We start from the raw sequence: 57,671 nt of genomic DNA on the forward strand, positions 1-57,671 counted from the left end.
TTGCATTAGTTTGCTTATTTAAATCTTTTTCAGCCTTTATAGCTATGTCTTTAACGATGTTGGCAATGTCTTCATATTTACTAATGTTGGTCAATGTCCTTACTGCATCTTCAATACTTGATTTCTTACTAAAATCAATCATCTTATCTACTTCCTCTCCTTGAAAGAATGAATATTGCCTTAGTGTAGGTAGTATAAGTTGACTTATTACTTTTTGTTTTTCTTCAGCATCATAAACAGGTTTATATTTAGGAAGTACGTGGTCTGTTTTGTCTACCTCAATATCATCTATTGTTATTTGCCAGCTATCAAAATCTGTTAGTTTTTCACTTATTCTAGTAGCAGTAAATGACTTTGTGATTTGGTATTTATACCTACCAGTAGAATACTCTATTTTAATTCCTGTTTGTACTTGATCTCCAATAGCAGTTTCGTTTTTAGCTTTATCAGAAATTATTTTAACAGCAAAATCTTTTACATTTTTTTTCTTTTTATCATCTGAATCTAAAACCTGATCATAAAACAGCCATAAAAAAGCATTAAAAAATTTAGATTTCCCCGCTCCATTATCGGCTACTACAATGTTTACACCATCCTCAAATTCATATCTTGTTGTATCATAATCTCCATAGTAATTAAAGAAATTCTTGAAGGATATACTATTTATTATTGATGCCATATAAATTATATATTATGTACGTTTTTTAGTTTTTTGTATATCATAGAGCTGTTAAGGTGATTATCATTTTCATTAATAATTACAGATAAGACCTCTACAATTTTCTTTCGATATGGGGCATTAGTAGTTAAGGTTTCAAGTTCTTTCTCTTTAATATTATACTTTTTCATTAAATCTGAATCAGAAAGTATTTCTTTTAATATTTGATTTCTTTCCATGTGGTTTTTATAAGTCGTTTATAATTGTATCTAAATCTAAGTCATATTTCATACATACATCCTCTAAAGCTTCTTTAGAATCATAAAAATTCATTGCTAAACTAGCAAAATATGCAACTCGATTTAATTCATTTTTAACTAGGTTTTTTTCTATATTGAAAAGCTCACCTAAGTTACTATCTAATTTTGGTATTACAACCATATCGTAAATGGTGGCAAAAGCTTTGTCTTTATGCTTTCTAAGCAATCTGCCTCTTCTCTGTATAAATTGACGAGGGTTTCCAGTACTACTAGCAAAAATTCCTACTTCAGCTCTAGGAACATCAACACCTTCATCAAGCATTTTCATAGCAAATAATACTTCAATTTTGCCATCTTCAAAACCTCTTAGTACTTCATCTAAATTTTGATCCTCAGATGTGTAGGAGTTCATTTTTAAATTTGGATACTCATTATGTATTTGGGTTAAATATTGATTTAAAATTTTGACAGTTTCACCTTTGTCATTTAATGTATTTCCTTCAGGGATATAGGCAAATACATATTTGTCTTTCTTTATCTTGATTAGATCTTTTATAATAGAGCTAAATGTGTCTAATTTATTATGTGCTTTGTGTATTATACTTTTTCTTTTAAGTAATAAAATCTCTACAATAGGATCATCTTTAAATCTACCATTTTCAAAGTCAAAAAATTTCAGTAATTTTTTTGATATCTCTGTATATTCTTCAAATTCTGAATCAGTCAATTCAACAATTAAAGGGTAATATTTATAGCCTGTTAAAAAACCATAGTCTAAAGCTCTTTCCATACCAAAACTATAAGTATAAGGTGGGGAATCATTGAAAAACGAGTCAATAGCTTTAGTTCCTTGAGGATCATATATTCTTTTAGGTGTGGCAGATAGCCCAATCTTTTTACTAACCTTAACATCGTTAAGTTTACTTTGTATGTTGTTTGCTCCCATATTATGGGCTTCATCAGCAATAAGAAGAAAGTCTTCTTGGACTTTTTGAAATAATTTTTGAAATCTGTCTAATACAAAGCTACCATATGTTGAAATGATTACTAAATCACTTTTTAAACCCCAAGAGTAATTACTAGAATAATTTGCTAAATCCTTTTCCCAATTATTACCTCCTCCTACTTTTAGAATATTTTTAAAGTTAAATGATTTAACTTCTTCTTCCCATTGGTTTAGTAGTGCAATTGAGGGAACTAAAATAATTGCTCTGTAATTGCCACTATCAGTATATAGGTTTAATAGGCAATTAAGTGATGTAATGGTTTTACCTGTACCTGTAGCCATAGCAAATACCCCAGAATAATCTTTTTTTACCCATTCATCAAAAGCCTCTTTTTGATATTCTCTAGGTCCTTGAGGGAAAGGAAACTTGGGAGTATTATGTATTATTTCTAATTTGTCTTTAAATCGTTCTTTCTTCAGTTTAATTATTTTATTTACTTTCTCACTATAACCATGTGTTTTTAGTTCTAAAGAGTCATCAAGTAAGTCCGCTATATCTTTATCTCTTCCAATAGCATTTATAACTACTTCAATTTTGTTCTTGTCTATATAATTATAAGCAGGGTGCTTCTTGTTAAATATTCGTTCAAAATTATTTCTGGCATCCTTAATTCTTTTAACGCTAATGTCTCCATTCCAAGGAGCTTCAACTTGAAAACTTTCTGAATTTTTTAGCAATGCAGAAAGAGTGAAATTTATACTGCCATCTGTAGTTATGTAATCTTCACCATCAAATAATGTCATGGTTTTACAATGAGATAAATCTACATCATTAAATTTAACAGGTAGAATTTCTAATCTTTCTGATTTAAGAAGATATTTTAAGCAATCAAAAAAGTGTTGACTTTCAGGACTTAAGTTTTTTTCTATTTCAGATAAATCATTAAATATATTTATCCATTTATCTTCATTTTGGAGTTTAGGATTGACTACAAGATTTTCATAATCTGCAAGACTATATACATGATTTGTTATTATACGCATCTTCCCTTTATTGTATAGAAATTCAGCAAGACTTTTAGATAAAACCTTTATCGCATTAGAACTAAAATAACCTAGTAATAGATCTATTGTTTTAGAAATGGGAAAAGTTTCTTCATAAAACTCCAGTGGAATATAATCTGAGTCTGAACTGTATTTGTAAGTGGGTGGGAATGATAAATTCCTAAAATATTCTTGCATAAATGTTCTCTTAGTAAACTTTTTAAAGTTGTTTAGATAATTATAAATAGGGAGTTTATAAATCTACTGATATTTAATTATATAAAAAAAAATTATATAAAATTTATGGGGTTTAAAGATCACACTCACGCGTTCCACCCCAGGATAAACCCCCACTTATTTTTAGGGCAAAAATGTCCCCCTACCCCAATTAAAAGATTTTACTTTTTTTCAGGCAGATAAGATACAAGTTGATAGCTGTTATCTTATGTCTGAAAAAAAGTAAAATCTTTTAAAGGGTTTATGTTCAACTCAAAAACTTATAAAATTATGGTACGTATTATTAACTACAAAGAAAGACAAAGAGAGGATTTAACAACATTCTTTGTTTTAGAGCTACAAGGTGGTGTTGCAATGGTAAAAAGCCAAGTAACAAACCAGTTCTATGCTACGGCACAAAAGACTTTCATTTCTTCAACATTTGATGAAGAAACTTGTAAAGCATTAATAGGAACTTCTATGCCTGGAAAGATAGAAAAAGAGACTTGTGAACCTTATCAGTATACTGTTAGGGAAACAGGCGAGATGTTAATTCTAAATCACAGATATGTGTTTATTCCAGAAGGTGAATCAGCAGATGAGGATAAGGCTATTCAGGATTTATTAACTGAAGAACACACATTTTCACAGAATGGTGTACTAGAGGGCGAATTAATAGATTAATCAAACTTCCAGTTTATGTATAACTACTATAAGGGTAGCAAGCATAAACTGGAATTTTTAATTTGAAAGTTATGAAAGTATCAGAAATTAAAGTTTCCTACTCTAATGAATATCCCAGCAAAGTGACTATAACTAATAGTAATAGTGTTTATGATTTAATAAAGAGTCATTGGGATACAGATTTAATAGAGTTGCAGGAACAAGTGAAAGTTGTTCTACTTAATAGAGCTAACATGGTCATTGGTATTTATGACTTGTCTAAAGGAGGGATATCAGGTTGTATAGTAGATATAAAACTTATTTTAAGTGTTGCTTTAAAAGCACTCACATCACATATAGTGTTAGTTCATAACCATCCTAGTGGTAACCTAAAACCAAGTGAAGCAGATAAGAGGATTACAAATAGGCTAATTGAAGCATGTAATATAGTTGAGATTACTCTAATAGACCATCTAATAATATCTAAGGATAATTACTTTAGTTTTAAGGATGAAGGGCTTATATAGCCTTTCCCTAATATGATAGTAGTTTTTGTCTTGCTCTTATGTGTATGTGTCAATATGTACACTATTTAACGTGATTTAGCTGTAGTGTGATAGTTTACAGATTATATATTATAGCTAAATTATGTAAATATTGATAGGTGCTATTAAGGTATTCTACAGGTGTTACTAGATATATTTCTATGCCTCTAGGCAAATCAGATGTTAAACAGTAAGTAGTAAATAGCTAAATGTTAGTTTTCAGAATCTTCAATATGAAGTAATTCAGAAAGAGAAACTTCTAAGGCTTCAGCAATTCTATACAAGGTGTGTAGTGTTGGATTAGTTCTTCCAGATTCTATTCTAGAGACATTAGTAGTGTCAAATACACCTTCAATTTTACCAGCTAAGTCAACTTGAGAATACCCTTTGGAGTATCTTATTTCTTGAATTCTTTTACCTGTTATTTTCAGTAAATTTGACTTTCCCAATCTTGGCATATTTGACAGGTCAAGGAAAGGTTTATATTTACGTAGTTTAATGCCATATATGGCAAGTATTTAAAACATTTTAAAAATGGAAAACGTATTCTTTATTTTATCTTCAGTATTTTTTATAGCTGAATTTGGTATTAATTATAAAATAGCTAATACCCAAGACAAAATGGATTTCAACTATAATCCTAGTCAACTTTTTAATATAGGAGCTTGGTTGTCAGGTTTTGTTTTATCTGCAATATCATTATCTTTTGCATTAGATATTAAATGGTATTTTATAATAATTATTAATACACTTGTGTGCTGGTTTTTACATCCAGTATTTGCTTTTTTATATAGGTCACTTACTGGCTATGGAAACTTACATAGAGATAAGAAGATAGTAATGATAATAGCTATTGTGCTTTTTGTAATAGGTTTAGTATTATGACTTTTCGCATGATTTTATAAGAGTACACCTTATTCAGGTTTTAAAAAAAGAGTCTATGTTAAATAAAGAGTATTTTATAGATTTACTATCTCTAGATACTGCTCTAGTAAGTATACACCATATTAATTGGTGGCTCATAAAATATGAAGATGAGTTCTACAACGCTATTCCTAATTCAGAATGTGGTAAATGGAGTAAGTGGTTAAGAGACAACTCTATTAATGTCTTTCCTTGTGCATGTCACACTAGAGAACAAGATTGTATCTTTATTGAAATGTATTTTGAACTTCTAAAGGTATCTGAACTAGAGAAACAAGAGGTTCGCTATAAGAAACCTATTGAGGTGTTTAATTCAATAAAACATGATGAGGATAAAGTTGCTCTATGGCTAGAGGAATATGAGTCTCTATGGCATAACCTGCAATATAATAAGGTCATAAGGGTTAAAATCACTACTGAACCATACACTAGAATAGAAATTCAATTAAATGCTGATGATTTCAAGAACATAGCAACATTCAAAAAGTTGTATTATAGATGTTATCATGCTATCACTTAGTAAAAGCGTATTACACTTACAAAAGCAGTAAGGAAACAGTAAATAAGTTTCTTAATATTCATTCAGATAAAACTGAACTAATTTTCAGATTAAATATAAAAAAGGGAGTACTTCTAGAGGTGCAATAAATAAAAGTGACAAATAAACGCATAGCGTTCAGCTGATTAGTTAGTGAATATCGAGCCCAAGTGGGACCACTTTAATAAAGACAAGCCTTTCGAGAAATCGAGAGGTTTTTTTTACACCAATACAACATATGTACAACAATTGGTCTTTCTTTGATTCATTTCTTTAAAATCACTTCGTTAATTTGTATACTGACGTTGTAGTTTTTGCTATATACACCATAAAATGTTCTGTGAAATAACAATCTGAGACTCTAATTTTGACTAATTTGTTTTAAAAAAGCAGAGAACTCTGAGGTTATTCGAGTTGCTTGTGCAACTATATCCCAGGCTCTCTTTGCAATTTCTTTAGTGATTTTATCTAACCATATATGACGTTTAACGTGCAGATATACTGTGTTTACTCTTAGAGGAAAGTCTTGTGTCGTGGCTTGTTTATAAAATCCATGAGCAATTAATTCTCTGGCAGTTTCTTTTTTTGAAGTGATATGACATTCTTCAAAATAGAGATACATAACTTCACCATTCTTGGTATGTCTAACTAAGTCTAAATGATTTATTAAAAATTCAGGAAGAATAAGCTTCAGTAGTTTTTGAAACTGTCTAAAAGGCTTTTTTTTACAATAATCGAAATCTATTTTTAATTAGCACACACAACTTTTAGGAATGATCTCAAATTATCATATAGAATGTTTTCTATATTTATGTTTTAGACCTATTAATTTTAATAATACCATTTTTTTTAAAGTGATGTCACTTGTTTTAAGTAATTGAGTAGTTTCAAACTCGGCATTTAAAACCGTCATTATTTTTTGTGACGTATTTCGTCACATACCAAGCCATAGAACAGATGTATTTTGAGTTTAGCGGGCTTACTCTACTTCAGACGAAATCTGTAATTTATACCCTTACTTTAATTCTGTTTTCTCCTACAGCTCAATATTTTCAGTTCTAGTCGTAAATATTTATAAAGAAAAAAATGTTTATTAAAACAACAAATTATAATCCAAATACACTTGGCAACCATAAACTTAATCCAGGAAAATAGGTGACCAATAGTAGAGAAATTATCATGGCGGCAAAAAGCGGTAAAAGTGGCTTAACAACTTTCTCTATGGTTGTATTTGCTACACCAACTCCTACAAATAAAACAGATCCTACAGGTGGTGTACAGAGACCAATGCATAAATTTAGAATCATAACAATACCAAAATGTACGGGATCCATGCCAAGCTTTTCAACAATAGGTAAAAAGATTGGAGTGAAAATAAGGACTGCTGGTGTCATATCCATAAATATACCAACAACTAATAATATTAAATTAATGATTAGTAATATCACTATTGGATTATTGCTTGCTCCTAATAGCGCTGTACTTATATCATTTGGAATATTCTCATAAGACATTACCCAAGACATGCTCGTGGAAGCACCAATCAATAACATGACAATGGCTGTAGTGCCACAGGCTTCTAAAGATATTTCTGGTAAATCTTTAAGGGTGATTTCCTTGTACCAAAGGCCTAATAATAAAGTGTAGAGAACCGCAATGGCTGATGCTTCTGTGGCTGTGAAAATGCCTGCTACAATACCTCCAATTACTATAACAAGTAACATTAAGCTAGGGAAAGCTCTAAAAAAGGTACGTCCAACTTCTTTTAATGAGCTTTTCTTCCCAACTTTATAGCCTTTCTTTTTAGCCCAAAAAGACGCAACGATCATAAGAAATAATCCTGTTAATATTCCAGGTATATAGCCAGCTAAAAATAAGGCAGCGATGGATACACCGCCACTTGCTAAGGAATATACAATCAGTACATTACTTGGTGGAATTATTAGTCCTGTAGTTGAAGAAGTAATGTTTACTGCGGCTCCAAATTCTTTTGAATAGCCTTCCTTTTCCATTTCTGGTCCTAAAATACTACCCATTGCTGATGCAGATGCCATTGCCGATCCCGCTATGGCTCCCATTAGCATGGCGGCTATTACATTAATTAATGCTAATCCTCCTGGGAGAGCACCTACAAGTGTTTTGGCAAAATCTATTAAACGGTGTGCTATACCACCTTTATTCATAAGTTGACCAGAGAGGACAAAAAATGGTATGGCTAACAGGGCAAAACTATCTAAACCGGTCGCCATTCGTTGAGATACAGTAGTAACTGCAGGAAGCATGGATATACTTGTCATCATCGTTAATAATGATGAAATGGCAATACTCCAGCCTACAGGGACGCTTAGTAATAATAAACCAATAAAACTAAATACTAAAACGAGTATAGGTAGATATTCCATTATAATTGTTTGTTTAAAATATCAGAAAGTTTGTAATAAATAATTAAGATGCCGCTAATAGGAATTACGGAATAAACAACAGCTAACGGAATTTGCAATGCTGGCGAAGACTGTTTTAGAGTAAATGTGATATAAACTAATCGTAGCCCACCAATCACAAATGCTGTAAGGCAAAAAGCAATAATAATCCAATTAACAAATGTCTTTAATTTTGTTTGCCCTGCCTTATTCAATCGTGCTGGTAATAAATCTATAGCAACATGCATACGTCTTCCAGAAATATAAGCAGCTCCTAAAACACCAACCCAAATCATAAGATACCGTGCTAGTTCGTCTGTAAATGAACTTGGAGTTCCTATCACAAATCTTGTAAACACTTGCCATAATACATTTATAACCATTACTCCCATAATTATAGCGAGTGATGTACCCAATATCTTATCTACTTGTTTTCTTAATTTCATAATTATTGACTTTCTTGAATTCTTTTAAGGAGGCTATAAATCTGTGCATCATTTTTATAGGACTCATAAATGGATTCCACTTTGCTTTTAAATATTGTTTTGTCTGGTTGAATAATGGTTACTCCAGCTTCTTTAACAGCTTCTAAGGCCTCTAATTCTGCTTTTGCCCATAGATGTCTTTGATAGTCTACTGAAACATCAACAGCCGATTGCAACCATTCTTTTTCTTGAGTATTTAATGCGTCCCATAAATGTGTACTAATAATCAGTACATCTGGAATCGTAGTGTGTTCGTCTAGAGAAAAAAACTTGCAAACTTCATAATGTCTTGATAGGTAAAATGTTGGTGGGTTGTTTTCTGCTCCGTCTACAACTCCTTGTTGTAAAGCGGTATATAATTCTCCTGATGATATTGGAGTAGGGGACCCTCCAAGGCTTGTGACCATACGCATGGCCGTAACGCTTTCCATGACTCTAATTTTTAAGCCCTCCAAGTCTTCTGGTGTTTCAATAGGTTTCTCTTTGGTATAAAAACTTCGACTTCCAGCATCATAATATCCTAAACCTTTCAGCCAATATTTTTGTCCACCATCCAACAATTCTTTGCCAATAGCACCATCTAAAACATTAAAAGTATGTTCGCGATCTTTAAAAATGAATGGCAGTCCAAACACTTTCATATCTGGCGAAAAATTTTCCATCACTGCCGCAGATACTTTGGTCATATCTAAACTTCCTATTTGAAGCAGCTCTAAGCATTGACGTTCCGAACCTAATTGTTGGTTAGGGTATATTTCTAATTTTAATTTTCCATTTGAATTTTTGTCGAGCTCTTCACCCATACGTATCATGGCCTTATGTACAGGATGGTTTGTGTCTAACCCGTGTGCTAATTTGATTGTTTTTTCGCTTTGTAATGTTTCACAAGATGTAAAAGTCATTAATAATAAAAATGAAATAAATACCGGAACAAATGTTTTCATTAAAAATAGATTAGATTAAAGCTTTTACTTTTTTGACGATTGACGTTCTATTAAATTCGAATCCATTATTATGGTTTGTGCGTTTAATGCGCCATTTTCTTTTGTGATATGCTTCAAAAGTAATTCTGTAGCAACCTTACCCATTTCAATTCCTGGCTGATTAATAGTCGTTAACGCAGGATTAATTACTGTTGAAATAGGTTCATTACTAAAACCAACAATGGCAATATCTTCAGGAATTTTTACACCTTTATCTGTTAAATATTTCATGGCTCCAATTGCTGCCACATCGTTTGCAGAAAATATACCATCAACAGGATTTGGTAGGGCTAATAATTTCTCGGAATTTTTCTTGCCATCTTCTTCCATTAATTTAGATGGAAAAACAAACGCTTCTACAAAGGGTAAACCATATTTTGAGAGTGCATGTTTATAGCCTTGAAATCTGTTTTTATAAATTTCTAAGTTTTGTGGGCCAGAAAAGTGAGCGATATGTTTACACCCTTTCAAAATGAGATGCTCTGTCGCCTCAAAACCACCTTTAAAATCGTCAATTAACACATTAGAATAATTAGGAATATCACAATGTCTATCAAAAAACACGAGTTGAATGCCTTGCTTTTTTAAGACTTCTAAATGCTTATAGTCTTTAGTTTCCATGGAAATAGACATGAGTACACCGTCTACCCGTTGCCCCAATAGGGTGTTTATTATTTTTTTTTCACGATTGAATTGCTCTAAGGATTGACAAATAATAACGGTGTAACCAGCTTCGTATGCAGTCTCTTCAATACCGCTAATTACGGATGAAAAGAAATGACGCGAAATTCTTGGTACAATAACACCTATAGTGTTTGTTTTATTTTTTCTTAAACTCGATGCTAAATGATTACGTTGATAACCCATTTCTGCAGCCTTGGCCAAAACGATATCTTTGGTTTTTTGTATGACTCTTGGGCTATCGTTTAAAGCTCTAGAAACCGTGGAACTATCAAGGTTTAAGGCCTTAGCAATATCATGTATGGTTACCTTATTATTTTGCATTTGAATATTATTTGGTAATTATTAACTTCCTCCTAGATTACGTTTTTTTGTAGTTGAAACCAAGCAACATTATAAAACAAATATATGATATTCAAAATACAATCGATTGTATTTTGAATATTTTTATTACTTTTACAAAAATTAACTTAAATATACTTGGCAATGACAACTCACTATCAAACACGTTACGCGGCATCACCACAAGACGTTAAAAACTACGATACTAATAGATTAAGAGATGAATTTTTAATTAGCAACGTCATGGAAGATGATGCTATAAATTTAGTCTATTCTCATTATGATAGATTTATTACTGGTGGAGCAGTTCCAGTGAAAAGTGAATTAAAACTCGAATCTATAGAGCCACTTAAAGCAGATTATTTTTTAGAGCGTAGAGAATTAGGAATAATAAATGTTGGTGGTAAAGGCACCGTTTCTGTTAATGGTGTAGATTATCATTTAGATTATAAAGAAGCTTTGTACATAGGTAGAGCGAATAAAGACGTTAGTTTTAGTAGTGAAGATGCTACAAAACCCGCAAAATTTTATTTAAACTCTACACCAGCTCATAAAACGTTTCCAACTAAAAAAATTAGTAGAGAAGATGCGGAAGTGGTAGAATTAGGTGCTCTAGAAACAGCAAACGCCAGAACGATTAGAAAACTAATTGTAAATAGCGTGGTTGAAACATGCCAAGTACAAATGGGGATGACTGAGTTAAAAACCGGAAGTGTTTGGAATACCATGCCAGCTCATGTACACGATAGAAGAATGGAGGTTTACTTTTATTTTGAAGTACCTGAAGATCAGGCTGTATGTCATTTTATGGGCGAACCAGAAGAAACAAGACATATTTGGATGGCAAATAACCAAGCCGTAATTTCTCCACCTTGGTCTATACATTCAGGTTCGGGAACGAGTAATTATACTTTTATTTGGGGTATGGCTGGAGAAAATTTAGACTACGGAGATATGGATCACTGTAAGATTAACGAGTTAAAATAATTAATTAAAACTTCAATTATGTCAATTAACTTATTTGATTTAACAGGAAAAACAGCATTAATCACTGGTGCTACTCATGGCTTAGGAATGGCGATGGCAAAAGGTATAGGGAATGCTGGAGCTAAAATTATTGTAAACGGGAATTCATCACAAGCAAAATTGGATGAAGCTGTTGCAACTTATAAAGAAGTTGGTATTGAGGCTTATGGTTATCTTTTTGATGTTACAGATGAAATCGCTGTAAAAGAACATATTGAAAAGATTGAAAATGAAGTTGGTCCTATCGATATTTTAGTCAATAATGCAGGTATTATTAAACGCACTCCATTAGTAGATATGGAGGTGGAGGATTTTAAAGCTGTCATTGATGTCGACTTAGTCGCTCCTTTTATTGTATCTAAACATGTTGTGAAAGGAATGATTGAAAGAAAAAGTGGTAAAATCATTAACATTTGTTCCATGATGAGTGAGTTAGGTCGAAATTCTGTTGGTGCTTATGCAGCTGCAAAAGGTGGACTTAAAATGCTTACTCAAAATATGGCGACTGAATGGGCCAAACACAACATTCAAACCAACGGGATAGGTCCTGGGTATTTTGCAACAAGCCAAACAGAACCTATTAGAGTTGACGGTCATCCTTTTAACGACTTTATTATCAACAGAACACCATCAGGTAAATGGGGAAATCCAGAAGACCTGCAAGGCGCAGCTATATTTTTAAGCTCAAAAGCGAGTGATTTTGTTAATGGTCATGTTGTGTATGTAGATGGAGGGATACTCGCGACTATTGGTAAACCCGCTAACGAAGATTAGTAAAATCTAAATTATCATGAAAATCATAAAAAATCGTATTTCTGTATTACTGATAGTGGTTTTATGTGCTTGTGCGCAAGAGAAAAAAAGCACCATTATTAGCGTAAAAAACACATTAGAGTTTGAGCGTACTTTTGAAACTGTAGAACTTGATAAAGCGTTCTTAAACGTAGATAATCTATCTAATATTGGAATAAAAGATGTAAATACAGGCAAGCTTCAAGTTACTCAATTAGTAGATAATGATGGAGATGGTACTATGGATGTCATTTTATTTCAACCTAAAGTGGCTTCAAAATCTGTAGCTAAATTTGAGGTGGTGCCTATTACCGAAGCAGAACAACCAAAAGCACCAGATTTGTGTTATTCTCGTTTTGTGCCAGAACGTACAGATGACTATGCTTGGGAAAATAATAAAGTTGCTTTTCGTGTTTATGGACCAACTGCACAAAAAATGATTGAAGATGCTGTTCCTGGTGGAACGCTTTCTAGTGGTGTTGATGCTTGGTTAAAACGCGTAGAATATCCAATTATTAATAAATGGTATAAAAAAGAAACTGAAACTGATGGAAGTTATCATGTCGATACAGGGGAAGGATTAGATGATTTTCATGTTGGGGCTAGTCGTGGAGTTGGTGGTATTTCTGTAAAAGTGGATAATACGTATTACAATTCCAAAAACTTCACCAAATGGCGTACGATAACTACGGGGCCTCTAAGAACTAGTTTTTATTTGGAATATGAAAATTGGGATGCTGGTGGAAACAGAATTAAAGAATCAAAAGTAATCAGTTTAGATTTAGGTCAGAATTTTTCAAAATTTAATGTGTCCTTAGAAGGTGTTAAAAACATTTCTGCTGGTTTAACATTACATGAAAAAGACGGAGAGGTTTTTGGCAGTAAAGAAGAAGGCTGGGTTAGTTATTGGCAACCTCATGCAGATTCTGAATTAGGAACTGCCATTATTGCTTCTAAAGATTATTTTAATGATTTTGAGACTTTTAATAGTGATATAAAAGACCTTAGTAATGCTTATGCACATCTTAATGTCATAAACAATAAGGTTATATATTATGCTGGTTTCGGGTGGAAAAAGAGTGGTCAGTTTAATACTAAACAAGATTGGGAGAACGATATCATTACATTTTCAGAATGTATAAACAACCCTTTAGAAATTAGCTTGAATAATTAGATTTCATTAGTCGTTTAAACTTTTTTTGAAATGCTTCTCGAAATATTGTTTAAATTCAAATAACCAAAAAGCCATAGTTTTAACATATAAAAACTATGGCTTTCTTCTAATCTGTCCTGGGGAATATCCCATTTTATTTTTAAAGACTTTTGAAAAATAGAAAAGCGAATTAAATCCTGTTTTTGCAGAAATTTCTTTTAAAGAAAGTGATGTATTCACCATTAGTCGTTTAGCATGTTCTAAGCGCTCTTGAATAAGGTATTGTTGTAAGGAAACACCTGTGTTATTTTTAAATACCGTTCTAAACCTGTTGTAACTTAAATGATGATCACTTGCAAGTTGTTTGAAGTCGACCTCAGTATTAAGATTTTCTCTTATAAAATCTATTATTTTCTTACAAAGTTCTTCTTCACGATTACCAGACTCCTGATTTTCATAAGAAATAACATATGCAACCAACTGAAGAACAATACCTGCTAAAATCTTTTTAAATCCTGGGCTATTTCTTTTAACCAATTTTATAGACTGATTAAATAGAAATATTAATTCTTCCTGATATCCCATTTGTTTCACATAGGATGTATTATTAGGAAACAAATCTTTGAGGATTTTATTAGATAAAACCTCACCTCTTATACCCATCCAATACTCTTCCCATCCGGTATCTTCAGAGGGTTTGTAATTATGCCATTCTCCAGGGTATAATAACATAACATCTCCAGAATTTACCTCCCACTTACCAGATTTTGTTTCTAGCGTACCTTTTCCTGTAGGAACGTAAACAAGATAACATCCAGGCAGCGTTCTTCCCATAGCTTGTTCAAAGTCGTGTGTATCCGGATGACCGTCCATCGGGTAAGAAGCTCCAGGATAGATATGCTGATAGCCACATGTTGGTACGTAAACACCCCAAACCTCTGCTTCAGGGTCGTCAGCTAAATAGTGAAAAAAACTGTCCATATCTAACCAAATATAGACATTTTGAACAACAAAACCAACAAAACGTCTATTGTTTGGAATAGCTGATTCCTCTAAGTTTGTAAATCATCCATAATGATGGAAGCTTTTCTCAAGTCGTTATAATCAATTTTCATCCTGTCAATTTATAATAGCAACAATTAACAGTTTGCAAATTTGACATTAGGTATGAAAATAGTAAAAAAGTAAAATGATAAATTCAGAACCAAAGGTTATAATACAAAAAATCCACAAAGAAAAGACTTTGGCTCATGAAACGTCTATGCCAAATCCTCAAATTGAATTAGACTACACACTAACAGGTAAAAATGCTACTAGAGCTATAGAACTGGGACTTGCTGAGGCCGATTGGTATCAAACTCCTGTGCCTCGTAAAACGATGCGAAAATTGTTGGTTAGAAAAGATGGGCCTGCTATTATAGATACAATAATCCTTATTGTTATTTTAATGAGTACTGCTATAGGAACCATTTTACTTTGGGGAACTTGGTGGGTTTTGATTCCTTATCTTATTTACGCTGTATTTTATAGTACAAGTTCAGACTCTAGATGGCATGAGTGTAGTCATGGAACAGCATTTAAAACCGATTGGATGAATAATGTGGTTTATGAAGTAGCTTCTTTTATGGTGATGAGAGAATCTGTAGTTTGGCGCTGGAGTCATACACGGCATCACAGTGATACTATTATTGTTGGACGCGATCCAGAAATTCAAATACCACGTCCGCCGAACATAAAAAATCTTATTTTATCTATATTTAATTGGGGAGGATATAAAACATTCTTTCCTAGTTTAATTCGGCATGCATTTGGTAAAATTACGGCATCCGAAAAAACGTATATTCCCGACACTGAATTTGGAAAAATTTTTACAATAGCTCGTATTTATCTAGCAATCTATGTTACTGTAATTTGTTTGTCAATAATTTTGGGTACGTGGATTCCTATATTTCTGTTCGTATTACCTCAAATCTTTGGGACTTGGCTCATGATTGTTCATAACACAACGCAACATGCTGGTTTAGCCGAAAATGTTTTGGATCATCGCTTAAATTGCCGTACTGTCTATATGAATCCAATAAGTCGGTTTATATATTGGAACATGAACTACCACACAGAACATCATATGTTTCCGCTTGTGCCTTACCATGCGCTGCCTAAATTACACGAACTTATAAAAGACGACTGTCCGCCAGTGTATACGTCTATTTACGACGCTTGGAGTGAAATATTACCCGCAATAAAAAGACAAGTTAAAGAACCTGGATATTACGTGAAGCGTAAATTACCAGAAGCAAAAAACGTAGCACCAGAAGGTTTAGTGAAATCTAATGTATTACCTGATTCTGAAGGCTGGTTAGAGGTATGTTCTAACAACGATTTAGAGATTGAAGATATTATTAGATTCGATCATGTAAAGAAAACATTTGCCCTTTTTCGTGATAACCAAGGGTGTCTTCATGCTACAGACGGTATTTGCACACATGGAAACACACACTTAAGCGAAGGCTTAATCAAAGGTAAAATCATAGAATGTCCAAAACATAATGGACGTTTTAATATTGAAGATGGTTCTCCTGCTCGCGCTCCAATTTGTCAAGGATTGGCAACATATCCCATTGAAAGCCGTAATGATAAAATTTGGCTTAATATAGAAAAAGCAGGTGGAGCTGGTTCACGTAAGAAAAAAAGTTATGACTTAAAAGTGATTAGTAATCAAAATGTGTCAACATTTATAAAGGAACTTATTCTTGAGCCTATTAATACCAATGAAAACATTGAATTTATTCCAGGAGATTATATGCAAATTAATATCCCAGAGTATCATCAGATTCAATTTAATCAATTTGATATCCAAGAGCCCTATGCTTCCGTTTGGAATCATCAAAGAATTTTTGATTTAAGTTGTGCTAACACAGTGGTTGGTCGTGTTAATAATTACTCATTAGCTAGTAACGGACTTAAAGAGCGGGTACTTAAATTTAATGTCCGTATAGCAACTCCGCCTCCAGGTCAAGATTGTCTTCCAGGAATTGGCTCTAGTTATCTTTTTAATTTAAAACCAGGAGATAATGTAACTGCTACTGGTAGTTTTGGGGATTTCCATATAAAACCAACACATAGAGAGATGGTTTATATTGGAGGTGGTGCAGGTATGGCACCAATCCGTTCTCATATTGCACATCTATTTGAAAATGAGTCTACGCATAGAAAAGTGAGTTACTGGTATGGAGCACGCTCTAAACAAGAAATTTTTTATGATGATTTTTTCAAAAGTATTCAAGATGCACATGCTAATTTCAATTTTCAAATAGCACTTTCTGAACCATTAGAAGACGATAAATGGACTGGAGAAACGGGGTTCATTCATCAAGTTGTTTTTAATAATTATTTAAAAACTCACCCCAATCCAAAAGCCATAGAGTTTTATCTCTGCGGTCCACCAATGATGATTAAGGCATGTACTAAAATGCTTAATCAATTAGGAGTGACACCTCATCAAATTTCTTTTGATGAGTTTTAATGCTGAACGATATGAACAATTTTACTGAAACTACAAATACAGCTTCCACTTGGGGATTTTACGACCAAATGCGACCGCAGGAAATCGAAGCGATTCAAGAACAAACTCCTATTGCTTACTTGCCTTGGGGAGCCATTGAATATCATGGAAGTCATAATCCTACTGGTCTTGATAGCATAAAAGCGTTTAGCATGTGCAAAGACTTAGCAGAAAAAAATGGAGGTCTTGTTTTTCCTGTAGTTAATTTGGCTGCTAATTTAATTAAGTCTTATCCTGGTGTAAACTTCCCTCAACATTCTATTGAATTTTCGGAGAACCTCATTAGGCTTGTTTGTGAAGAATATTTGGAACAACTGGTTATACAAGATTTTAAAATTATTATTTTATTATCTGGGCATGCTGGTGAACCTCACCTCACCATTCTAAAAACGGTAGCAGAAGAATTTAATAACATATATCCGAATAGGAGATTTTGGGCATTAGCAGAATTCGATATTCTGCCAAATGATTTATTAGTCGCTAACCATTCCGCCATAGGAGAAACGTCCTTACAATTATTCTATGCGCCTGAAACCGTAGATTTAGAGACCTTACCAAAGGATAGAGCAATGACGCTAGAATTAGATGCTGTTTCTGGTGAAGACCCTAGATTAGCGACAAAAACGCTCGGAGAAAAGATAGTAAAATCATTTCTGAAAAATGCATCTGTAATGATAGAAGAGTTTAAACAAAAATATTTATGAAGTATAGAAAATTAGGAAGAACAGGTATAGAAATTAGTGAAATCAGTTTAGGTACTTGGGCTTTTGGGAATAAAGTTTACGGAGGTGTTGATGAAAAGGATGGTATAAGTACTATTCATGCTGGTATTGATATGGGTGTAAATATTTTTGATACAGCACCACAATACGGAACTCCAGAACAAGATGGTGTCTCCGAAATTGTTCTAGGAAAAGCACTAAAAGGCAAACGTAATAAGGTGCATATTTCTACAAAATTTGGACGAAATCCAACCATTAAAAATGGAGCGTCTCAATTCTACAAATCGCGTATTGTGGATTCTGTAGAAGAGAGTTTAAAACGGTTACAAACCGATTATATAGATGTATTGTTCTTTCATTCCCCTTTTTCACCTGAAGAAATAAATGACGATGTATGGGAGGGGATTGAACAAGTTAAAAAACAAGGGAAAGTACGTTTTATAGGACATTCCATTTCCATGTTTCATCAAACAGAACATATGGCGCGTCAATGGGCGAAAGAAAGTAAAATAGACGTTATTCAAGTGGTGTTGAGTTTAATGAATAAAGAAGCGCAGCAATTAATTGAAGATTTACAGGACTATCCTATAGGCGTCTTCGGACGAGAGTGTTTGGCTAATGGATTTTTATCAGGAGCTATTACAAAAGACACAAATTTTGCAAAAGGGACATTGAATGCACGCTATTCACGTGAAGAAATTGCAGAGCGCGTTGACCAGGTAGAAGCTTTTAAGTTTTTATTGAGAGATGACATTAATAATATGCCACAAGCAGCATTACGTTGGGTGTTGGATCAAAAAGGCATTTCAACAGTTTTATCCGGTGCTAAAAATATAAGTGAGTTAAAAGGTGCAGTCTCTGCCTCGGAAGCAAAACCATTTACAGAAACAGAATTAAAATTGGCCAAAGACTTATTGCAAAAAGATTTTGAACCTGCTTAAAACTTATCATTTATCAAGTTAAGCATATAGTCGTAGCTTAAATGATAGAATTAAATTAAAAAAACCTCCAGCACAATTTATTAATTTGTGCTGGAGGTTATATGTTTAGTATGTTTTAAATATTATTTTAGATAATTGTTTTTACTCATCTTCTAAAGTTACTGTTAGAATAGGGGCTGTAGCGGTTGACTCTGCACTATCAAATTGTAAATGTGCCCAAAGTGGCATGTCATTTCTGTTAGCTCCAATTCTAAGAAACATAAATTCTCCAGCACTTGCTCCATTTTCATATTGGTTGTTCATAAACGTCGCTAAATTTAGTCCTGAAGGATCATCCATTACAAATTCTCCAATAGGATCACCATTTTTAATAAAACCATTTTGAATTCCGGTGGCATTTGCATCGGTATTATAATCTCCTACAAAGAAGTCCGTTGAAAGAACTTCTGAAGTAGATCTAGGCGCTATAGCGTACACATCAAATTCTACTGGCACCCATGAATTATTATTAACCACATTTACCTTTAAAACCGCTGATTTTACTTTTTTACCTTCTGGTATTTCTGGTAAAGCAAATGGCATAACACTAACAACTTGATCGTCGCCTCCTACTCCCGTTGCAACATGGCCACCAAATAGTTGGGTCCATGTAGCATCCACAGATCCTCCACCCCAGATCGTAGCATCTGCAGCGTCTGCACTTACATCGAAGGCCGCGTTTGGATCTACAATCTCAATAGTAAAAGTTAAATCAGATGATTCTACACCATTTGTAGCGACTATGGTAATATCGTAAATACCTAAATCACATCCTCCACAATTCGTATATGGATCAAAAGTTATAACGCCTGATCCAAAGCCATTATCAACAAAATTTGCGAATTGCGGTAAATCATTTGCTTCCATAGTAATATTGCCTCCTAAGGGATCTACGGCTTCTATTTCTACGTCTAAAACTGCGCCTTCTGCTAATACTACATCATCCACAGGAAGAAAAACAGGTGCTTGATTTTGTGTTAAGGTTGTGATTTCCATATTTAGAACTCTATGAGTTCCTGGGTCGTCCAAATTAAAGTTACCAGCTACCATAGACCAATAATCTTGGTGTGTAATTTTACGTCTAAATTTATAGTTTTCTCCAATTTGAACAACGTCTCCACCTTGCTCATTCGCGTATATATCATAAGTCATAGTAACGGCATCGACATCCATTTTTACATGGTAAGTTAATCCTGCATGATATTCTAACTCATTATCTGCTGCGTAACCAGTATCATTATAAGCATCAATTTTTCCTGAAGGATTTAATCTTACAATGCATGAATTATCAGAATACGTCGTTGCGATACCATCTAAAATACCAACAACACCATCCATGATGTCTTTACTAGGAATCATATCAAACTCAACAGTAAATGTACCTGTTTGAGTGCCTTGCGGAATTGGAATAGATTGCCATTCGTTAATCCTACTCGTGTAGCCATCAAGATTACCTCTGAAATTAAAGACTACTGTTTTCTCATATCCAGAAGGTCGGGTAGCTATAAAATTAACTCTTTTTGACTCTTCTTCAGTAGGAGCGTAAGTATAGTTTAAGTTGTTGCTCAATACCTCACCAGTTTCATCGTCTACCCACTGTACCGTGGTATCTTCACTTGGAGATACTTGTAGGTTTAGGTCTAATGTTTCTCCTATTAAAACATCATAACCTTCCCACGCAATCCCCGTTATATTATCTCCTTCACCCCAAAAATAAACGGTCAAATCCGTGTCTGATAATGATGGATTATTTACATCGTCTTGACTGCAAGATGATGTAAGAAGTAATAAAATACTAAAAATATAGGCACTATAATTCTTTATTTTCATAATGTTTTTTTTTATTAATCTGATAAATCAACTCCTCTTGTTAAACTATTATCCCACCAAACAGGTGCTCCCCAAAAATTAACTCCATTATCTAAATGGGGTTCTAAATTTTCTCTGTTAAAATTCATTTCAGTATTTGGATAGGGTAATTTTCTTGGAATTAGACCATTTAATGTTTGATCGGTATAAGGGTTATCAGTTGTAGGTTTAAGTTTTGGGAAACCTGATCTTCTCCAGTTTGCAAAGCCTTCTATACCATTGTAAAAATTATTAACATAATGTTGCATGTTTATAGCCTCCATTTTATCTGCAGTATTGTTCCATAAATTTTCAGCGTAAACATCTGAATTAATATCTAAATTAGGTTCAGCACCTAATATTATAACCAGTTCATCAATGTTAGCAAAAATGGCATTTTTATAATGGGTTTTAGCATCACCACCAAAACTAGTCCAACCTCTTAGAGCTGCTTCTGCCAACCAAAGTTCTACTTCAGAATAAGATTGATATATTGAAGGTAAGTCAATCCGTGTTAAATGTCTTCTTATCTGAAGTGGTTTAAAATATTTATCAATTTGAACGGTTCTACCATTTTTTTCAACGAAACGTGGTGACCAAATATCGGCTGGTGCATCTTCAGGTGATTCAAATAAAAAGTATCCTGGTGCATAGCCTTCAAGAACTCCATAGGTAGCTAAATATTCATCTGTAATTTCCACACTAGTTTCGGTAGAAGATTTTGAGTTGTATCGCGATGTAGCATCTTCTTGGTAAGCGGCATACATGCCAAACATCATTAAGAGTCTTGGGTCATCATTATCTCGTAAATAAGACACATAGGTTTCACAGGCCACCATTATTTCTTCTGAAAAATTTTGAACTTGTGAAAAACCATTTCCTCTAATTTCTGAGGCTCCACTTGTGCTTACTGTAAAATCACCATGTTCTACTTTGGCAGCGTCATCAATATTTTCCATTACACCGTCTCCAATAGCTGATATGGCTTCTGTTTTGGCTTTAGACAAATTAACGTTGACTAATCTCATGGCATATCTTAACCTTAAGGAGTTGGCAAATTTTCTCCATCTCTCAACATCACCATTATACATTAAATCACCCTCTAGTGCTTTAGTGTTATCCAATTGAGCAGCGGCTTCTTTTAATTCCTTAAAGAAATCGTTATAAATGTCTTCTTGGTTATCATAAGCTGGATGTAAATTATCTGCTTCCGCTTGCGCACCAGCTTCAAAATATGGTAAATCTCCATAGGTATCTGTTAGTTGAGCAAAGATCATCACCTTTAAAATTCTTGCGACCGCTTCGTAATTTACAAGGTCAGGGTTCTGTTCAGCTTCTTGAATGGCGTAAGTTAAATCACTGATTTCACGGTAAGAACTTTTCCACATGTACTCCATATAACTGATGTCGAGTTTATAGGCTTGCCCATGCGATACTGTCCATCCGTCCGAAATCATTTGAGTAATTGACATGTGATACGCAGCTAAAGACCTCCACTGTGTTTCTCGATTTCCAGAGTAGCTCGTTTGTACTTTAGAGATTAAGGTTTTAGGATTTGCTATTGTTGAGGTGGTTGGGTCAACATTTAGGTCGTTAAAATCTTCGCAACTTGTTGCTAGTGTTACAATAGACACTAGTAATATCAATATCTTTATACTTGTCTTCATTTTTTAAAATTTTGCAGTTAAGTTAAATCCGTAACTTCGTCGTTGTGGTAAAGAACCATATTCATAGCCTTGTCCATTACTAATATTGTACGTTGACTCTGGATCGACATTAGGTACATTAGAATGAATTAACCATAAGTTTCTACCAATAATAGAAAAGGTTAAACCATTAAGGAATTTAATATTTTTTAATTGTTCTGGGCTTAAAGAATAAGATAAAGAGACCTCTCTTAGTTTTACATAGGATGCATCGTAAATAAATGGTTTTATAATATGCGAATTTGCAATACTACCCCAATAATCTTTAGGATTTACATAAACGTCATTGGCTCTATAATTAGGATTTCCGTCTGCTCCAACGCCATCTTCAATAACACCTTGTGCTAGATACCCCCCTGTGGCAACCCAACTACTTGGTAGTTCACCAGCATTTTCTCTTTGTGATTCGGATAGTGCCCATCCTTCTCTTCCTTCTAAGGTTCCAATATGTGCTCCTTGTTGATATAATTTCTGATTGGTCATAGATAATATATCTGCTCCAGATTTAATTTGAATCAAAGCTCTTAATCTAAACCCTTTATATTGAATACTGTTGGTAATACCTCCAGTAAATTTATACTGTCCATTACCTAATGAAACTTGTTCATCAGATCTTAGAGGTAATCCATTAGCTCCTAATATAGGAGTGCCATCTTCTGTACGTTTAAAATCGTAACCTACAATATCGCCATAAGAGCCACCTTCTTCTGCAGTGATTAATGAGCTAATCCAATCTGCTCTTGCAATGGTTTGTGTTTTTGCTTCCTCATGTAATTTTACAATTTTGTTCTCATTGTTGGCAAAATTGAATGTTAAATCCCAACGGAGATCATCTGTTTTGATAGGAACAATATTTACCATGACTTCCCATCCTTTATTATTGATCTCACCTGCATTAATACTTGCCGATTCATACCCATTTGAATTAGAGATAGGAATATTCATTATTTCGTCATAGGTAGTTTGATTGTAGTGTGTTATATCTAAACCAACTCTCCAATTAAATAATTTTGCATCTAAACCAAATTCATAACCTTTAGTTCTTGAAGGATTTATATTGGTGAAATAGGTATTATCATTAGCCGTGGAAAAATTTGATCCGTTTGAGGCATATGGATAATCGAAAAAAGTATTATAAGCATAAGGATCTGTATCGCCACCAACTTCCGCATATGAAGCTCTTAATTTCGCATAAGATATAGTTTTCGATTTCATGTTTTCTATGGCCTTAGTTAAGACTAAAGCACCTGTAAATGATGGATAAAAATAGCCGTTATTTCCTTTTTTAAGTGTGGATGACCAATCTTGTCTTCCTGTGACATCTAAAAAGGCATAATTTTTAAAACTAACATTTGCAAATCCGTAAAAAGATCTTACTTGCTTTCTAGGATTGTCTCGTCCTACTATAAATTCATTGTAGTTATTTATAGAGATGACATCCTCTGAACCTTGATTTTTACCAAGTATACGATTTGTTGAGCTTTCAAAATTCATAAGGTTTCCACCAAGACTAGCTCCAATTGCCCAATCATCGTTTATTTCTTTATTCGCAGAAAATAAGAATTCAGTATTAATTTCGGTAGTTCTTGAGTCTATTTTTGTTAATTCTCCCCATTCTGCTAAAGGTGTTGTTTTTGGTGAGTAATTATAATAATCATAAGTAAATGTATCTATACCTGATTTGAATTTGAAATCTAACCAATCTGTGATATTATAATTTAAGGATGCATATCCTAATACTCTGTTCTTCTTAGACTCATTTTTCATGTTATACAATGAATAATAAGGATTGATAATTCGCGTGGCAGAATTCCAAAATACATAATCGCCGTTGGCATCTGTTGCACTATCTTGTAACCATTGTTGATCAATATTTCCTGGTAATCCCAAAAGTGCTAAAGCCGTATTTGCTCCGGAATAGCCCAAATATGGTCTATTGTCAACATCTTCTATGGTGAAATTAACTTTGGCATCTAAAGTTAATTTTTCCCACATATTCATGTGCCCCTTTAAAGTAAAGTTATTTCTATGCAGACCACTATTGGGAACAATATCCTCCATTTTTACATCAGAAGCAGAAAATAATAAGTTGGCTGATTCAGTACCACCAGATAAGGAAATTGTATTTTGAATGGTATAACCTGTTCTAAAAAAGGATTTAATATTGTCTTTTTTTACGCCATAATCTCTATACTGACCATCAAAAGAGATAAACTGTAAATTTGGATCCATTTTACCACCCCAACTCCACATGCCTGTAGCGTCACCTATATCCCTTGGTGGTGTTCCGATTCCTTGACCATAAACATGTTGAACATCCTCGTATCCGCTTACGACCTCATCAAAAGTAGAGTTTGTTGAAAAATTTATATTAAATTTAGATTTCGAGTTCTTTTTAAACGATTTTGTGGTAATTAAAATGACACCGTTTCCACCTCTAGAGCCATATAATGCTGCGGCTGCTGGGCCTTTTAAAACAGATATAGTTTCAATGTCATCTGAGTTTACAGACGAAATGCCATCTCCTAAATCTTGGCCACCATATTGTCCTGCTTGTCCAAAAGAGTTGTTATCCATTGGCACACCATCAATAACGTATAACGGTTGATTAGAGCCATTAAATTTTGTGTTTCCACGAATAATAATCTTAGATGAACCACCTGATCCTGTATTTGGTTGTGCAATATCTACACCGGCAACTTTACCAGCTAATGAGTTGACGGCATTAATACTTTTTATTTCGGCGAGTTCTTCGCCATCAACTTTTGATATGGCATAGCCTAAAGCTTGTTCTTTACGTGAAATTCCAAGTGCGGTTACCACGACTTCGTTAAGTGCTTCAACAGATTCAACCAATTGAATATCAATAACGGTATTATCTCCTATAGTTATCTTTTGTTCAGAGAAACCTATATAACTAAATTGAAGTATGTCGCCTTTATTTGCGTCAATGGAATAAACACCATTAAAATCAGTATTTGTTCCTTTGTTCTTTCCAACAACGAGGATTGATACTCCTGGCATCGGCATTCCATCTTCTAATGCCGTGACTTTACCCGTTATTTGAATTTCTTGAGCTTGTAAATCACAAAATGATGTAAGTATAAAGACACAGAGAAACACTGTAAGTTTAAAATGTTTAATTCCCATAAAAAATTGAATTTAGAATTATAAGGCTTTTAACGAAAGATCAAAAAAGCACTCTAAAAAGTTAGTTGTTAGTAATACAATAGCTAATTATTATAGTATTCTCAAATATATATATAAAAACTTCTAAATTCACAACAAGACCCTAGTGATTAATGAAGAAAAGACAAAACTGATAAAGATTTGAGCAGTATGTATAAATTTCTGTTTTTAATTTATGTAGTTACATATTAGACCACCTTATTAAGGCTTCTAAATAGTAGTAATCTGCATAATTAAGTGGTGCGTCGGTTTCATTATTTTCATGAAAATTGCCTACAGAATGTTTTAATATAAAGCCTCCGTTTTTGTTTTTTTGAGCTAAATAGTCATCAGAAGAAAGTGTTCTCAGGATTGTTTCGGCGTAGTCTAAATATTCTTTTTTATGTGCTAAATCAAAAGCTTGTAATTCTAGTAATGCCGATGCTACAATAGCTGCTGCTGATGCGTCTCGCGGAATCTCTTCAGTACTTTCGGCATCATAATCCCAATACGGGATATTATCATTAGGAATTTTGTCGTTATTCATTATGTAATCGGCTATTTTTTTAGCTTGCTCTAGGAATATTTTATGACCTGATTCTTTATAAGCTTCTGTATAACCATACAAACCCCATGCTTGTCCACGCGCCCAAGCAGACTCGTCAGAAAAGCCTTGAAAATTCACCTTTTTACGTACTTCACCTGTAATATGGTCGTAGTCTATGATATGATAACAACTATAATCAGGTCTATACTGGTTTTTTATTGTTGTTGTTGCATGTGCATTGGCAATACTAGAAAAGGTTGAATCTGCAGTATGTTTAGTAGCTTGATATAGTAAATTTAAGTTCATCATATTGTCAATAATAATAGGCATATCTAATCCTTTTCCCTGAATCCAAGGGGCATCTGTATCCCACGATTGAATTACTTTTGCAACAGGTCGGTAACGTGTACTTAACGATTTTGCTGCATCAATAACGGCTTGTTTATAGGTTTCGTTTCCGGTAAGACGATAGCCTTGACCAAAAGAGTTTTGTATCATGAATCCAACATCGTGGTTCCATTTTACAAATTGAGCAGAGTCTAAAGCCTCTGTAAACGTTTCTGCTTCTATTTTCCACTTATTATCTTTCGTGTGTTCGTATAAATACCACAGTGAACCTGGGAAAAAACCACACGTCCAATCTTGTTTATAGGCCATTCTAAGCGACCCATCATTGTTTAAACTTCTGGGATTTAACAATGGTGAAATGGTATCTATTCTACTTATTAAATAATCGTATTGATGTTCTGTAAGTGAAAACACTCTGTCTATAAGTTCTTGCTTTGTTTCCCCTTTATGTTCTTTAACCTCAACCTTGTTTTTACAAGATGTTAACGATAAAATCGAAATAGTAATGGCTATAAACCTTATTGATAACGTCATATCTATTCTATTAATTTTTACAAAAATTATTGTTTTTCGGATAGTGCTCTTCTCGATTTCAACTCTCCTTCAATTTTATCCATGGTTTTATTATCGAGTGGATAAAAGCTCATAACACCAGCGACTAGAAAACTACCTGCAGCAGGAATTAAACTTACCATTAAAAGAATTCCGAAAGCAGATTCCGTTGTTTGTACTGTATTAGCCTTAAATCCATAAAAAGCTAAGATCCAACCTGCGAGCGCCGCTCCAATGGTAAGTCCAAATTTTTGAGCCATTGTAGAGGCCGACATAATTAAACCAGTCGCACGTCTGTTGTTCTTCCATTCAGAATAACTTGCCGTATCTGTATACATCGCAAATAAGATTGGTGCTGGTGGACCTGAAGCTAAACTTACGATGATATTAAGTGCAAATATCATCGTAATATTAGACTTATCAACAAAGAAGAACAGGGCTGTAAATGTACCAGCAATGAGTTGGCAGGCAATTACAACTTTCTTTTTACCAAATCGGTTACATAGTTTCTCAGTAAATGAAATGGCAATGATAGTGACTATAGTTCCTGACACTAGAAACGAACTCACTAGCGATTCATCTTCTATGTAGTACTTAAAATAATACATAACCGACCCATATCGAATGGCAACATACGCCAAGCTTATCACTCCAATAACTAGAAGTACCAACCAAGGTTTATTGCTTAATAAGTCTTTAAAATCATTTTTGATATTTGTTTTCTGCGCTTTGGGAGGCGAAACACGCTCTTTGGTGGTATAAAATGTGGTTAGAAACATAATGATAGACATAATTCCAAATACAATCATGACTCCTTGAAACCCTTTAGCTTCATTAACCACTTCAACGGACAATTCCTTAGATGAAATAGCTTCATCAAAATAGGATGAAGGGTTTAAGGTATACGTTCCAAAACCTTCTTCAAGATATAAAATATCTGTAGTGGTATCAATGTCACTTTCTAAATCTTTTCTATAAACAATTACGGTGACGTTTTTAGTTTGAAGGTTATCTTCACCTAAATCGGCATTTAAAACTAATTTTGATGCGCCAACACCATGTTCAGTAATCACAATTTGATTGGTATTTAATTCGGCTGAAAATACACTTGTGTTATCCATTCCTATGCTATTCACAAGAGGAAGCGTTAATGCCTGTACTAGTAATCCGCCAGTAAAGGCAAACATAAATCTGTATTGTGAAAAACTTGCGCGCTGTGAAGGACTTGCAGAAACAACTCCCATTAATGAAGAGTAAGGGATATTTATAGCCGTGTACACCATCATCATAAGTGTATAGGTTATATATGCGTATATAATTTTGCCTGTTAGGCTAAAATCTGGTGTTGTAAAAGTGAGTACACCTACTAATGCAAATGGTAAGGCCAACCACAAAAGAAAAGGACGGAATTTACCCCATTTTGTATTGGTACGATCTGCAATAAGTCCCATTACTGGATCATTTATAGAATCCCATATTTTTGTAATTAAAAACATGGTACCTACTACAGCTGCTGGCAAGCCAAAAATATCGGTATAAAAATACAGTTGAAAAATCATTAAGGTTTGCCATACCAGATTTGAAGCCGTATCTCCTAAACTAAAACCTATTTTTTCTTTTATTGATATATTTTCCTCTACACCAATATTTTGTTTGTCTAACTCCATTTAATTCGTTTTAGTTTTTCCTATTTGAAAATCTATGAAGATTTCCTTCTTGATTAATCCAGATTCTGGTACTTCAATAAAACCATCTGTTTGTTCTTTCCCGTCAACCAACATCTGTTGTACATCACCTCGTTTTATGGTGACATTGAATGTAGTGCCTCTGAAAACTCTTTTATACGATACATTGTTCCAAAACGAAGGTATTTGCGGTGCAATTGTAACTCCTTTTAATGTTCTTTTGAATCCTAAAAGATGATCAAAACAGTTGAGCATATTCCAAGCTACAGTACCTGTTCTCCATGGGTCATCAGAGACGTGTCTATCTTTTCGTAATGCCGATGGGCCTACATAACTATTGGGCTGTGCATAGGGCTCTGATTTCTCTTCTGAAGGCAGAATTCTTTTAAAGGTTTCAAAGGCTTTGTCGTTTCTTCCTGCAGCATAATCTGCGGCAATTTTAAAGGATGCGGCATGACAATAGACGTTGCCATTAGTAAAATTACCTTGAGGTATCCCTGTAATAGAACCGATGTCTTTATTGTATTTTGTAAATGGAGGCCAATTATGAACAGGACCAACAGGAGTATCCACCATTGGTTCCACTTTTTTCATGATGTCCTCATATTTTTCAGCATCTATAATTCCTGCAAGTACGGCCCATGACTGCGGATTTATAAATACTTGTCCTTCTTCTGAAGCATTATCTCCGACTTTATTTCCAGCATCCGTGTAAGCGTAAATGAAGTGATCTTCATCCCAACCATATTTTAAGATATTCGCTTTTATCTCATGATATCTTTCGGCACATTGTGCTTCTATTTTCGTATCACCTTTCCAACGAGCAATTTCTTCAACCACTTTAAGTGCTTTAGCTAATGCAATACTCATCCAAACACCTTCTCCTTTTCCTTCGGCACCAACACGGTCCATTAAATCATTCCAGTCTCCATGCCTTATTAATGCTAGACCATGTTCTCCTCGGTCGTTCCATAGAAAATCTAAGGCTTTTAAATTATGTTCCCAAATGGTATCTTCTCCGCTATCAGAATATGCTACAACTCTATCTAAGATGTTAAGATCTCCTGTTTCTCGAAGTATGGAATATGTGGCATGACTGATCCAACTTGGAGAATCTGAATAATGTTTATCTGCTGCTGCAACCTCCATGGAAGATACTCTGAATGCTCTTGGACAAAATCCGCTGTTTTTTTGATTTTCGAGTGCTTTTTCTAACATTTTTAAAGCGCGGTCTGGATCTATGATTGCCACACCTGCGGCATCTTGAAGTGTATCGCGATAGCCTTTAAAATAAAATCTAGCCCAATCTGCCATAAGATGTAACTGATGTTTCATCCAAACATTAAACAGATTATTAAAATCGGCATCTGGCGTATTTAATTCTGAAAGGCCTAATCTGGCTATATTTTGTTTTTTAATCGTTTCTAGTTCGGCATCAATAAGAGTACTATTGGCATATAAAGCCGTAAAGTCATCGGCTTCTGCTTCATCAAATACAATACCCATAACAATATTGATACGTTGTTCCGATCCTTCATCTAGATTCAAATTATGCTGTAAGGCAGATACCATATATTCTGTTGAAGCATCACTATCACTTAATTGTCCTTTAACGATACAGTCTGGCATTTCAAAACTGAGGTTGTGACCTAAGAATACGTCTTTGCTGATATCAAAATGATCAAAAGGTATATCGGTATAGGTGAATGCACGATATTTCTCCGTCATCACACTTACCGATCGGTTTCTAAAAAACAATCGTTGCTTTTCTGTATCGTGATAGCCATCAACGGCAGAATTATAACCATAGGTGAGATTTACTCCGTCTAAAATCACTTTTGCTACGCTAAATACGGATATGTCTCGTGGTCTATCAGATTCATTAAATACCTTTACCGACCATATTTCACCGGCTTCTTTACGAGGCACAAATATTTGAAATGTGACTTTAATGCCATTTTTCGTACTCTCTAAAGTGGTGTAACCTAATCCATGTGTGCAACTATACGTGTCCAATGCAACACCAGTTGTATTTGGGGATGCTGACCATACGTCGTTCGTCTCATTATCTCTTAAGTAAATATGTCTTGGTGCACTTCTATCATCTTGTTTTCCAAATAGGTTAGTAAGCACACCAGCTTCATTTTGATACAATGAAAAGCCATTAAGATTTTGACCAACACTGGCTAAGTATTTTGGGTTCCACAACATGTTAAACCAATCGCGAGGTGGTTGTGGATTTGTTATTTTATATTCGAGCCCGTTATTTTTAAAACTGCCGTATTTCATATTACTGTCTTCTAATGTTTTATAATGCTATATTTTGTTTTCCTCCAACAAGTGGAATCGATTTTCCTTGCCATTTAAACTCACCCGTAAGATCTTCTGGCATTGAAATCTCTGCATTTATATTATTGTCATTTTTTGAATAGCGAATTGTGATCATACCTTGAGGATGTGGAAATTCGACATCAAGTTTTTTAAGTTTTCCTAAATTTGGTTCTATTATAACCGATTTGAACGAATGTTCGCCAGGATATATGCCAGCAACAGTATGAAGAAAATCGAAGTTTGGACTCGAGCTCCACGCATGACACTCTGAACGCGGATTAATATCGGTTTCACCATAGGTCGTCATGCCATCATCAATCATACCTCTCCAAGACCCTAATAAATTGAAATACATATCTCCTAAGCCAACCTTTTGTAAAGCTCTGAATAGATAAAATTTAAAATAAATTGTAGCTTGAAAAAGGGTCTCGTCTTCAAGTACCTTTTTCATTATCTCAGATTGAATATCTTGCGTAAACGTATCGGTTAGTATCCCTAAGATATTTGTGTGCTGTGAGAATTCTTTTTTATCAGGTGTTTCGGCAATAAGCCCCTTATTTGTGTCAAAACAGCGTTCTAAAACTGATTTTTTAATTGTTTTAGACAGTGTTTGATACGATTTTACTTCATGTTCCAAATTAAAATAACGGAATACAGCTTGAGCATGATCTAAGGTTTTTGCAAACTGCAGGGCAATATTTGCTGAATAACCATCGTCTGCACCTTGAGGTATGCCACTTGGAAAGTCGATAGTCCAATCGGTAAAATTCCACCATTTTAAATTGGTAACCATACCTGTTTCATCGACGCGAGAAGCAAACCAATCGATTACCGATTTAATTCCGGGAATAAATTGACGTAAAAATTCAGGATCATTTCTATACATAAAATAATCATAAATCATATCGACCCAAATCAACGAAAAAGGAGGTATTATTTGAATTATATTTGACGGATAACGACTTTGGGTTAAACCTTCTGAGGTGCGAGAATCATCAAATTGTTGTATGGCTTTTCGCATTAATTTATCATCTCCAGATACATAAATTGAGATAAGCGATGCTATTTTTGTATCACCTATATATTGTAAATTTTCATAATAGGAATCGTAATACATCTCATCAGCAGAATTACGTAATGTTCTCCATGCTGCATCCCAAATTTTACTTAGAAAGGGATCTCCTGTCTCGACTTTTGCTTTTTCTTCGAATGGATATCCTGTATAAACACCATGGTAATCTTCTAAAACTAAAGCCTCTTCTTTTGTGGTTATTTCTAGTTCAATGAATCGATACGTTCGTCGTGAAAGTGGCTTGTAAAATCTATGGTCTCCACCATCTAGTAAAAGTATATCATAATAGCCAAATATGGATTTTCCTTCAAAATCGTTACGATTCCCTTTTAAATCTACTAGGTTTAAATTACCATCAGAAACTTTTTCATCTGGATTTACATCTTTTATTAAGGCTTCAGCATAGGTTATTCTTATTTCACTGTTCTTTCCTTTGCTGTAGGTTAATTCGGGATAACCCGTAGTGTGATATTTTTGATCTATTAGAATTTTTACTTTCGAATGTTTAGGAATTATAGTGGCTTTATTGTTTAAAAAATCGTCATTTTTTTCAATGCCATTGACGCGAATAATTTCAGGAAACCTTTCTATTTTTTCTTCCATAAAAGGAATGGTTCTCGGAACTAAATGCCAAGCTCCTCCATATAAAAAACCTCTACCCACAGCAAACTCCGTAGTTGTACTTTTAGGACTGAGCCAATGGTTGTCCTTAAATTGTAATTGATTCCAATCCCAAGGATATTTTGAGTCATCAACACGGTCGCGTGGTCCAGCAGCATAGTACGCATTCATCATCTCGCTGGTAATATTAACCGGTGAAAATGCCTGGTTTTTAATCACTTTCCAATCGGCACTTCCGGTATTAATATCCAAGTTGAGGTTTCGGTCTGCTTGTAAAATAAAAGCCGTTTGGTAAGTTACCTGTGACACACTTCTATACTCTCCAAAATTTACGACTTCAGCAGCAATAACATTTTTGCCAACGTTTAATTGATCGGCTATATTTAGTGTTTCATAACGTTGGTGTGCTGTATCTCCAATGGATGGTCCATAACAAACGCGTTTCCCATTAACAAAAAGTCTATAACGGTTATCGGCAGATACAAAAATGATGAACTCACTCATTTTCTTTTCGAGAGTAAAAACATGGCGAAAAAGAAAAACACCATAGTCTAGCGTGGATTCACTTGGGTGTGTAATCCATTGTGCTTTCCATGTATGCTTAAGTAAATTAATATCTTTTCCGGACCCATTAACCGTTACTGTTGACTCTGGTCTACTCATATTTGTTTTAAAAATTAATCGATTTTCGCTCTAAAAGTTGATACAGGCAATCCATTATTTGAGGTTAAATTAGCTTCTGTATAGGGCTTCCAAGCGTATCTTATATACAATGGTTTTTTGTGTTGGTTTGGTAATCTAAACTCTACTGTTTTAGCTTTTATAGTCGGTTCAAATTTTTCAAAATGGATGTTATCCGTACTCATTTCAAAACCAATAATAGCTTCTGATGATGTTGTTTTTAAACCACTAAATTGTCCTTTAAAATGGATCGTATAAGTGTTGTTTGAAAAGGTAATTTTATCAAACATAGGACTTTCATAATCCTTAACCATTTTATAGGTATCTCCAAGTGCTAATAACGCTAATCGCTCTCCAACAGGTTGTTTGTTTTTTGCATGTGTCTCTTGGCGATCTCCAACATCACTAATAACAACCATTTTAGTATTTGGGACTTCATTTAATAATTCGCTTTGCGCAAATCTAAACTCTGGCCATGCAGGTCTATCTTCTCTACTCGTTAATTGTGTAGAATAAAAAGGGAAATCTTCATTAAAATCTGATCGCCATAAAGTCACCATTTTTTTAAACATTGTTTTGTATAAAATAGGGGCTTCTGCGTTGGACTCACCTTGGTACCAAATAACTCCTTTGATTGGTATATTTTTTAGAGGTAATATGCCATTCTCATAATTATAACTAGGCATCCAAGGGTGTTTCTGGTTGGGATTTTCACTTAATGATATTTGATGTTTTGCCACTGAAATCATCGCGTCCTTTTCTTCCGCTTTAGCTTTCCAGCGTTGTTTTACAAAACTTGCTATAGTAGAATCTTGTTCAACATCATTTTTAGACAACCAAGATTCAATGGGAGAACCCGGAACGGCATTGTGAATAATACCGATGGGAATATTCAATTCATTTTGTAGTTTTTCTGCAAAATAATACCCAACAGCAGAAAAATACAAAACCTCTTCAGGTGTTGCTTTTACCCAACCTTTAGTATTAAAATAGTGATTGTTTTGAATTTTTTTTAATTCTTCTAAGGTATGAACCCCATCTTTACCTGTGGGGTAAGTGGGTTTCATGTTGTAAATTCTTAAGTTAGGATTGTTAGCTTTTTTAGCAACACTATCTCCATTTAAAGTACGTTTTAAATCAAGATGCATATTTGACTGTCCTGAAGCCAACCAAACGTCACCTATTAAAATGTCTGTGAGTTGAATGGATTCATCTGTTGATTCAATATTTAAACGATATGGACCGCCTGCTTCTAATGGATTAAAATTAATGTTCCAGTGACCTTCACTATTAGATATAGTACGAATTGTGGTGTCTTTTAAGGTTGCAACTACTTTGGTATCTGGCTTGTCTGTTCCCCAGATAGGGATTTTATGATGCCTTTGCAAAACCATGTGACTCGAAAAAACAGGATCCACTTTCAAGTTGTTTTGTGCACCTAAAAAAATGGAATAAAACGATAGAATAATGAAAAAAGAAACAGCTTTAATTTTCATAAAATAGGGGGAAGTCTTACTTAAAATTCGGGTTTTAATTTTGTCACTTTTATCTTATCAAACAACGCAAAGGAATCGTTTTGCGGTGCCCAATCTTCTGTAGCCCCTCCATGAAATGTTGAAAAGTAAAAAGAATCAATATCACCTTGATCCCATAAACGATAGCGGACTTCGGTATGGTCAATTACTTTAACACCATCGATCCAAACCTGCATAATTCCGTTTGGTAAATTGTTTTGATTTAATTTTATTCTCTGGGTTAAGCGGTACCATTTTCCGGTCTCAAAATATATTCCAGAATCCACAGAATCTCCATATTCAGATGTCATATCCATATAATAAAAATAGACTATGGCTTCAACGCCTGCGTTTCTTTTTACCCACATGTATCGTGCGCTCCAGCCTTCACCATTATCGGGATGATTTCCACCTGTATACGTAGAGCCGCCACTTGTTAAACCTGGTAATTTACCGCCTTCTCTAAAATCGAATCCTTCTTCGAAATACACATAATAGTCTAAGTAATATTCATTTGAGGCAGGTAAGGTTTTTATAAATTGAACACCATTAGTTTCGGGGCCAACAGTGCCTTCAGGATAATCTACTTTTAAAACTTGCCCTTTTTCTCCCTCAGGATCAACAACGATATTGGCGTTATCACCAAGTAAAGACCAGCGGATTTCTCCACCTTCACTTATTAAATTTTGTGCTGTATAGGTTCCTTGTGCTACGGTTTCAAAATCTAATTCAAAAATTACATTTTCAGCAATAGGTGTCTGTTGGTTTTCGCTATTATCCTCAACATTTTCCTGAGCGCAAGCATTCAACATCATGCCATTAAAGAATACTATAAATAAGATTGTTTTTTTCATAATTCTACGATTTGGTAATCCCTAAATGTTTATAGATAAAGTTTTTGGTGTTCTTAACTGCTATTTTTGATTCTGGAATATCATAATGACCTTGCCAAACGTGCCACATTCCTTCATAAACATCTAACTCCACGTCTTTGTTGTTTTCTTTTAGTTGTCGATACATTCTCAGAGAATTGCTCAAAAATATTTCCTTGCTTCCCACTTGAATTAGAGTAGGAGGAAAGTCTTTTGAATAATCTCCATACACAGGTGAAACGTATGGGTTTTTCCATTCCTTTCTTGGGGCATAAGCTTCAGCGCAATTTTCTAAAAACCCTTTATAAACTAGTGTAGGGTCTGTGTCTTTTAATGTATGATATGAATCTCCGATTTCATCTAAATCTAACCAAGCAGACCATAATACAACGGCACACGGTAAATTGATTTTTAAATCTCGCATTTTTAAAATTGAAGCGACAGTAATTGTGCCTCCAGCAGAATCTCCATATATCGCAATATGTTCTGCTTTATAAGTTTTTAATAATGCTTTATAAGCCGTGATGACTTCATCTAATATTTGATTACACTTTGCTTGTGGTGCTAAGGTATAATCTATGGCTATGATTCTTAAATTGCTAACATCGGCTAACGGAACACTTGATAATAACGTGACATCCGCGGGATAAAAAACGAAACCTCCACCATGGATATAAATAATGACTTTGTCGGATTCTTGATAATTCTTCGGCTTAATATCAATGGCTCTAATGCCATCCAAAAAGATGGTTTCTACATTAGGATGATATACTTCTAATAATTTAGCTAAAGGTTTTTCTGCTTCAATTTGAAACTCCTGTTGTCTTTCTTTCCATACCGAAATTGGAGCTTCAGGTTTTGGTAAATTTGCTCCAGCATTTCTACCTTTAATCGTCCAATTACCTAACATAGACTTAGCCTCTTCTGAAATTGTAGAAGGTATAGCTAATTTGTTCTCAGTCTTTTGGTTAATATTTCTCTCTTCTTGAGATGAAATTAAAGCGCTATTAGGGGGTTGTTTCATTTTTAAATATACTTCTTAATCAATTAACGATTAGTTTTTGAGTAAATGTTTTTGATGTATTTCTTAATTTCAAAATATATATTCCAGAATTCAATTGTATATCGGCATGCATTTTATTAGATTGTTTTGGCTGCACATTTTGTTGATGCACTAATCGACCTGTTAATGAATAAATTTCAAGAATAGATTTCTGACTTAACATACGACTAGAAATCGTTATTTTACCATCATTAATAGGGTTAGGATAAATACTAACAGTTGAATGTTCTATTTTAATTATTTCATCTGTATTACTGTTATAAGCTTTTCCTAGAGTTAAGGCTGTATCAAAATTTAAAACAGGTCTATAACTTGGCGTTGTATGGTCTTGAGATGCGATATCCCAATAGTTATAATTCCCTGATCCATTATAGTCTAAACTAAACCTAAAAAATATAAAGTCTCCCGTAACAGCTCCGTTATCTAATTGATTATTAATGTAGTTAACAATGTTTTGAGACGACGAACTTTGAAGATTTCCTTGTAGTGAATTTAAATCTATTATATTATCTTCTATTGCCGTAGATGTTTGGTCTGTATCATAAACTCCTGCATAATAATCGGTACTTAAAATAGTACTACTGCTTCTATATGGCAACCCATAAAGATCAACTTTATGCGCTAGGTTTCCACCACTTTGTAATAGGTGAAAATTTAAGGTAGCTGAGGTAAGCCTTTCGTTTTGTGCTAACGCTGGAATCTGAAAAGGGATTATAGCAGATGTTTTATTATTTGATCCTATTCTATGCGTATGATATCCTACCCATTGCATACCACCATTATCATAAACTGTTTGGTCATCGATACCTGCTTCTACGATGTAGTTATTTTCTTGAGGAATAGCGTTAACTTGTATATTTAATATTGCGCTATCATTTAATTCTCCATCATTAACTGTAACAGTTATGTTTGAATTTCCTTCATCTCCCGAAATAGGGGATAGCGTTATTGTTGCTGTTCCGTCTCCATTATCAATAAAAGTTGCATAACTCGGAGCATTGCTAATTACAAAAGCTAATGCATCAGTATCAGCATCTGTTGCAGATATATTTATTGTTTTAATGTCATCAACATTTAGAGTTTGACTGACTAAAGTAGACAAAACAGGTGCATTATTAACCGTAGTTGAGCCAGAATTTACTACGATATTTAAGGTTTCAGTATCGGTTGTAGTACCGTCATTTACAGAAATAGAAATACTATTTGTAGACGCATCACCAATAGCAGGCGCAATGGTTAATGTAGCCGTATCATTGTTGTTATCAATAAATGTTACAAACGGAGGCAAATTGTTAGCTGTAAAACTCAAGGTATCACCATCGACATCTGTAGCAGAAATAACTATATTTAAAGTGTTACCTTCAGCAATGGTTTGATTTCCAATTGTTGCTAAAACAGGAGCGGTATTTTCTGGAGGCGTATATCCTGATGTATTAATGGTAATTTCAGAATAATTATTCCATCCATTAACATCACTTCCAGAACCAGCAATTCTAAGATATTTTGCTGAGACATCTACAAAATCAAAATGTTCTGCGTTTGTTGTAGTTCCAGTACTTGTAGCTGAATGCACTTGAGTAAAATTACGTCCATCTGTTGAAACTTCAATTACAAAACTATAAGCTCTTGCATCACCTAAACCAAAGGTAATATCTACCGATTGAATGGTTACAATTTCGCAAAAGCCTTTTTGTATCCACTGATTACCCTCAGCAGCCCATTTTGTTTGAGTATCACCATCAAAAGCATTCGACGAAGGATTATAACCCCATGTGTCATCTTGATAAGCACTTGCCCAATCCGTGTCGCATTCATATACAAAAGTTGCCGTAGAATTAGAGGATGTATTACCTGCATAATCTTCTACATTGTTGGCAGTAATAGTATAGACAGAGTTTCCATTGAGAGCAGAACAGGTTAATGTTACCGTTTTATTATCTTCAGATAAAGTGGCTGAATTTATTGTAGCACCACCGCTTAACGTATAATTTTCTGGCAACTCCGAAGAAGCGTTAGTCACACTTTCACTAAAAGTAATGACAAATTCATCATTAAAAAATGAATTATTTGCATTAACAATTATAGGCGAAGTTGTATCTGCACTGGCTTGAAGTTCAAAAGCACCACAATCTACAGTAGCACCAACAGACCTTGGGTTCCCATTAATATCAAAAGCTGTAATACCTGTATTTACTCCAGCATCTATGGCAGGACTTCCGGCTTTAAGATTAAAATCTAAATTATTAAAATCCTCATATGCATTGGGAGCATCACTGGCCAATACTACAATATTGTTTTCTACTGTGTTAGTTGCTTCATCATACGTCCATGGTGTATATTTTACAGCTATATTGTTTCTTATAATATTCCCTGTACTTCCATTTCCTTGCTTATCATTTTTAACTTGAATCCAAGGCATAGCATCAGTGGCAGGATTGTAAGATGTAGGGGTTTTAGAAACTGTATTATTCTGAATTTTACAATTAATAGCTCCTGTAAGGGTAATACCATGATAGTGATCGGAAACTACTAAGTTATTATCTACTAATACATTTTCTGTATGACCATCGGTGATAATGATACCTTGCATGGAGTAACCTACTAAATTATCATTAACCATGGTTTGAGTTATAGGGTCTGCAAAGTTGTATATTTTATTATTTCTAATAACGACATCTTCTATAGTTCCTGCGGTAACATTATCCTTGTCGTACATCTGTATACCATCATCATGATTTATATTGTAATCTTCAATATAAGCATCTCTGATAATATTATTTTCGTAAATAGCGTACGAACCTAATGCTCTAATAGCATCTGCACCAAAATTATCGATTAAGTTATTTCGAACTTCAGCATAATCACCTTCTATTTGTAATGCAAAATATACATTTTTGATAGTGTTGTTATTAAAGATTATATTATCTCCACGAATAATAACGGCATCTTTAGAATTTGCATACCAATCGTTCTTAGACCAAGTTGAAGAATCATCGGCACATGAAAACGTACAATTTTCAATTTTTAAATAGGTCGCGTTGTCCTTTGTTAAAAACATGTAATCTCTAGTGAAACTACCGCCAGATCCATTAGTTGAAAAGGTTAATCCATCAAATGTCCAATAAGATCCATTTTCTACTTGGATCGAGGCTAAAACAGGATTCTCTCCGCTTAATGGTTTTATAGTTACATAATCAGAATGCGTACCTGTTATATAAGGGCTTCCGTGGGCTCCAGATAGTAAATAAATTACATCACCGGAATTAAACGTTTTTTGCGAAGTAAATACATCTTGTAAGCTTTTCCAAGGACTGGCTAGCGTTCCAGGGTTGCTCATGGATCCATTGACTGGATCACAATAATAGGCAGTTCCGACTACATTTGATAATTCAGAAACACTTACAACAAAGCTCATTGTTGTAGTATCTATAGTATCTGTTGCCTCAACATTAATAGTATATGTCCCGGCATCACCCTCTAAAGGTATAAATTCAAATAGCGCTGTACCATCACCATGGTCTGTAAACGTTGCAAAATTTGGTAAGGCTGTAGCGGTTATTGTTAATGTATCATTATCACTATCGGTTACAGAAATATTGACATTAAGAATGCTTTCTTCTTCTACGGATTGATTGGTAACCTCGGTAATTACAGGAGCATTATTTAAGGGAGTCGTTCCGTCTGGGTTTATAGTTACTGAAATTATTTCTTCAGTTGAATCCGTTCCATCTGTTACAGAAACAGTAATATTATAAGAATTAGCATCTCCTATTTGCGGAGATAACGTTAATAACGCAGTACCGTCTACGTTATCAACAAATGTTGTAAAACTTGGTGCGTTAGTTACTGAAAAAGTTAAAGTTTCATTATCGGCATCGGTCGCAGAAATTGAAACTTCTAAGGTTTCAAGTTCGTTCATAGTTTTGCTTCCTATTGAGGCTAAAAGAGGTGCATTATTTGCAGGCGGAGTTACTGTGCCTGTATACTCATAAGCTCCAGCATCTACACTGGTTCCCATAGATCTAGGGTTGCCTTCTAAATCTGTAGAGGTTAAATCTGTGTTTACACCTGCATCTATAGCAGGACTCGTAGCTGACAAATGAAAATCATTTGTTATATAATCAACAAAGTAGTTGCTGTAGTTAGCATAATTACTTCCATCTATGGTTATATTGTGTTCTACGGTTGATGTGGCATCATACGTCCATGTCGTATATTTAGCAGAAATATTATTTCTAATTACATTATTAAAATTGGTTTGCCCTGTTTTCGTTTGATCCGTTAACATGATCCATGGGACATGATCAGCATCAGAATATAAAGGGGATTGAACCACAGTATTATTCTGTACTTTACAATTACGCGCTCCATATAACGATATACCATGATCTTGATTATTACTCACAATATTATTCTCTACAACCCAACCATCAGCGTAGCCATCGGTAATTATTATTCCTTGCATTAAATCTCCAACTAAACTGTTTGTTTGGATAAAAGGAGTTACTGGATCTGCAAATAACATAAATACGTTGTTACGAAGTGTAATGTTTGAGATTTTTGGATCACTTTCCAAGTTATAAGCTTGAAAACCATCATCATGCTGAATAGCGTAATCGTTAATATAGCAATCTCTAATGGTATTGTTTTCGTATGTAGAATTGCTTCCTAAACCACGTATTGCGTCTCCAGCAAAATTATCAATTAAATTATTATGTACTTCTGTAAACTCACCTCTTACTTCTAAAGCATGGTAGGTGTTTTTTATTATATTATTTTCCAAATAAGCATAGTCACTTCTTATTTGAATACCACTAGTAACCTTATTGTACCAATCCGTTTTGGTCCAAGTTTCTATATTCTCAGCAGATGATATTGTTGAGTTAATGATTTTGGTATGATGTGAATTTATATCCGAAGAAAATAAAACTTGTTCTTTGGTTTTATTATTATTCGTTCCATCAATCTTAATGCCGTCAAAAGCCCAATAGGAAGAATTAACTAATTGAATTGATTTAATTATTGGCGCATTTCCGCTTAAAGCTTTTACCGTAACATAGTCGTTAAAAGACCTATTATTGATATAAGGATCTCCGTGGTCACCAGACATTAAGTAAATTATATCACCAGAATTTAAAGGTTTATTTGTGTAGACGACAGCAGCCAATGTACTCCACGGGTTCGCTTGTGAACCATCATTATTAATATTTCCGTTTATAGGATCACAATAATAAACTCCAGCGACAGGTGTTTGGTATGCTGTTACGACAATAGAAATAGTTTCAGTAACCGTTTCAATGCCATCACTAACATTAATTGTAGCTGAATACGTTGATGCATCTCCAAGTTGTGGAGACAAGAAAATAACGGCTGTACCATCACCATTGTCGGTTAAGGATGCAAAGTTTGGTAAGTTGTTAGAAGCAATGGATAGGGCATCACCATCCATATCGCTTGCGGTGATATTTACATTTAAGGTAGATTGCTCTTGAACATTTTGATTGCCAATGTAAGTCAGTGTTGGTGTTGCATTCGTAGGATTAGAAATAGTAACCTCTAAAATAGGTCTATCGCTAGTGGTTCCATAGTCTTGCGAGGCCAAATTCCATGTCTCTGAACTATTAGCGTCAGCACTAAAGCGTAAAAAAACATAATCCCCGCCTACAGCACCAGCAGTGTACTGAGCATTTAAATAAGAAACTAAATTTTGTTGAGAATTGGAGTGTAAATTTACTAATCCAGTGACGTTGTCTTCAAATATATTATCTTGAATTAGTGTTGCAGAAGTATCAGATGCTCCAACAAAATAATCGGTATTTAAATCTACGACGGATGTTGTTCTAAAGGGTAGACCGTATAAATCGATATTTGCGTTACTTGGTTGGTTACTATATGAAATAACTTCAACTGCTAAATCTGCAGATGTGATAGATTCTCCAGGTTGTAAAACAGGTAATTGAAATGGAATAATATAGGCTTGTGCATTATTATGGCCTAACCTTGCGGTTGTTTGACCAACCCACCCCCAAGAAGTGTTATCGTTTTTAATGGTAATATCGTCTGAATGTGCTGGAATAATATGAGAATTTTGTGCCTTTATAGATATAATTCCTATTAATATCATTATAAATGTATATTGAAATTTTATGATGTTCATAATAAACTATTTTAGTTAGACAATCGATTGTATTATTGTAAAAATGCTTTTTATATTTTGATAACACTTTGCTTGAGGCTACAATAAATTATCAATAGTAATATTTCTTAATCCCTTTTATATATTATACCAATGCACCATTTAATTATAAGGTTACATAAGATTAATTAAATCAATTTTGTTTGCTGTATTTAATTTTTTAGTCGTTAAACGGTTCTTTGAGAAGTTCCTATTTAGAACATGGGAGTACTAGATTAATTAAATAATAAATATTATATAAAAAACGAGGGAATATATTGATCCCTCGTTTTCAAAAATTATTATTAATTATTGAATGATTAATTTTTGTGTTTTAGAGCGCGTTCCATCCTGAAGTTTAACGAAGTAAACACCTGATTTTAAATTTAATGTTGTGTTAAAAGAATTTGCTGAATTCACTTCAACCTTTTCTGAATGAACTAATTGACCTGTTATTGAGAAAATAGTCAATTTTGAATCATTGCTAAATCCGTTTAACGCTATTGTTAATTTCCCATCAGTTACAGGGTTTGGATATAATTTTAAAGTTGATTTGTCATTTTGCATGACACTTAAAGCAGCTCCAGAATAACCAATTTCTAATGTTGGAGGTGTTGCAGAATCACCACCTTCAATATTAAAATATTGAGAACCCGTCATTGCTGCATTATCCATACTTAATCTTAAAAACACCCAGTCTCCAGCTACCGCTCCTGCATCATATTGAGCATTTAAGTATGCTATCAAGTTTGCTTCATTTGATGTTTCTTCCCATCTTGCTGTATCTAGACTTCCTGGGTCTACATTTTTAGTGAAATAATCATCTTCTATAGCCATAACACCAGAAGTAGCGTCAGGATATGCACCGGCAAAATGGTCAGAACTAAATATTGTTCTTCCTGTTCCGCCATCAGCTAAAGCTTCTTGAAAAGACAAACCATATAAATCTACATTTGCATCAATCCATTGTCTACCATAGCTTACGTAAACATTTAAGTTAGCAAAATCTACAGTTTCTCCAGAGGGACGTTCTGGTAATTCAAAAGGTATAATTACGCTTGTTAAATTCCCTGAACCATCTACTGCGCTCGAACCTAATTTTGCTGCACCCCATAAATATGGGTTATTAGTCGTTATAACACTCGGATCAGATACATAACCGTCTTCAGTTGGTGCAGTAATTGTGTAATCAGCTGTTGGTCCTGCTGCTGAACCTTCATCTTCTACTTCTATTGTTAATGTTGGAGCGTTTGCTGTCGAACCATCATCAATTCCAAAATAATGCGCTCCAGTAGTTGCTGGGTTATCTACATTTAATCTTAAAAACACATAATCTCCCGCAACTGCACCAGCATCATATTGTGCATTTAAATAGTCTACTAAAGCGGTATCTCCACCAGGATTTGTCTCTTCAAAACGTGCTGTATCTAAAGATCCAGCATCAACATTTTTTGTAAAGTAATCATCTTGAATTGCTGTAACATCAGCTGTAGTATCTGGATATGCATCATCAAAATGGTCTGCAGGATCAATAGTGCTAGCCGCATTATATGGAAGCCCGTATAAATCTACATTGGAAGATATCCATTCGCGACCATAATTGACATGTACTTTTAAATTCGCATTAACTACTAATTTTCCTTCTGGGCGTGCAGGCAGTTTAAAAGGTATAATAGCACTTGTTGTAATTGGGCTCCCGTCTGCAGCACTTGCTCCTATTTTTAACGAATTTATTCCGCCTACATTATTTCCATTTAAATAGGGGTTATTTGCGGGTAAAGCAGTTATATCAGAAATAATACCATCGACATGATAGGATTGACCTGTAACGATCTCTGGTGTAACATCATGGGATGTTGTTTGGGCTTGTAATGCAAATGGTGTTACACCTATTGCAATTCCCAATAATGAATTTAGTAGTGTTGTTTTCATAGTTTATTGTTTTAAAGAATTAGTTTATTGTATGATTAATTTTTGTGTTTTTAGGCTTATCCCATCGGATACCTGAAGCAGATATAGCCCCGCATTTAAATTTAAATTCGTTTCAAAATTTGAACTTGAGTTGGTCTCTACAACTTCGCTATGAACTAAACTACCTGTTAGAGAATAGATATTTAGTTTCGTATTTTCTGATTTAAATCCTTTTAATACGATGGTTAATTTGCCTTCTTTTACTGGGTTTGGATAAAGGATTACACTCGAATTATCGAAAGCATCAATACTCAAAATATTCTCAATTTCTAAGGTTAAAGTTGGTGCTTCTGCTGTTGATTCATCACTTATGCCGTAATAATGGGCACTTGTAGAACCTGTTGTAGCATCTACACTTAGTCTTAAAAAAACATAATCTCCTGCAACAGCACCAGCATCGTATTGTGCATTTATATAGGCGGCTAGGTTGGTATCACCTTCAGAATCCGTATCTATTTGTCGGTCTGTTAAAATCAAAGTGCCAATAGGTTCTGTATCATCTACATCTCTAATAACAAATCCATCTTGTATTCCTGTTGCTGTACCTATAGCACTAGCAAAGGAACCATCATAGAAATCGCTTGGATATATAGCGTTTGAGGTATTATATGGTAATCCGTATAAATCGATATCAGACGAAATCCAATGTCTTATGTAGGCAATGTTTACATTTAAATTTGCGGCTGTTACTAATTTACCAGGTGGACGTACTGGTAATTGAAAAGGAAGGATTGCATTGGTTGTAAACCCTCCTCCCGTTGATGCACTTGCTCCAACTTTTAATACTTTAGTTCCATCGATATCATTTCCATTAAGCCAAGGGTTTGTACTGCCTTCAGTTAAATTAACGACATCAGATATGATACCATCGCCTGTTGGATTAATCATATATTCTGTTGTTGGTTCTCCGCCAGAATCGGGACTTACTGTTAAGTTGAACGATGCTGATGTTATACTTCTTCCGTTATTTGCAATAAGAGTAATATTTTGATATTCGCCATTATCTGACAAGGCAGGAGAAAATACGATGCTACCAGTATTATTACCATTATCGGTTAAGGCTGCAAAACTTGGTAAGTTAGATGTTGTAAAAGATATGTTGTCATCTCCAGTCGTAGATGCTGAAAAATCTATTTGTAACGTAGTTTCTTCAATCATTGATTGATTTGCAATAGATGGTGAAATTATTGCTGGGTCAGCATCGGCAACGCCTGCTATAGTAACCTGACCTAGATCTGGAACCGCTTTTATTAGGGCATATTTTTTTCCATTATGGATTACTATTTCAGAATCTACAGATTCGCCATTTTGAATAGCAGAAGCACTTACCCAACTATTATCAATTCTTATTTTAACGGTTAAAGGAAAATAAAAGGCTGAATCTAACATATCGTCTGTTAGTGTAAATTTTATGTCACTTTCAGAAACATTATCTATGATTAAATTATGGGTTGCAAAGGATTGAGAATATTGAGTAACCTCTGTAAATCCGGCTACCCATAATTCTGGTTTGTCTGCTAAGTATTGTAAAAATTCATTAGTGGTAATTTCACCTGCCTCATCTAAACTATGGAAATGTGTACTTCCCCAACCACGGTAATAATTGGTACCATATAATGTATTTACATTATTTAAAAGCGGTAAAATATACTTGTCTCTATCTGTATCATTACCATAAATATGATTATTAGAAATACTGTTGACATTTAGATAATTAACAGTGTTTGCTTGATTTAAAATTCCTTGGGTTCCTCTAATACCTATAAATTGTGTTCTAGCTATAGTCTCGTTGCCTTCGCCATAAGGATAGGCATAGGTTAAGCATTTGTTAGAGCCAGAGGTTACTTCCGTATCAATTGTTGTTATTGTAGCTTGTAATCTTGCGAGATAATCCGCATCAGATGGGTTGGTTTCGCCTCCTGTTGGGGTATTATACCAATTTCTATCATCGTGTCCATCGATTTGACTTCCCAAAAGAGCAAGGTTATTATAGAGACTCCAGTCTTGAACATTATACGCCGGATCTGCCTCAGTAATCACGAACCACGAAAAATGAAAACCATATTCAGAAATCATCGATGTCCAAAAAGGGATATCCTGTTCGTTATTATCATCAATGGTGATTGTGAATGCGGCTAATTTATCATCATTCCACAAGCAGACATCTCCTTCCCCTACTTCTTCTGGCCATACTTTATCTGTTACTGTAAACCTTGTGCCGACAGCTGGATCAAGATTAAAAGTGTTTTGTCCAATCGATTGTATGAAAATCATTAAGAAGACGAAAAGGGTAGTACTTTTTTTAAACATTTGATTTTTATTGGGATTTGTTAGTTGTTTCTGTATTTGATACAGATATGGCTAAAAATAGATAGCGCTATTCTCAAATATAAATACAAATAGCGGACTAATCCTAGTGTTTTCAGTACTTAGCTTAATAAAACAGACAAAACTAACAAACAATTAAACAGAAAGTACAAACTTTATTTATACTTTTTGAGAATAATGTGTAAAATTAAGGTGATTATTATAAGAAATTTAAATTTTATTAACTCAATTAGTAATTTAATAATTTAAAGACGTAGTTGGCTGTAATTTGTTAAAACGCGTTTTAAAAAATAATGCAACTACCACACGAAGAAAATTTGTGTTTTTGTTTCATCTTCAATAGTATATTCTAATAGGTATTTACCAATAGGCAGTCTTAGATTTTTACTACGAAAAACATGATCTGATATGTCAGAAGGGCTGAAATTCTGTTCAAAAACCTGTTCTCCTGAAAAACTCAGTAATTTAAGTTGTACTTTATCCTGTTTAAAACCTAAAAAGTAAACATTAAAGTCTCCATTAGTTATAGGGTTGGGGGCAATAACAACATTGTTTTTAATAGATTCTACAGTATTAACATTACCTTCATTAAGTTCAGGGTATCCAACAGTAATTTCAAGTGTTGGTTGGTTTTCTTTTTTCTTACCATTGGCACTTACAAAGTTCCATCTATTATAATCTGAAACATCTTTAGAGTTTGGGTTCATTCTTAAAAAGATATAATCCGCAGAATTTGTTTCTGTTTCAAAAATGGTGTTCAAGTAATCTTTGAGTCCTTTTTGTCCAAAGTTATTTGTCTTTATTTCTCCGGAATACATATTGGAGTCTACAAAATTATTCTGAATGGGTCTTGCTGTTACATCCTGACCAAAAGTTCCTTGATAATAGAGATCTTCAGTGACCCAAAAATTCGATTTTGGAGGCAATGCATATAAATCAATGCCTCCTTCGGGTTGATTATCTACTTTAGACAAATACACTTTAAAATTAGCAGATAGAATTTTTTTACCTCCAGGAATTACCGGAAGCTTAAATGGAAATACTCCAGCACCATCTATATTTTCGCCAACACCTCCAATACGAATTTGTGGTTGGCCGTCCCAGTCTCCTTTACCTTTAGAGTGGATCTGTCTATCTGAAGCTTCCGAAGGGATATTAAAAACCTGATTAGCCTCATCAATTTTAGTATACTCAAAGGCTCCAATATTCACGAAGTTGCCTAAAGACCGTTTGTTTTGACTGGCATCTAAATTTGGTGCCATATCCGGTGTTCCACTGTTCAGAGCTTTTGAATTAGGCCCTAAAGAGAAATCAAACAAAGCCCAATTATTAAAGCATTTGTCATAATCATGCACGGAAACAGGAAGGGTAAGATTATAATCTGCAATCCCTTTTATGTTTTTAAAGAGTACATCATTAGACAGGTTATTTCTTATGAAAAGATTTGATGAATCATTTTCACCTATCACTTGTATTGCAAGTGGTGTATTAGTTTCGTCTTTTTTGTTGAAATTTAAGCCGAAATAGGGATTCACAACTGTATTATTAACAATTTTTAGATTGTTCAATTGACCATTTAGGGATATGCCTTTTTTACCATTTGTAATAACAATATTATTTTCAAAAATACTCTCAGAAATGATGGTTTTCAACCCATAAATACCATTTAACACACCTATTTGCGCTCTATTTGATTTGGTGAAATTGATAATTGTATTACCTCTAAAAATGTTGCCTTTTGTTTCTTTTTTAGTAAAATAAATACCAGAGTTTACTTCTGAATCTGTAGCTATACTTTCTTTAATTATGTTGTATTCCAATAAATTATAATTTCCTAAAATAGTAATGGCATTATGGCTGAAAAAATCAATACGGTTATTCCGAATTTGAGTTTTTTCACCAGAAACTATAATTCCGTTTTTGTATTTAGAAATGACATTACTTTCTATTTTACATTGCTTTCCTTGGATCTCAATCGCAGTATAATCGTTTGCGTTTGAAATAAAATTATTTTCCGTTAATCTGATCTTAGAACTATTTTGATGTATAAAAACAGTATTTGAATTTAGGGCTCCATTGAACGTAATATTACTAAATATCCACTTAGATGCAGGCGATTCTTCAGTTCCAAACGTTATAGCGTTTATTGTAGGATTTTGGCCTGTAAGTCCAGAAATAGTAATGTATTTTTCGTTTTGGCCTATAACTTTAACGTCTCCATGATTTCCGGAAAGTAAGAATATAGCATCACCTGCTTTAAATTCTATTCCTTTTTCAAAAACACTTTCTAAGCTGCCCCAAGGATTAGCTTTACTTCCGTCGTTATTTGAATTCCCGTTTACTGGGTCACAATAGAAATCAGTTGCGTAGGTTGCTTGTGCGAATAAGAAAAAAAGAAAGAAGTAGCCGTAAGTTTTCATAGTAATTAAACGTTATTGGTTAATTAAAAAATTTGGAAAATCTTCTGTTTTTTCACAGTTGATTTGTTCCATGACTTGTTGTAATTCCGTTTTTAACAAGGATATGGTATGGTCTCCTCCCTTTTTTCCTAATGCCGAAACACCATACATAAATGAACGTCCTAAAAAGGTGAACTTTGCTCCTGATGCTAAAGATCTAGCCACATCTGGACCCGAACGAAGTCCACTGTCCATCATAACTTCAATCTTATCTCCATATTTCTCAGCAATGGTTTTTAACGGTTTTATGGTGGATTGCCCTGCGTCTAATTGGCGTCCACCATGATTGGAAACTATAATACCGTCTAAGCCTAAACGTATGGCTTCTTCAGTGTCGTGTTCTGAGGCGACACCTTTTAATACGAGTTTTCCTTTCCACATGTCTCTGATAGGCTTAATTTTTTCTTCGTTTAATCGACCGCTAAAGGTTTGGTCCATAAACTTGCCAAGTTGCCTTAAATCTAAGCCTTTGGGCATATAAGGTTTTAGCGTTTCAAAATTGGGTTGTCCGTGTTTTAAAGTTTCTAGTGCCCAATGTGGTTTCCCTAAAATTTGCAAAATATTTTTAACAGACATTTTCGGTGGCATAGCTAAGCCATTTCTAATATCACGAGGTCTAAAACCAAAGGTTGGAACATCACATAAAATAACAAGCACTGGGCAATGTGCAGCTTCTGCTCGTTTAATAATATCATCTCGCAATCGATCTTCTGTAGGATGATATAATTGAAACCATGCCTTACCTTCTGTAAGTTCACTAGCGCGTTCTATACTTGTAGTTGTCACCGTACTGAGCACAAACGGGATATTGTGATTAAACGCTGCTTTTGCTAATATTTCAGGGGAATTGGGCCACATTAAACCTTGTAATCCAACGGGAGCAATTCCGAAAGGCGCATCATATTCTATTCCAAAAAGCGTTGTATTTAACGATGTACCTGTGTGGTTTTTTAAGTAATTAGGTTGTAATTGTACGTCTCTAATCTCAGAGGTATTTCGGTGCAAGTTGACATCTTCATTGCAGCCTCCATCTAAATACTCAAAAGCAAATTTTGGTATTTTTTTTTGAGCTCTCAACCTTAAATCAGTTACGGACGGATATTTCGTGTTTATCTTTAAACTCATCATGTCTTACTTTCGAATAAATGGTATATGTTTTTTTAAGCCATAATTCTTTTTTAAAAAATTAGAATCCAATTTACCAACCAAAATTACAAGGGCTGCTCCCAATGCCGATCCTAATGAAGAACTGGTTGATCTTACTTTTAGGTTACTCAAACGGTGTGTCAATAATTTTATAAATACATCATTATCGCTAAATCCTCCATCAATATACAATCGTTTTATTGAACTGTTAGTGCCTAATGTGGTTTTTATACTTTGTATTTGTATATCGATAAGCTCTATCATTAATTGATGATAAGCGTCTTGATAATTGTCAAATTTGAGGTTAGTTTTCTCTGGTGTTTCAGTGTTGAGCAAATATTTCCACCTATAACATGGACTAAAATTAAGTGATAATCTGTTGAAAATTTGACTATTAAATGCTACCGATTTATGTTGATCTAAAGGCACATCAAAATATTGACTTAATTGTGTGATTTGGTATGTGTATTCTTTTCCCAGTAACAGTTTTGCCGATTTTACAGGCTTGCCATTAACCCTCATATAATTAATAGTGTCATTTTGAAGGTCTTCGTTGGTTAACGCTACTTCGGAATACGGATTTAGTGACACACTCCAAGTGCCTGTTGAAACCAACACAAAAGGTTTTTTAGAGCTCTTTAAATAGGGTATGAGTGCTGAAGAACTATCATGAATACCTACTCCAAATTTTATTCGTTTACCATTATAGTATTTAGAAATACATGTTTCTGTTGAAACAATCGGAGGAAGTATTTGGTCAATGTCTTCGTTATAAACCCAGCTGTGATAATCATTTTCACCATAATCCCAAAGTGATGTGTGGCAACCTATACTGGTAAATTCACTAAGCGGAACACCTGTAAACATATAACTAAGATATTGTGGCAGGTGCAAGGAATACGAAATGTTTTTGAATACGTCTGATTGCTTGTATTTTAACCAATACAATTGCATTCCAGAATTTAACATCCCAGATGGTGGTGATCCTGTTTCTGTAGAAATATCTCCATAGGTGTTATTAAACTGCTCTAGGATATCCGTTGGAATAGGCTTTAAATAATTATAAAGTGGTGTTAGTAGATCTCCGTTTTTATCTAAATGAACAAGACTTGCTCCATATGTAGAAAAATTGACGGCTGTAATTGTATATGTGTTTGAATCTAAAACATTTTTGAATACTGAACTCATCCATTTTTGAAGTGCTTGAATATCTTCCGTTGGAAACCCGTCTTCGTCAACAATTTCTTTTAAGGTCGTGTACTCTTTATAGACTTCGTTATAGTTCGTATCGAAGAGAAAAAACTTTTTATTAGTTTTTCCTATATCGAATATTGCTATAACCTCTTGTTTTATTGGAGTACTCATAGTGTTTTTACAAACCTGTTGCTGTAGAATTCATTCCTCTTTCTTTAATCAATACATGTCTTACATCTAAAAGCCTGTAAGCAGATATAGGATCGATGGCTCCATTATTTCTTAATCGGGCTTCAGCTAATATTGTTTTTACGTCCGTGTTAAAAGCGTCTTGTAAAATGCGTTGTGCCGTTACAACATCATTTTGTAGTTGTGCTTCTTCAAGTGCTTTTTGGTCAATTAATAATGCTTTGGCATACGCTGTTTCAATGGCTTCAATGGATTGAATTAAATCTTCTAAAGGATCTTTTAAATTATGACTTGCATCAATCATCCACGCAGGAATTGGGTTATTCGCTGGATTATTTTCCATTCCAAAAACCAATTCATTAAATATTAAAAATAATTGATAGGGTTTCATAACGCCTACGCTTAAATCATCATCACCATATTTACTATCATTAAAATGAAAACCACCCAACATGCCTCGTGTCATTAATGTGGCTACAATATGCTCAATATTTGTGTTTGGTAAATGATGCCCTAAGTCTACTAAGGTATAAGCTTTTTCTCCTAAATCTTTAGCCAACATGTGAGATGTTCCCCAATCTTGAATAACCATAGAATAGAAATTTGGCTCGTAAGGCTTATATTCTATAAACAATTTCCAATCTGCTGGTAAATGAGCATAAATTTCTTTTAAACTTGCTAAAGTGTTTTCAAAAGCGCGTCTAAAATTGAGCTGTCCAGGAAAATTAGAGCCATCTGCCAACCATACGGTCAAAGATTTTGACCCTAAGGCAATTCCATAATCAATAACGGCTTTATTGTGAGCAACGGCTTGATCTCTAACCTTTTTATCTGTATGACACAGAGATCCAAACTTATAACTATACTCTTGGTTGTCTTGATCTTGAAACGTGTTGGAATTCATGGCATCAAATTGAAGCCCTAAATTTTTTGCTTTTTCTTTAATAGCATTAGTATCTTCAGGAATATCCCAAGGAATATGTAAAGACACTGCATTTGCAGATTTGGTTAAAGCATTAATAACACTAATGTCTTCAAGTTTTTGTTCTAAAGTACTGGGTTCTCCACCAAAACCGAATCTTCCAAATCGTGTGCCACCAGCTCCTAATGCCCAACTTGGTATAGCAATGTTATAGTTTGAAATCGTATCAATAATCTGTTCTAAATTGTCGTGTTTCTTTGATAATTGCGTTAAATTTTCCTTATGATTAACTAATAAATCTTTATTTAAGGCTACTATTTCTTCTTGATGTATTTGCATAGTTATGGTTTCTAAGATTGATTATCGTACAAAAGCATTTGCCATGCCTCCATCTACATTAATAATGTTTCCTGTGCTTTTATCTAAAATAGCAACCAAAGAAAATACGCCATTTGCAATATCAGCAGGATAAATTATTTCGTTTAATAAATTTCGTTTAGCATAATGTGCTGGTAATTCTTCAACCGTAATGCCATAGGCTTCAGCGCGTCCTTTTGCCCATTCGCCTTCCCAGATTTTACTACCCACAATAACACCATCAGGATTTACAACATTCACTCTTATTTTATCGGCTCCCAATTCCGCAGCTAATAATCTAGACATGTGTTGCTGAGCCGCTTTTGCGGTTCCATAACCCACATTATTAGGTCCTGATACGAGTCCGTTTTTGCTCGCTATATTTACAATATCTCCACCTAATTTTTGTTTTCGGTAAATTCCAACGGCTTGTTTTGCCAATTCAAATTGCCCTTTAACCAATACATTTTGCAATATATCCCAATCTTTATCCGTGGTTTCTTCTAATGGTTTTGAAATCGCTAAACCAGCACTGTGCACCACGATATCTACACCGCCAAAAGCTAAACACGCTTGTTTATAAGTGTTGGCTATAGAATGACTATCTGTGACATCGCCCTGAACGTAAATGGCTGTATCGTTTTTGTATGTTACTATGGCTTTTTTTAATCGGTCTTCAGATAAATCCGTAAGTACAACATTAGCGCCTTCTGCGGCTAACTTATCAGCAATGGCTTTGCCAATACCTCCTCCAGCACCAGTTATTAGTGCTACTTTTCTAGACAATGATTGCTCTTTAGGCATTCTTTGTAATTTGGCTTCTTCCAATAGCCAATATTCAATATCAAAGGCTTCTTGACGCGGTAATGAGGTATATTCTGAAATGGCTTCAGCACCACGCATCACATTAATAGCGTTTATATAAAACTCACTCGCTACACGAGCCGTTTGTTTATTTTTTGCAAAACTGAACATTCCAATACCTGGATACAAAATAATGACAGGGTTTGCATCTCGTATGGCAGGACTTGTGTCGTTTTTACAAGTCTCGTAATATGCTTCATATTCTTTTCTGTAGTTATCAAATGCAGGCTCTAACTTTTCAAAAATGAGTTCGGTGTTATTTACATCTTCAGAAGGACTTAAATTGAGTACTAATGGTTGAATTTTCGTTCTTAAAAAGTGGTCTGGACATGACGTTCCCATCGGAGCTAAACGGTGTAGGTTTTTACTGTTTATAAATTCTAAAACTTTGTCATCATCTGTAAAATGACCAATCATTCTGTTTTCAGAAGCACATAAGCCTCTCAGTACTGGTGCTAATATGGCTGCTTTTTCTAGTCGTTCTTCTTTTGGAAGACTTTCAACAATTTGACCGCCAAAAACGTCACCATTTTCAGCAATTTTATTTTCGATATAAGCAGATGCCATCTCTATGACTTCTAAACTGTTGATATAACATTCGTATGAGGTATCTCCCCAAGTGAATAAACCATGAGAACCTAAAACAATGCCGCGAATTCCTGGGTTATCCTCCAAACATTTTTCGAGCATTAAACCCAATTCAAAACCTGGTTTTTTCCATGGAACCCAACCCATAGTGTCTCCCCAAATTTCCTTAGTTACCTTTTCACTGTCTTTTGCAGCAGCTACAGCAATTAAGGCATCAGGATGTAAATGGTCGATATGCTTAAACGGTAACAATCCATGAAGCGGAGTATCTATAGATGGTGCTTTGCTATCTAAATCAAAAATGCAGTGATTGAAAAGCGCTACCATTTCATCTTCATAGGCTACACCTCGATATACTTTTTTTAAATCTCTTAAGCGATCGGTATACAAGCCTGCTATGCCCCTTCTTGTTAGGGTGCCAATATCTCCTCCAGACCCTTTTACCCACATGACTTCAACATCTTTATTTGTTAAAGGGTCTTTCTCAATAGTTTTACAGCTTGTATTTCCTCCTCCATAATTAGTAATTCTAAGATCACTACCTAAGATGTTAGAGCGATATAAAAATTGTGCGACTTCATCGTTTTTTATCTTTTCTACTTTAGTCTCGTCCCATAGATAATCTACATAACGGTAATTTTTTATTGACATGTTAGTGGGTTTTATTTATTAAAAAAAGTGTCGTTTTTTACGTGTTTAAAAAATTTCGGCTCTTCTCAAAAGTACATAAATAGCCCACTAAACCTAAGTAAAACAGACGCTGTCCTATCATAAAAGACAAATAAAACAAGTAATTAATCAGATTGTATAAAAATATGAGATACTATAAAAAAGTGTAATGAGGCTGAATCTAGCAATGAATAAAAATATTAGTTAATAATTCATATCACAATATCAATAGTTTCTATAAGAAGTTGAGGGAAGTTCTTTGAAATTATTGCTAATCTTTGATTTTATACGTTCACTCTATTAGAGAGTAAGCGTATTTCAAATCTTTTATGTTTAGCAGTTTAAAGGGTTTGATACAAATGCTAATAATTTTATCGCGTAAGTTTTTTAAGGGGACTACAAGAAAATGATTTAAAGTTTCTCTATCAACATAATATTTTCTTTTGATTTCGCTAGGTGTAAAAAAAACACTGGGAAAATAGGCTGAAGCTTAAATAGCTTTTATAAGCTGGACTTTGCTAAACATCTTAGATGTTTCAATAATGCTATTCGTTGTGGGACTAAATAAAGGTTTTTTATCATTTCAAAATAGAACTCGCCAAAACATGGTTTATGATTTTGTAACAATAATTAAGATTTACCGACAAATCTTTATAAATACCAATATACTTGAATCTAACAACAAATCCTATTTCAGCAGAAGATAAACAAGCTTTAAAACATGCGAAAATGAGCATGCAAAATTTAGGTTGGGCCATACGCAATGTCAATAAAATAGGTAATACCGTAGAAACAGGGATTAATTATGTGCCAGAAAAAGTGTTAGTTAAAGTGCAGAAGATTACCGAATCTGTATTATTAAAAATTATAAAAGCGAATTTATTAACCATTCAAAAGCACAAAACATTTAAAAAGCCTTCAAAAAACACCTATAAAAGTATTGTCACAGGTACAGGTGCATTAAGTGGTTTTTTCGGGTCTTCTACAGGTTTTGGTACTGCTATTTTTGCCTCAGAAGTAACGCTAACGACGAAATTTTTAATGCGTACTATTATGGATATTGCGCGTAGTGAAGGTGAAGATATTTATACTTTAGAAGGCCAAATGGCATGTCTGCAAGTTTTTGCACTTGGTGGAGATTCTCTTGACGATGACGGTATGGAGGCCAGTTACTACACGACGCGTATGGCATTAAACTCAGCTTTAAGTAACGTTTCGGCAGCTAGTATAAAAATGAGTTTAGAAAGTTTGGTGAAAGGAGCAAGTGCTTTGGGGTCTAATGCTATAGGTAATTTTCTGTCTAAAATTGCCACGAGATTAAGTCTTCTTATTAGTGAGAAATTTTTAGCGCAAGCCGTACCTATTGTAGGAGCCATTGGAGGAGGTGGTTTAAATTATGTATTTGTAGATCATTTTCAAAAGATGGCAACGGCACATTTTACCATAAGACGTTTAGAACGAAAGTATGGCGAAGCTGAGGTTAAATTGGTTTATGAGACTATAAATACAGAGGTTAAAGAAAATTAAGTTTATAAAAAAACCAACCACAAATTGCTTCATGGCTGGTTCTGCTATTAATAAAGTAGGTTAAGGATCTTAAATATAGCTCATTAATTTAGCCTACTATTTTAATTACAATTGTTGTTTTTAAATTCTAGTTCGTCGTCTTCTCCTATTTCAAAGCTTACTTCAGTTTCGTTATCATCATCATCGTTATCAATTTCATGTAAAATCCACGTATCATTGATATCGTCAACCCCTGGAATATCAAAAGTTACTGTGATATTGTTTCCTGTTTCGCTAGTTGTCCATGTTCCATTGGCAGTGTTTTCAGTCCAAGACACTGTAACTGTATTATCTG

The 57,671-nt window shown here is 34.2% G+C and carries 40 protein-coding genes (2 of these 40 only partly in view); 11 read left to right on the forward strand and 29 right to left on the reverse strand.

Annotated features, from left to right (window positions below; genetic code table 11):
- The 3 genes in view from ACXGSQ_RS03600 to ACXGSQ_RS03610 are tightly spaced (at most 7 nt apart) and all read right to left on the reverse strand, a layout consistent with a single transcriptional unit that may run on beyond the window.
- Nucleotides 1-679: the 5' end (the start) of an AAA family ATPase gene (locus tag ACXGSQ_RS03600; RefSeq protein ID WP_458628275.1), read on the reverse strand. 1,514 nt of this gene lie to the left of the window's left edge; the window shows 679 of its 2,193 coding nt (coding positions 1-679); the start codon lies at nucleotides 677-679; its stop codon lies beyond the left edge, outside the window.
- A gap of 5 nt (nucleotides 680-684) precedes the next feature.
- On the reverse strand, nucleotides 685-897 hold the full coding sequence (locus ACXGSQ_RS03605; protein ID WP_072347728.1) for a hypothetical protein: 213 nt from the start codon (nucleotides 895-897) through the stop codon (nucleotides 685-687).
- Nucleotides 898-904: 7 nt separating this feature from the next.
- Entirely contained in the window at nucleotides 905-3,106 is a 2,202-nt protein-coding gene (locus ACXGSQ_RS03610) for a DEAD/DEAH box helicase family protein (RefSeq protein ID WP_458628276.1), read from the reverse strand.
- A 309-nt stretch (nucleotides 3,107-3,415) separates the two neighbouring features.
- Between ACXGSQ_RS03610 and ACXGSQ_RS03615 the strand changes: the two genes are divergently transcribed.
- Both ACXGSQ_RS03615 and ACXGSQ_RS03620 read left to right on the forward strand, forming a co-directional pair.
- Nucleotides 3,416-3,808, forward strand: coding sequence for a hypothetical protein (locus ACXGSQ_RS03615; RefSeq protein WP_458628277.1), 393 nt, complete (start codon nucleotides 3,416-3,418; stop codon nucleotides 3,806-3,808).
- A 71-nt stretch (nucleotides 3,809-3,879) separates the two neighbouring features.
- A complete protein-coding gene (locus ACXGSQ_RS03620; RefSeq protein ID WP_458628278.1) occupies nucleotides 3,880-4,314 on the forward strand; it encodes a JAB domain-containing protein in 435 nt (144 codons plus the stop codon).
- A gap of 230 nt (nucleotides 4,315-4,544) precedes the next feature.
- Here ACXGSQ_RS03620 and ACXGSQ_RS03625 read toward each other — a convergent pair whose 3' ends face one another.
- On the reverse strand, nucleotides 4,545-4,781 hold the full coding sequence (locus tag ACXGSQ_RS03625) for a helix-turn-helix domain-containing protein (RefSeq protein WP_458628279.1): 237 nt from the start codon (nucleotides 4,779-4,781) through the stop codon (nucleotides 4,545-4,547).
- Between the two features lie 85 nt (nucleotides 4,782-4,866).
- Between ACXGSQ_RS03625 and ACXGSQ_RS03630 the strand changes: the two genes are divergently transcribed.
- Complete coding sequence (locus tag ACXGSQ_RS03630) at nucleotides 4,867-5,217, forward strand: hypothetical protein (protein ID WP_458628280.1); 351 nt, start codon at nucleotides 4,867-4,869, stop codon at nucleotides 5,215-5,217.
- Nucleotides 5,218-5,272: 55 nt separating this feature from the next.
- Complete coding sequence (locus tag ACXGSQ_RS03635) at nucleotides 5,273-5,776, forward strand: hypothetical protein (protein WP_458628281.1); 504 nt, start codon at nucleotides 5,273-5,275, stop codon at nucleotides 5,774-5,776.
- A gap of 379 nt (nucleotides 5,777-6,155) precedes the next feature.
- Here the strand turns inward: ACXGSQ_RS03635 and ACXGSQ_RS03640 are convergent, their stop codons facing one another.
- The 5 genes from ACXGSQ_RS03640 to ACXGSQ_RS03660 all read right to left on the reverse strand — a co-directional run bounded on the left by ACXGSQ_RS03640 (nucleotide 6,156) and on the right by ACXGSQ_RS03660 (nucleotide 10,687).
- Complete coding sequence (locus ACXGSQ_RS03640) at nucleotides 6,156-6,539, reverse strand: ISAon1 family transposase N-terminal region protein (protein WP_458629314.1); 384 nt, start codon at nucleotides 6,537-6,539, stop codon at nucleotides 6,156-6,158.
- A gap of 361 nt (nucleotides 6,540-6,900) precedes the next feature.
- The gene (locus ACXGSQ_RS03645) at nucleotides 6,901-8,196 is read right to left on the reverse strand and encodes a TRAP transporter large permease (RefSeq protein ID WP_458628282.1); all 1,296 of its coding nucleotides are present in this window, start codon (nucleotides 8,194-8,196) and stop codon (nucleotides 6,901-6,903) included.
- On the reverse strand, nucleotides 8,196-8,660 hold the full coding sequence (locus ACXGSQ_RS03650; protein ID WP_458628283.1) for a TRAP transporter small permease: 465 nt from the start codon (nucleotides 8,658-8,660) through the stop codon (nucleotides 8,196-8,198). The genes ACXGSQ_RS03645 and ACXGSQ_RS03650 overlap by 1 nt, the downstream gene beginning before the upstream one ends.
- 2 nt (nucleotides 8,661-8,662) lie before the next feature.
- Complete coding sequence (locus ACXGSQ_RS03655; RefSeq protein WP_458628284.1) at nucleotides 8,663-9,643, reverse strand: TRAP transporter substrate-binding protein; 981 nt, start codon at nucleotides 9,641-9,643, stop codon at nucleotides 8,663-8,665.
- Nucleotides 9,644-9,667: 24 nt separating this feature from the next.
- Nucleotides 9,668-10,687 carry a LacI family DNA-binding transcriptional regulator gene (locus ACXGSQ_RS03660; RefSeq protein ID WP_458628285.1) on the reverse strand — a complete coding sequence of 340 codons (1,020 nt, stop codon included), beginning with the start codon at nucleotides 10,685-10,687 and terminating at the stop codon, nucleotides 9,668-9,670.
- A 162-nt stretch (nucleotides 10,688-10,849) separates the two neighbouring features.
- Between ACXGSQ_RS03660 and kduI the strand changes: the two genes are divergently transcribed.
- The 3 genes from kduI to ACXGSQ_RS03675 are packed head-to-tail and all read left to right on the forward strand — an operon-like array spanning nucleotide 10,850 to nucleotide 13,697.
- Nucleotides 10,850-11,692, forward strand: coding sequence for a 5-dehydro-4-deoxy-D-glucuronate isomerase (gene kduI, locus ACXGSQ_RS03665; RefSeq protein WP_458628286.1), 843 nt, complete (start codon nucleotides 10,850-10,852; stop codon nucleotides 11,690-11,692).
- An 18-nt stretch (nucleotides 11,693-11,710) separates the two neighbouring features.
- Entirely contained in the window at nucleotides 11,711-12,505 is a 795-nt protein-coding gene (locus ACXGSQ_RS03670; RefSeq protein ID WP_458628287.1) for a gluconate 5-dehydrogenase, read from the forward strand.
- A gap of 16 nt (nucleotides 12,506-12,521) precedes the next feature.
- The gene (locus ACXGSQ_RS03675) at nucleotides 12,522-13,697 is read left to right on the forward strand and encodes a DUF4861 family protein (RefSeq protein ID WP_458628288.1); all 1,176 of its coding nucleotides are present in this window, start codon (nucleotides 12,522-12,524) and stop codon (nucleotides 13,695-13,697) included.
- Nucleotides 13,698-13,790: 93 nt separating this feature from the next.
- Here ACXGSQ_RS03675 and ACXGSQ_RS03680 read toward each other — a convergent pair whose 3' ends face one another.
- Nucleotides 13,791-14,657 carry a helix-turn-helix domain-containing protein gene (locus ACXGSQ_RS03680; RefSeq protein ID WP_458628289.1) on the reverse strand — a complete coding sequence of 289 codons (867 nt, stop codon included), beginning with the start codon at nucleotides 14,655-14,657 and terminating at the stop codon, nucleotides 13,791-13,793.
- Between the two features lie 208 nt (nucleotides 14,658-14,865).
- Here ACXGSQ_RS03680 and nqrF point away from each other — a divergent pair, with 208 nt between their 5' ends.
- Genes nqrF through ACXGSQ_RS03695 form a run of 3 tightly spaced genes read left to right on the forward strand, consistent with a single transcriptional unit; the run spans nucleotide 14,866 to nucleotide 18,901 of the window.
- Nucleotides 14,866-17,199 (forward strand): NADH:ubiquinone reductase (Na(+)-transporting) subunit F, encoded by a 2,334-nt coding sequence (gene nqrF, locus ACXGSQ_RS03685; protein ID WP_458628290.1) that lies wholly within the window; start codon nucleotides 14,866-14,868, stop codon nucleotides 17,197-17,199.
- A gap of 11 nt (nucleotides 17,200-17,210) precedes the next feature.
- Nucleotides 17,211-17,942: a creatininase family protein gene (locus ACXGSQ_RS03690; protein ID WP_458628291.1), complete on the forward strand. Its 732-nt coding sequence runs from the start codon at nucleotides 17,211-17,213 to the stop codon at nucleotides 17,940-17,942.
- Entirely contained in the window at nucleotides 17,939-18,901 is a 963-nt protein-coding gene (locus ACXGSQ_RS03695) for an aldo/keto reductase (protein ID WP_458628292.1), read from the forward strand. Before ACXGSQ_RS03690 ends, ACXGSQ_RS03695 begins: the two co-directional genes overlap by 4 nt.
- 141 nt (nucleotides 18,902-19,042) lie before the next feature.
- Here ACXGSQ_RS03695 and ACXGSQ_RS03700 read toward each other — a convergent pair whose 3' ends face one another.
- The 18 genes from ACXGSQ_RS03700 to ACXGSQ_RS03785 form a co-directional block, all read right to left on the reverse strand.
- Entirely contained in the window at nucleotides 19,043-20,770 is a 1,728-nt protein-coding gene (locus ACXGSQ_RS03700; protein ID WP_458628293.1) for a hypothetical protein, read from the reverse strand.
- Between the two features lie 14 nt (nucleotides 20,771-20,784).
- Nucleotides 20,785-22,455, reverse strand: coding sequence for a SusD/RagB family nutrient-binding outer membrane lipoprotein (locus tag ACXGSQ_RS03705; protein ID WP_458628294.1), 1,671 nt, complete (start codon nucleotides 22,453-22,455; stop codon nucleotides 20,785-20,787).
- Nucleotides 22,456-22,458: 3 nt separating this feature from the next.
- The gene (locus tag ACXGSQ_RS03710; protein ID WP_458628295.1) at nucleotides 22,459-25,644 is read right to left on the reverse strand and encodes a SusC/RagA family TonB-linked outer membrane protein; all 3,186 of its coding nucleotides are present in this window, start codon (nucleotides 25,642-25,644) and stop codon (nucleotides 22,459-22,461) included.
- A gap of 220 nt (nucleotides 25,645-25,864) precedes the next feature.
- Complete coding sequence (locus ACXGSQ_RS03715; protein WP_458628296.1) at nucleotides 25,865-27,091, reverse strand: glycoside hydrolase family protein; 1,227 nt, start codon at nucleotides 27,089-27,091, stop codon at nucleotides 25,865-25,867.
- A 26-nt stretch (nucleotides 27,092-27,117) separates the two neighbouring features.
- Complete coding sequence (locus ACXGSQ_RS03720) at nucleotides 27,118-28,776, reverse strand: MFS transporter (RefSeq protein ID WP_458628297.1); 1,659 nt, start codon at nucleotides 28,774-28,776, stop codon at nucleotides 27,118-27,120.
- A complete protein-coding gene (locus ACXGSQ_RS03725; RefSeq protein ID WP_458628298.1) occupies nucleotides 28,777-31,083 on the reverse strand; it encodes a GH36-type glycosyl hydrolase domain-containing protein in 2,307 nt (768 codons plus the stop codon).
- Nucleotides 31,084-31,102: 19 nt separating this feature from the next.
- Complete coding sequence (locus tag ACXGSQ_RS03730; RefSeq protein WP_458628299.1) at nucleotides 31,103-33,481, reverse strand: alpha-L-rhamnosidase-related protein; 2,379 nt, start codon at nucleotides 33,479-33,481, stop codon at nucleotides 31,103-31,105.
- Between the two features lie 14 nt (nucleotides 33,482-33,495).
- Nucleotides 33,496-34,995: a sialate O-acetylesterase gene (locus tag ACXGSQ_RS03735; RefSeq protein WP_458628300.1), complete on the reverse strand. Its 1,500-nt coding sequence runs from the start codon at nucleotides 34,993-34,995 to the stop codon at nucleotides 33,496-33,498.
- Nucleotides 34,996-35,015: 20 nt separating this feature from the next.
- Complete coding sequence (locus tag ACXGSQ_RS03740; protein ID WP_458628301.1) at nucleotides 35,016-35,867, reverse strand: polysaccharide lyase; 852 nt, start codon at nucleotides 35,865-35,867, stop codon at nucleotides 35,016-35,018.
- Nucleotides 35,868-35,871: 4 nt separating this feature from the next.
- Nucleotides 35,872-36,909, reverse strand: coding sequence for an alpha/beta hydrolase (locus ACXGSQ_RS03745; RefSeq protein WP_458628302.1), 1,038 nt, complete (start codon nucleotides 36,907-36,909; stop codon nucleotides 35,872-35,874).
- Nucleotides 36,910-36,928: 19 nt separating this feature from the next.
- Nucleotides 36,929-43,105, reverse strand: a complete 6,177-nt coding sequence (locus ACXGSQ_RS03750) for a choice-of-anchor Q domain-containing protein (protein WP_458628303.1) — start codon at nucleotides 43,103-43,105, stop codon at nucleotides 36,929-36,931.
- Nucleotides 43,106-43,432: 327 nt separating this feature from the next.
- Nucleotides 43,433-45,055 (reverse strand): T9SS type A sorting domain-containing protein, encoded by a 1,623-nt coding sequence (locus ACXGSQ_RS03755; RefSeq protein ID WP_458628304.1) that lies wholly within the window; start codon nucleotides 45,053-45,055, stop codon nucleotides 43,433-43,435.
- 24 nt (nucleotides 45,056-45,079) lie between these two features.
- Entirely contained in the window at nucleotides 45,080-47,368 is a 2,289-nt protein-coding gene (locus ACXGSQ_RS03760; RefSeq protein ID WP_458628305.1) for a T9SS type A sorting domain-containing protein, read from the reverse strand.
- Between the two features lie 353 nt (nucleotides 47,369-47,721).
- A complete protein-coding gene (locus tag ACXGSQ_RS03765; protein WP_458628306.1) occupies nucleotides 47,722-49,842 on the reverse strand; it encodes a right-handed parallel beta-helix repeat-containing protein in 2,121 nt (706 codons plus the stop codon).
- A gap of 12 nt (nucleotides 49,843-49,854) precedes the next feature.
- The gene (locus ACXGSQ_RS03770; protein WP_458629315.1) at nucleotides 49,855-51,006 is read right to left on the reverse strand and encodes an alpha-hydroxy acid oxidase; all 1,152 of its coding nucleotides are present in this window, start codon (nucleotides 51,004-51,006) and stop codon (nucleotides 49,855-49,857) included.
- Between the two features lie 6 nt (nucleotides 51,007-51,012).
- Entirely contained in the window at nucleotides 51,013-52,392 is a 1,380-nt protein-coding gene (locus ACXGSQ_RS03775) for an FGGY-family carbohydrate kinase (protein ID WP_458628307.1), read from the reverse strand.
- Nucleotides 52,393-52,399: 7 nt separating this feature from the next.
- Nucleotides 52,400-53,671 carry a TIM barrel protein gene (locus ACXGSQ_RS03780; protein ID WP_458628308.1) on the reverse strand — a complete coding sequence of 424 codons (1,272 nt, stop codon included), beginning with the start codon at nucleotides 53,669-53,671 and terminating at the stop codon, nucleotides 52,400-52,402.
- A gap of 21 nt (nucleotides 53,672-53,692) precedes the next feature.
- On the reverse strand, nucleotides 53,693-55,792 hold the full coding sequence (locus ACXGSQ_RS03785) for a bifunctional aldolase/short-chain dehydrogenase (RefSeq protein WP_458628309.1): 2,100 nt from the start codon (nucleotides 55,790-55,792) through the stop codon (nucleotides 53,693-53,695).
- Nucleotides 55,793-56,479: 687 nt separating this feature from the next.
- Here ACXGSQ_RS03785 and ACXGSQ_RS03790 point away from each other — a divergent pair.
- On the forward strand, nucleotides 56,480-57,337 hold the full coding sequence (locus ACXGSQ_RS03790; protein WP_458628310.1) for an EcsC family protein: 858 nt from the start codon (nucleotides 56,480-56,482) through the stop codon (nucleotides 57,335-57,337).
- Between the two features lie 101 nt (nucleotides 57,338-57,438).
- Here ACXGSQ_RS03790 and ACXGSQ_RS03795 read toward each other — a convergent pair whose 3' ends face one another.
- Nucleotides 57,439-57,671 carry the end of a hypothetical protein gene (locus tag ACXGSQ_RS03795; RefSeq protein WP_458628311.1) on the reverse strand. Its footprint extends 850 nt past the window's final position, so only the last 233 of its 1,083 coding nucleotides appear in the window; the start codon falls outside the window, past its right edge; its stop codon occupies nucleotides 57,439-57,441.

This window comes from Winogradskyella sp. PC D3.3 (assembly GCF_054366245.1).

Coding starts and splice junctions, on each gene's coding strand:
- ACXGSQ_RS03605 (WP_072347728.1), bottom strand. CDS start 897: ATGGAAAGAAATCAAATATTAAAAGAAATACTTTCTGATTCAGATTTA.
- ACXGSQ_RS03610 (WP_458628276.1), bottom strand. CDS start 3,106: ATGCAAGAATATTTTAGGAATTTATCATTCCCACCCACTTACAAATAC.
- ACXGSQ_RS03615 (WP_458628277.1), top strand. CDS start 3,416: ATGGTACGTATTATTAACTACAAAGAAAGACAAAGAGAGGATTTAACA.
- ACXGSQ_RS03620 (WP_458628278.1), top strand. CDS start 3,880: ATGAAAGTATCAGAAATTAAAGTTTCCTACTCTAATGAATATCCCAGC.
- ACXGSQ_RS03630 (WP_458628280.1), top strand. CDS start 4,867: ATGGAAAACGTATTCTTTATTTTATCTTCAGTATTTTTTATAGCTGAA.
- ACXGSQ_RS03635 (WP_458628281.1), top strand. CDS start 5,273: ATGTTAAATAAAGAGTATTTTATAGATTTACTATCTCTAGATACTGCT.
- ACXGSQ_RS03645 (WP_458628282.1), bottom strand. CDS start 8,196: ATGGAATATCTACCTATACTCGTTTTAGTATTTAGTTTTATTGGTTTA.
- ACXGSQ_RS03650 (WP_458628283.1), bottom strand. CDS start 8,660: ATGAAATTAAGAAAACAAGTAGATAAGATATTGGGTACATCACTCGCT.
- ACXGSQ_RS03655 (WP_458628284.1), bottom strand. CDS start 9,643: ATGAAAACATTTGTTCCGGTATTTATTTCATTTTTATTATTAATGACT.
- ACXGSQ_RS03660 (WP_458628285.1), bottom strand. CDS start 10,687: ATGCAAAATAATAAGGTAACCATACATGATATTGCTAAGGCCTTAAAC.
- kduI (WP_458628286.1), top strand. CDS start 10,850: ATGACAACTCACTATCAAACACGTTACGCGGCATCACCACAAGACGTT.
- ACXGSQ_RS03670 (WP_458628287.1), top strand. CDS start 11,711: ATGTCAATTAACTTATTTGATTTAACAGGAAAAACAGCATTAATCACT.
- ACXGSQ_RS03675 (WP_458628288.1), top strand. CDS start 12,522: ATGAAAATCATAAAAAATCGTATTTCTGTATTACTGATAGTGGTTTTA.
- ACXGSQ_RS03680 (WP_458628289.1), bottom strand. CDS start 14,657: ATGGACAGTTTTTTTCACTATTTAGCTGACGACCCTGAAGCAGAGGTT.
- nqrF (WP_458628290.1), top strand. CDS start 14,866: ATGATAAATTCAGAACCAAAGGTTATAATACAAAAAATCCACAAAGAA.
- ACXGSQ_RS03690 (WP_458628291.1), top strand. CDS start 17,211: ATGAACAATTTTACTGAAACTACAAATACAGCTTCCACTTGGGGATTT.
- ACXGSQ_RS03695 (WP_458628292.1), top strand. CDS start 17,939: ATGAAGTATAGAAAATTAGGAAGAACAGGTATAGAAATTAGTGAAATC.
- ACXGSQ_RS03700 (WP_458628293.1), bottom strand. CDS start 20,770: ATGAAAATAAAGAATTATAGTGCCTATATTTTTAGTATTTTATTACTT.
- ACXGSQ_RS03705 (WP_458628294.1), bottom strand. CDS start 22,455: ATGAAGACAAGTATAAAGATATTGATATTACTAGTGTCTATTGTAACA.
- ACXGSQ_RS03710 (WP_458628295.1), bottom strand. CDS start 25,644: ATGGGAATTAAACATTTTAAACTTACAGTGTTTCTCTGTGTCTTTATA.
- ACXGSQ_RS03715 (WP_458628296.1), bottom strand. CDS start 27,091: ATGACGTTATCAATAAGGTTTATAGCCATTACTATTTCGATTTTATCG.
- ACXGSQ_RS03720 (WP_458628297.1), bottom strand. CDS start 28,776: ATGGAGTTAGACAAACAAAATATTGGTGTAGAGGAAAATATATCAATA.
- ACXGSQ_RS03725 (WP_458628298.1), bottom strand. CDS start 31,083: ATGAAATACGGCAGTTTTAAAAATAACGGGCTCGAATATAAAATAACA.
- ACXGSQ_RS03730 (WP_458628299.1), bottom strand. CDS start 33,481: ATGAGTAGACCAGAGTCAACAGTAACGGTTAATGGGTCCGGAAAAGAT.
- ACXGSQ_RS03735 (WP_458628300.1), bottom strand. CDS start 34,995: ATGAAAATTAAAGCTGTTTCTTTTTTCATTATTCTATCGTTTTATTCC.
- ACXGSQ_RS03740 (WP_458628301.1), bottom strand. CDS start 35,867: ATGAAAAAAACAATCTTATTTATAGTATTCTTTAATGGCATGATGTTG.
- ACXGSQ_RS03745 (WP_458628302.1), bottom strand. CDS start 36,909: ATGAAACAACCCCCTAATAGCGCTTTAATTTCATCTCAAGAAGAGAGA.
- ACXGSQ_RS03750 (WP_458628303.1), bottom strand. CDS start 43,105: ATGAACATCATAAAATTTCAATATACATTTATAATGATATTAATAGGA.
- ACXGSQ_RS03755 (WP_458628304.1), bottom strand. CDS start 45,055: ATGAAAACAACACTACTAAATTCATTATTGGGAATTGCAATAGGTGTA.
- ACXGSQ_RS03760 (WP_458628305.1), bottom strand. CDS start 47,368: ATGATTTTCATACAATCGATTGGACAAAACACTTTTAATCTTGATCCA.
- ACXGSQ_RS03765 (WP_458628306.1), bottom strand. CDS start 49,842: ATGAAAACTTACGGCTACTTCTTTCTTTTTTTCTTATTCGCACAAGCA.
- ACXGSQ_RS03770 (WP_458629315.1), bottom strand. CDS start 51,006: ATGAGTTTAAAGATAAACACGAAATATCCGTCCGTAACTGATTTAAGG.
- ACXGSQ_RS03775 (WP_458628307.1), bottom strand. CDS start 52,392: ATGAGTACTCCAATAAAACAAGAGGTTATAGCAATATTCGATATAGGA.
- ACXGSQ_RS03780 (WP_458628308.1), bottom strand. CDS start 53,671: ATGCAAATACATCAAGAAGAAATAGTAGCCTTAAATAAAGATTTATTA.
- ACXGSQ_RS03785 (WP_458628309.1), bottom strand. CDS start 55,792: ATGTCAATAAAAAATTACCGTTATGTAGATTATCTATGGGACGAGACT.